Annotated in this window: 66 protein-coding genes and 2 tRNA genes (2 of these 68 only partly in view); 28 read left to right on the top strand and 40 right to left on the bottom strand. The window is 67.1% G+C overall.

What is annotated here, in order from left to right:
* The 3 genes from AAHG09_RS07565 to AAHG09_RS07555 all read left to right on the top strand — a co-directional run.
* Nucleotides 1-2060 carry the 3' portion of a Tex family protein gene (locus tag AAHG09_RS07565; protein WP_342106391.1) on the top strand. It extends 259 nt beyond the left edge of the window, so the window shows 2060 of its 2319 coding nt (coding positions 260-2319); its start codon lies off the left edge, out of view; the stop codon is at nt 2058-2060.
* 62 nt (nt 2061-2122) lie between these two features.
* Nucleotides 2123-3340 carry an ATP-grasp domain-containing protein gene (locus tag AAHG09_RS07560; RefSeq protein WP_342106389.1) on the top strand — a complete coding sequence of 406 codons (1218 nt, stop codon included), beginning with the start codon at nt 2123-2125 and terminating at the stop codon, nt 3338-3340.
* 293 nt (nt 3341-3633) lie between these two features.
* Nucleotides 3634-4818 carry a flagellin N-terminal helical domain-containing protein gene (locus AAHG09_RS07555; RefSeq protein WP_342106387.1) on the top strand — a complete coding sequence of 395 codons (1185 nt, stop codon included), beginning with the start codon at nt 3634-3636 and terminating at the stop codon, nt 4816-4818.
* A 117-nt stretch (nt 4819-4935) separates the two neighbouring features.
* On the opposite strand, the gene AAHG09_RS07550 is transcribed toward AAHG09_RS07555, so the two are convergent.
* Complete coding sequence (locus AAHG09_RS07550; RefSeq protein WP_342106384.1) at nt 4936-5166, bottom strand: hypothetical protein; 231 nt, start codon at nt 5164-5166, stop codon at nt 4936-4938.
* 527 nt (nt 5167-5693) lie between these two features.
* Here AAHG09_RS07550 and AAHG09_RS07545 point away from each other — a divergent pair.
* Entirely contained in the window at nt 5694-5978 is a 285-nt protein-coding gene (locus tag AAHG09_RS07545; RefSeq protein WP_342106382.1) for a hypothetical protein, read from the top strand.
* Between the two features lie 73 nt (nt 5979-6051).
* Nucleotides 6052-6315, top strand: coding sequence for a hypothetical protein (locus tag AAHG09_RS07540; RefSeq protein WP_342106381.1), 264 nt, complete (start codon nt 6052-6054; stop codon nt 6313-6315).
* Between the two features lie 334 nt (nt 6316-6649).
* Here the strand turns inward: AAHG09_RS07540 and AAHG09_RS07535 are convergent, their stop codons facing one another.
* A complete protein-coding gene (locus AAHG09_RS07535; protein WP_342106380.1) occupies nt 6650-6787 on the bottom strand; it encodes a hypothetical protein in 138 nt (45 codons plus the stop codon).
* Between the two features lie 305 nt (nt 6788-7092).
* Between AAHG09_RS07535 and AAHG09_RS07530 the strand changes: the two genes are divergently transcribed.
* Complete coding sequence (locus AAHG09_RS07530) at nt 7093-8073, top strand: amidohydrolase family protein (RefSeq protein WP_342106379.1); 981 nt, start codon at nt 7093-7095, stop codon at nt 8071-8073.
* A gap of 368 nt (nt 8074-8441) precedes the next feature.
* On the opposite strand, the gene AAHG09_RS07525 is transcribed toward AAHG09_RS07530, so the two are convergent.
* From AAHG09_RS07525 to AAHG09_RS07510, 4 genes are all read right to left on the bottom strand, one after another.
* A complete protein-coding gene (locus AAHG09_RS07525) occupies nt 8442-8888 on the bottom strand; it encodes a hypothetical protein (protein WP_342106378.1) in 447 nt (148 codons plus the stop codon).
* 272 nt (nt 8889-9160) lie between these two features.
* Entirely contained in the window at nt 9161-10621 is a 1461-nt protein-coding gene (locus tag AAHG09_RS07520; RefSeq protein WP_342106377.1) for a methyl-accepting chemotaxis protein, read from the bottom strand.
* A 722-nt stretch (nt 10622-11343) separates the two neighbouring features.
* Nucleotides 11344-13728, bottom strand: coding sequence for a putative bifunctional diguanylate cyclase/phosphodiesterase (locus tag AAHG09_RS07515; RefSeq protein WP_342106376.1), 2385 nt, complete (start codon nt 13726-13728; stop codon nt 11344-11346).
* 142 nt (nt 13729-13870) lie between these two features.
* Nucleotides 13871-15349, bottom strand: coding sequence for a methyl-accepting chemotaxis protein (locus AAHG09_RS07510; RefSeq protein WP_342106375.1), 1479 nt, complete (start codon nt 15347-15349; stop codon nt 13871-13873).
* A gap of 47 nt (nt 15350-15396) precedes the next feature.
* Here AAHG09_RS07510 and AAHG09_RS07505 point away from each other — a divergent pair, with 47 nt between their 5' ends.
* Together AAHG09_RS07505 and AAHG09_RS07500 are read left to right on the top strand one after the other, a co-directional pair.
* Entirely contained in the window at nt 15397-15552 is a 156-nt protein-coding gene (locus AAHG09_RS07505) for a hypothetical protein (protein ID WP_342106374.1), read from the top strand.
* A gap of 243 nt (nt 15553-15795) precedes the next feature.
* A complete protein-coding gene (locus tag AAHG09_RS07500; protein WP_342106373.1) occupies nt 15796-16902 on the top strand; it encodes a PAS domain-containing protein in 1107 nt (368 codons plus the stop codon).
* Nucleotides 16903-16932: 30 nt separating this feature from the next.
* Here AAHG09_RS07500 and AAHG09_RS07495 read toward each other — a convergent pair whose 3' ends face one another.
* On the bottom strand, nt 16933-17244 hold the full coding sequence (locus AAHG09_RS07495) for a hypothetical protein (RefSeq protein WP_342106372.1): 312 nt from the start codon (nt 17242-17244) through the stop codon (nt 16933-16935).
* 7 nt (nt 17245-17251) lie between these two features.
* Nucleotides 17252-19267, bottom strand: coding sequence for a methyl-accepting chemotaxis protein (locus AAHG09_RS07490; protein ID WP_342106371.1), 2016 nt, complete (start codon nt 19265-19267; stop codon nt 17252-17254).
* Between the two features lie 271 nt (nt 19268-19538).
* Between AAHG09_RS07490 and AAHG09_RS07485 the strand changes: the two genes are divergently transcribed.
* A complete protein-coding gene (locus tag AAHG09_RS07485; protein ID WP_342106369.1) occupies nt 19539-19727 on the top strand; it encodes a hypothetical protein in 189 nt (62 codons plus the stop codon).
* Between the two features lie 285 nt (nt 19728-20012).
* Here the strand turns inward: AAHG09_RS07485 and AAHG09_RS07480 are convergent.
* A tRNA-Ser gene (locus AAHG09_RS07480) sits at nt 20013-20102 on the bottom strand.
* A gap of 174 nt (nt 20103-20276) precedes the next feature.
* Here AAHG09_RS07480 and AAHG09_RS07475 point away from each other — a divergent pair.
* A tRNA-Gln gene (locus tag AAHG09_RS07475) sits at nt 20277-20350 on the top strand.
* Between the two features lie 59 nt (nt 20351-20409).
* Here AAHG09_RS07475 and AAHG09_RS07470 read toward each other — a convergent pair.
* From AAHG09_RS07470 to AAHG09_RS31905, 7 genes are all read right to left on the bottom strand, one after another.
* The gene (locus tag AAHG09_RS07470) at nt 20410-21468 is read right to left on the bottom strand and encodes a tyrosine-type recombinase/integrase (protein WP_342106368.1); all 1059 of its coding nucleotides are present in this window, start codon (nt 21466-21468) and stop codon (nt 20410-20412) included.
* A 189-nt stretch (nt 21469-21657) separates the two neighbouring features.
* Nucleotides 21658-24678 (bottom strand): phage tail tape measure protein, encoded by a 3021-nt coding sequence (locus tag AAHG09_RS07465; protein ID WP_342106367.1) that lies wholly within the window; start codon nt 24676-24678, stop codon nt 21658-21660.
* Nucleotides 24679-24690: 12 nt separating this feature from the next.
* Complete coding sequence (locus tag AAHG09_RS07460) at nt 24691-24948, bottom strand: hypothetical protein (RefSeq protein WP_342106366.1); 258 nt, start codon at nt 24946-24948, stop codon at nt 24691-24693.
* Between the two features lie 151 nt (nt 24949-25099).
* Nucleotides 25100-26983 carry a prohead protease/major capsid protein fusion protein gene (locus tag AAHG09_RS07455; protein ID WP_342106365.1) on the bottom strand — a complete coding sequence of 628 codons (1884 nt, stop codon included), beginning with the start codon at nt 26981-26983 and terminating at the stop codon, nt 25100-25102.
* Nucleotides 26980-27453: a MerR family transcriptional regulator gene (locus tag AAHG09_RS07450; RefSeq protein WP_342106364.1), complete on the bottom strand. Its 474-nt coding sequence runs from the start codon at nt 27451-27453 to the stop codon at nt 26980-26982. Before AAHG09_RS07450 ends, AAHG09_RS07455 begins: the two co-directional genes overlap by 4 nt.
* A gap of 135 nt (nt 27454-27588) precedes the next feature.
* Nucleotides 27589-28236 (bottom strand): hypothetical protein, encoded by a 648-nt coding sequence (locus AAHG09_RS07445; RefSeq protein ID WP_342106363.1) that lies wholly within the window; start codon nt 28234-28236, stop codon nt 27589-27591.
* A gap of 114 nt (nt 28237-28350) precedes the next feature.
* Entirely contained in the window at nt 28351-28509 is a 159-nt protein-coding gene (locus AAHG09_RS31905; protein WP_412760010.1) for an Arc domain-containing protein, read from the bottom strand.
* Between the two features lie 161 nt (nt 28510-28670).
* Here AAHG09_RS31905 and AAHG09_RS07440 point away from each other — a divergent pair, with 161 nt between their 5' ends.
* Nucleotides 28671-29009, top strand: coding sequence for an Arc family DNA-binding protein (locus AAHG09_RS07440; protein ID WP_412760003.1), 339 nt, complete (start codon nt 28671-28673; stop codon nt 29007-29009).
* Nucleotides 29002-29520 (top strand): hypothetical protein, encoded by a 519-nt coding sequence (locus AAHG09_RS07435; RefSeq protein ID WP_342106362.1) that lies wholly within the window; start codon nt 29002-29004, stop codon nt 29518-29520. The genes AAHG09_RS07440 and AAHG09_RS07435 overlap by 8 nt, the downstream gene beginning before the upstream one ends.
* 99 nt (nt 29521-29619) lie before the next feature.
* Here the strand turns inward: AAHG09_RS07435 and AAHG09_RS07430 are convergent, their stop codons facing one another.
* The 8 genes from AAHG09_RS07430 to AAHG09_RS07395 all read right to left on the bottom strand — a co-directional run bounded on the left by AAHG09_RS07430 (nt 29620) and on the right by AAHG09_RS07395 (nt 35086).
* Nucleotides 29620-30237 carry a helix-turn-helix domain-containing protein gene (locus AAHG09_RS07430; protein WP_342106360.1) on the bottom strand — a complete coding sequence of 206 codons (618 nt, stop codon included), beginning with the start codon at nt 30235-30237 and terminating at the stop codon, nt 29620-29622.
* A 434-nt stretch (nt 30238-30671) separates the two neighbouring features.
* Nucleotides 30672-31841: an AAA family ATPase gene (locus tag AAHG09_RS07425; protein ID WP_342106358.1), complete on the bottom strand. Its 1170-nt coding sequence runs from the start codon at nt 31839-31841 to the stop codon at nt 30672-30674.
* 344 nt (nt 31842-32185) lie between these two features.
* The gene (locus AAHG09_RS07420) at nt 32186-33256 is read right to left on the bottom strand and encodes a tyrosine-type recombinase/integrase (protein ID WP_342106357.1); all 1071 of its coding nucleotides are present in this window, start codon (nt 33254-33256) and stop codon (nt 32186-32188) included.
* The gene (locus tag AAHG09_RS07415; RefSeq protein ID WP_342106356.1) at nt 33253-33495 is read right to left on the bottom strand and encodes a helix-turn-helix transcriptional regulator; all 243 of its coding nucleotides are present in this window, start codon (nt 33493-33495) and stop codon (nt 33253-33255) included. The genes AAHG09_RS07420 and AAHG09_RS07415 overlap by 4 nt, the downstream gene beginning before the upstream one ends.
* Nucleotides 33496-33529: 34 nt before the next feature.
* Nucleotides 33530-34153, bottom strand: a complete 624-nt coding sequence (locus tag AAHG09_RS07410; protein WP_342106354.1) for a DUF1643 domain-containing protein — start codon at nt 34151-34153, stop codon at nt 33530-33532.
* Nucleotides 34150-34455 (bottom strand): hypothetical protein, encoded by a 306-nt coding sequence (locus AAHG09_RS07405; protein ID WP_342106353.1) that lies wholly within the window; start codon nt 34453-34455, stop codon nt 34150-34152. Before AAHG09_RS07405 ends, AAHG09_RS07410 begins: the two co-directional genes overlap by 4 nt.
* Nucleotides 34452-34868: an ASCH domain-containing protein gene (locus tag AAHG09_RS07400; RefSeq protein ID WP_342106352.1), complete on the bottom strand. Its 417-nt coding sequence runs from the start codon at nt 34866-34868 to the stop codon at nt 34452-34454. The genes AAHG09_RS07405 and AAHG09_RS07400 overlap by 4 nt, the downstream gene beginning before the upstream one ends.
* A complete protein-coding gene (locus AAHG09_RS07395) occupies nt 34868-35086 on the bottom strand; it encodes a hypothetical protein (protein WP_342106351.1) in 219 nt (72 codons plus the stop codon). The genes AAHG09_RS07400 and AAHG09_RS07395 overlap by 1 nt, the downstream gene beginning before the upstream one ends.
* Before the next feature lie 74 nt (nt 35087-35160).
* On the opposite strand from AAHG09_RS07395, the gene AAHG09_RS07390 reads away from it, so the two are divergent.
* Entirely contained in the window at nt 35161-35445 is a 285-nt protein-coding gene (locus AAHG09_RS07390; protein ID WP_342106350.1) for a hypothetical protein, read from the top strand.
* Between the two features lie 3 nt (nt 35446-35448).
* On the opposite strand, the gene AAHG09_RS07385 is transcribed toward AAHG09_RS07390, so the two are convergent.
* A complete protein-coding gene (locus AAHG09_RS07385) occupies nt 35449-35646 on the bottom strand; it encodes a hypothetical protein (RefSeq protein ID WP_342106349.1) in 198 nt (65 codons plus the stop codon).
* Nucleotides 35647-35719: 73 nt separating this feature from the next.
* On the opposite strand from AAHG09_RS07385, the gene AAHG09_RS07380 reads away from it, so the two are divergent.
* Nucleotides 35720-35965 carry a hypothetical protein gene (locus AAHG09_RS07380; protein ID WP_342106348.1) on the top strand — a complete coding sequence of 82 codons (246 nt, stop codon included), beginning with the start codon at nt 35720-35722 and terminating at the stop codon, nt 35963-35965.
* 14 nt (nt 35966-35979) lie between these two features.
* Here the strand turns inward: AAHG09_RS07380 and AAHG09_RS07375 are convergent, their stop codons facing one another.
* The gene (locus AAHG09_RS07375) at nt 35980-37245 is read right to left on the bottom strand and encodes a phosphoadenosine phosphosulfate reductase domain-containing protein (RefSeq protein ID WP_342106347.1); all 1266 of its coding nucleotides are present in this window, start codon (nt 37243-37245) and stop codon (nt 35980-35982) included.
* A 137-nt stretch (nt 37246-37382) separates the two neighbouring features.
* Between AAHG09_RS07375 and AAHG09_RS07370 the strand changes: the two genes are divergently transcribed.
* Nucleotides 37383-37643, top strand: a complete 261-nt coding sequence (locus AAHG09_RS07370; RefSeq protein WP_342106346.1) for a hypothetical protein — start codon at nt 37383-37385, stop codon at nt 37641-37643.
* A 5-nt stretch (nt 37644-37648) separates the two neighbouring features.
* On the opposite strand, the gene AAHG09_RS07365 is transcribed toward AAHG09_RS07370, so the two are convergent.
* From AAHG09_RS07365 to AAHG09_RS07310, 12 genes are all read right to left on the bottom strand, one after another.
* Nucleotides 37649-37858, bottom strand: a complete 210-nt coding sequence (locus AAHG09_RS07365; protein WP_342106345.1) for a hypothetical protein — start codon at nt 37856-37858, stop codon at nt 37649-37651.
* Between the two features lie 280 nt (nt 37859-38138).
* Nucleotides 38139-38477: a hypothetical protein gene (locus AAHG09_RS07360; protein WP_342106344.1), complete on the bottom strand. Its 339-nt coding sequence runs from the start codon at nt 38475-38477 to the stop codon at nt 38139-38141.
* Nucleotides 38477-39412 (bottom strand): AAA family ATPase, encoded by a 936-nt coding sequence (locus AAHG09_RS07355; protein ID WP_342106343.1) that lies wholly within the window; start codon nt 39410-39412, stop codon nt 38477-38479. The genes AAHG09_RS07360 and AAHG09_RS07355 overlap by 1 nt, the downstream gene beginning before the upstream one ends.
* Nucleotides 39409-39927, bottom strand: coding sequence for an HNH endonuclease signature motif containing protein (locus tag AAHG09_RS07350; RefSeq protein WP_342106342.1), 519 nt, complete (start codon nt 39925-39927; stop codon nt 39409-39411). The genes AAHG09_RS07355 and AAHG09_RS07350 overlap by 4 nt, the downstream gene beginning before the upstream one ends.
* On the bottom strand, nt 39924-40925 hold the full coding sequence (locus AAHG09_RS07345) for a PD-(D/E)XK nuclease family protein (RefSeq protein ID WP_342106341.1): 1002 nt from the start codon (nt 40923-40925) through the stop codon (nt 39924-39926). Before AAHG09_RS07345 ends, AAHG09_RS07350 begins: the two co-directional genes overlap by 4 nt.
* Entirely contained in the window at nt 40925-41272 is a 348-nt protein-coding gene (locus AAHG09_RS07340) for a hypothetical protein (protein WP_342106340.1), read from the bottom strand. Before AAHG09_RS07340 ends, AAHG09_RS07345 begins: the two co-directional genes overlap by 1 nt.
* A gap of 32 nt (nt 41273-41304) precedes the next feature.
* Nucleotides 41305-41667: a helix-turn-helix domain-containing protein gene (locus AAHG09_RS07335; RefSeq protein ID WP_342106338.1), complete on the bottom strand. Its 363-nt coding sequence runs from the start codon at nt 41665-41667 to the stop codon at nt 41305-41307.
* Nucleotides 41664-41921, bottom strand: a complete 258-nt coding sequence (locus AAHG09_RS07330; RefSeq protein ID WP_342106337.1) for a hypothetical protein — start codon at nt 41919-41921, stop codon at nt 41664-41666. Before AAHG09_RS07330 ends, AAHG09_RS07335 begins: the two co-directional genes overlap by 4 nt.
* Nucleotides 41918-42241, bottom strand: a complete 324-nt coding sequence (locus AAHG09_RS07325) for a hypothetical protein (RefSeq protein ID WP_342106336.1) — start codon at nt 42239-42241, stop codon at nt 41918-41920. The genes AAHG09_RS07330 and AAHG09_RS07325 overlap by 4 nt, the downstream gene beginning before the upstream one ends.
* Complete coding sequence (locus AAHG09_RS07320) at nt 42241-42477, bottom strand: hypothetical protein (RefSeq protein WP_342106335.1); 237 nt, start codon at nt 42475-42477, stop codon at nt 42241-42243. The genes AAHG09_RS07325 and AAHG09_RS07320 overlap by 1 nt, the downstream gene beginning before the upstream one ends.
* Nucleotides 42477-42812 (bottom strand): YdaS family helix-turn-helix protein, encoded by a 336-nt coding sequence (locus AAHG09_RS07315; RefSeq protein ID WP_342106334.1) that lies wholly within the window; start codon nt 42810-42812, stop codon nt 42477-42479. Before AAHG09_RS07315 ends, AAHG09_RS07320 begins: the two co-directional genes overlap by 1 nt.
* The gene (locus AAHG09_RS07310) at nt 42812-42961 is read right to left on the bottom strand and encodes a hypothetical protein (RefSeq protein WP_342106333.1); all 150 of its coding nucleotides are present in this window, start codon (nt 42959-42961) and stop codon (nt 42812-42814) included. The genes AAHG09_RS07315 and AAHG09_RS07310 overlap by 1 nt, the downstream gene beginning before the upstream one ends.
* Before the next feature lie 237 nt (nt 42962-43198).
* Here AAHG09_RS07310 and AAHG09_RS07305 point away from each other — a divergent pair, with 237 nt between their 5' ends.
* Nucleotides 43199-43468 (top strand): hypothetical protein, encoded by a 270-nt coding sequence (locus AAHG09_RS07305; RefSeq protein ID WP_342106331.1) that lies wholly within the window; start codon nt 43199-43201, stop codon nt 43466-43468.
* On the opposite strand, the gene AAHG09_RS31900 is transcribed toward AAHG09_RS07305, so the two are convergent.
* Nucleotides 43401-43799 carry a helix-turn-helix domain-containing protein gene (locus AAHG09_RS31900; protein WP_412760002.1) on the bottom strand — a complete coding sequence of 133 codons (399 nt, stop codon included), beginning with the start codon at nt 43797-43799 and terminating at the stop codon, nt 43401-43403. The two genes, AAHG09_RS07305 and AAHG09_RS31900, sit on opposite strands and share 68 nt — an antisense overlap.
* A 94-nt stretch (nt 43800-43893) precedes the next feature.
* Here AAHG09_RS31900 and AAHG09_RS07300 point away from each other — a divergent pair, with 94 nt between their 5' ends.
* Nucleotides 43894-44130, top strand: coding sequence for a helix-turn-helix transcriptional regulator (locus tag AAHG09_RS07300; RefSeq protein WP_342106329.1), 237 nt, complete (start codon nt 43894-43896; stop codon nt 44128-44130).
* A gap of 102 nt (nt 44131-44232) precedes the next feature.
* Here AAHG09_RS07300 and AAHG09_RS07295 read toward each other — a convergent pair whose 3' ends face one another.
* Nucleotides 44233-44679, bottom strand: coding sequence for a hypothetical protein (locus AAHG09_RS07295; RefSeq protein ID WP_342106328.1), 447 nt, complete (start codon nt 44677-44679; stop codon nt 44233-44235).
* Between the two features lie 15 nt (nt 44680-44694).
* Here AAHG09_RS07295 and AAHG09_RS07290 point away from each other — a divergent pair, with 15 nt between their 5' ends.
* The 11 genes from AAHG09_RS07290 to AAHG09_RS31895 form a co-directional block, all read left to right on the top strand.
* Nucleotides 44695-44823, top strand: a complete 129-nt coding sequence (locus AAHG09_RS07290) for a hypothetical protein (RefSeq protein WP_342106327.1) — start codon at nt 44695-44697, stop codon at nt 44821-44823.
* A gap of 208 nt (nt 44824-45031) precedes the next feature.
* Nucleotides 45032-45493, top strand: coding sequence for a hypothetical protein (locus AAHG09_RS07285; RefSeq protein WP_342106325.1), 462 nt, complete (start codon nt 45032-45034; stop codon nt 45491-45493).
* Nucleotides 45490-45702 carry a hypothetical protein gene (locus tag AAHG09_RS07280; RefSeq protein WP_342106324.1) on the top strand — a complete coding sequence of 71 codons (213 nt, stop codon included), beginning with the start codon at nt 45490-45492 and terminating at the stop codon, nt 45700-45702. The genes AAHG09_RS07285 and AAHG09_RS07280 overlap by 4 nt, the downstream gene beginning before the upstream one ends.
* Nucleotides 45703-45748: 46 nt before the next feature.
* Nucleotides 45749-46189: a Ros/MucR family transcriptional regulator gene (locus AAHG09_RS07275; RefSeq protein ID WP_342106323.1), complete on the top strand. Its 441-nt coding sequence runs from the start codon at nt 45749-45751 to the stop codon at nt 46187-46189.
* Between the two features lie 79 nt (nt 46190-46268).
* Entirely contained in the window at nt 46269-46679 is a 411-nt protein-coding gene (locus AAHG09_RS07270) for a hypothetical protein (protein WP_342106322.1), read from the top strand.
* A 3-nt stretch (nt 46680-46682) separates the two neighbouring features.
* On the top strand, nt 46683-47198 hold the full coding sequence (locus AAHG09_RS07265; protein ID WP_342106321.1) for a hypothetical protein: 516 nt from the start codon (nt 46683-46685) through the stop codon (nt 47196-47198).
* A complete protein-coding gene (locus AAHG09_RS07260) occupies nt 47195-48460 on the top strand; it encodes a DNA-methyltransferase (RefSeq protein WP_342106320.1) in 1266 nt (421 codons plus the stop codon). The genes AAHG09_RS07265 and AAHG09_RS07260 overlap by 4 nt, the downstream gene beginning before the upstream one ends.
* A gap of 4 nt (nt 48461-48464) precedes the next feature.
* Nucleotides 48465-48701, top strand: coding sequence for a hypothetical protein (locus tag AAHG09_RS07255; protein ID WP_342106319.1), 237 nt, complete (start codon nt 48465-48467; stop codon nt 48699-48701).
* Nucleotides 48698-50149, top strand: a complete 1452-nt coding sequence (locus AAHG09_RS07250) for a replicative DNA helicase (RefSeq protein WP_342106317.1) — start codon at nt 48698-48700, stop codon at nt 50147-50149. The genes AAHG09_RS07255 and AAHG09_RS07250 overlap by 4 nt, the downstream gene beginning before the upstream one ends.
* Nucleotides 50149-51111, top strand: coding sequence for a hypothetical protein (locus AAHG09_RS07245; protein WP_342106316.1), 963 nt, complete (start codon nt 50149-50151; stop codon nt 51109-51111). Before AAHG09_RS07250 ends, AAHG09_RS07245 begins: the two co-directional genes overlap by 1 nt.
* A 190-nt stretch (nt 51112-51301) precedes the next feature.
* On the top strand, nt 51302-52153 hold the 5' portion of the coding sequence (locus AAHG09_RS31895; RefSeq protein ID WP_412760001.1) for a transcription termination/antitermination protein NusG. Its footprint extends 24 nt past the window's final position; 852 of the gene's 876 nt are visible here — the first part of the coding sequence; it begins with the start codon at nt 51302-51304; the stop codon falls past the right edge of the window.

Here is a 52153-nt window from a genome sequence, read left to right as displayed (position 1 = left end):
CGGCGCTCGCGGCGGCCGACACGAAGGCGCGCCTCGAGGATCTCTACCTGCCGTTTCGCCCGAAGCGCCGGACCAAGGCCCAGACCGCCCGCGAGGCCGGTCTCGAAGCGCTGGCCGACGCGGTCTCGAAGCGGCCCGAGCAGGCACCCGAGGCAGCGGCACGGGCGTTCGTCTCGGCGGAACGCGGCGTCCCTGATGCGGCCGCCGCGCTGGAGGGCGCCCGGGCGATCCTGATCGAGCGCTTGTCGGAGGATGCCGACCTCACCGGACGGCTGCGGACGGATTACTGGCGCGGCGGCCAGCTCGTCTCCAAGGTCCGCCGGGGCAAGGCAACCGAAGGGGCGAAGTTCCAGGATTATTTCGACTGGGGCGAGCGCCTGGAGCGGATGCCCTCGCACCGAATACTGGCGATCTTCCGCGGCGAGCGCGAGGAGGTGCTCGACATCGCCTTCGCGGCGGAGGGTGAGGACTCCGAGCCCGGGCGCCCGGGCCCGTTCGAGACGGCCATCTGCCGGCGCTTCGGCGTGGCGGCTCTTGGACGCCCCGGCGACCCGTGGCTGCTCGATACCGTTCGGATCGCGTGGCGCACCAAGATCCGCACGGGTATCAAGCAGGACATGCGCACCCGCCTGTTCGAGCGCGCGGAGGACGAGGCGGTCAAGGTATTCGCCGGAAATCTGAAGGACTTGATCCTGGCCGCCCCGGCCGGCGGCCGGCCCACGATGGGGCTCGATCCAGGCTATCGGAACGGCGTGAAGGTCGCAGTCGCGGACCGGACCGGCCGAATCGTCGCCGTGGAGACCACCTACCCGCACGAACCCCAGCGCCGCTGGCGGGAGGCGGTGGTGACGCTCGGGAAGCTCTGCCGCCTGCATGGCGTCGAACTGCTCGCGATCGGCAACGGCACGGCATCCCGCGAGACCGAGCGGCTCGCCGCCGAGATCATGGCGGAGAATCCCGACCTGAAGCTCGTCAAGGTCACGGTTTCCGAGGCCGGTGCCTCGGTCTATTCGGCCTCCGAGATCGCCTCCCGGGAACTGCCCGATCTGGACGTATCCCATCGCGGCGCGGCATCGATCGCGCGACGCCTGCAGGATCCCCTCGCCGAGTTGGTGAAGATCGATCCGAAGTCGATCGGCGTCGGGCAGTACCAGCATGATGTGAGCGAGACGAAGCTGTCACGCTCGTTATCGGCGGTGGTGGAGGATGCCGTGAACGCCGTCGGCGTCGACGTGAACACGGCCTCCCCTGCCCTTCTGGCGCAGGTCTCCGGGCTTGGATCGTCCCTGGCCGACAAGATCGTCACCTATCGGGACACCCACGGTCCATTCCGCGCGCGGGCCGCGCTCAAGGCCGTGCCGGGGCTCGGCCCGAAGACCTTCGAGTTGGCCGCGGGTTTCCTGCGAATCCGCGAGGGTGACGATCCGCTCGACGCCTCCGGCGTCCACCCGGAGGCGTATCCGGTGGTGCGCCGGATCCTGCAGGCGACGAAGAGCGACATCCACATCCTCCTCGGCAACACGGCGGCCCTCGCCAAGCTGAACCCCGAGACATTTGTCGACAGGCGTTTCGGTCTGCCGACCGTGCGCGACATCATCGCTGAACTGGAGAAGCCCGGCCGCGATCCGCGACCGGCGTTTAAAACGGCGCGTTTCGAGGAGGGCGTCGAGAAGATCGGCGACCTGCGACCAGGCATGCAACTGGAGGGCGTCGTCACCAACGTGGCGGCCTTCGGCGCCTTCGTGGACCTCGGCGTGCATCAGGACGGCCTCGTCCACATCTCGGCGATGGCACGCCGCCGGATCACAGCGCCCACCGAAGTGGTGCGGATCGGCGAAGTGGTCCGCGTCCTGGTGCTCGGCGTCGATGTCGCGCGCAAGCGGATCGCGCTGTCGATGCGCCTGGACGATCCGGTCGAGACGGCGGGCTCGGGGCGCCCATCGAGAGACGCGCGGCCCGAATCGCGCCCCGCGCCCCCACGGCCAGCGCCTGATGCCGCTCCGAACGGCGCGCTTGCGGACGCGCTCCGCCGGGCGGCTTCATCCACGCGGCGGCGCTGACTGTCACCGACGGGAATCATCGCATGTCTCTGCCAAAGACGCACGAAACCGGTCCCAGCCCGATGATCGGGCCGGCGGGTCTCATCCGGGCGGCTTTCGAGGGGGCGGATATGGCCGCCCGGGCTGACGAAATCCTGACCCAGGCAGAGACCGGCACCCTCGAGGCCGGCACGGCCCTCGATCTGGCTACGATCCTGCTGCTGATGCATCGCTTCGAGCCAGCCCTGCAGCTCCAGGGCGAGGTTCTGCAGGGCTGCCGGCATTTCCAGCTGCTGGCCAACGGACCCGACGCGGTGACGCGAGTCCTGGTCATCGTCACGGCTGGCGACCTCATGGCGAATACGCCGGTCGACTTCCTGCTGGCCCACCCAGCGTTCCGGGTCGAATACCTGTACGTGCTGCCCGGCGAGGTTGGTCCCGCCACGCTACCGGATCATGACGTGTGCATCGTCGCCGTGGCTTACGCGACCGCGAACGAACCGGTGCTGGAAGCCTTGGCCTCGGCGGCGGCGCGCTGGGACCGCCCGGTGATCAATCATCCGCGCCACGTCCTCAAGACCTCCCGGCACGGGCTCGCCGAGGCCCTCGCTGGATCCGACGGGCTCCTGATCCCGTCCGTCGCGCGGGCGGCGAAAGCCGACTTCGTCTCCGGGGGATACCGGCTACCGACCGGCCTGCAGTACCCGGTTCTCATGCGACCGATCGATACCCATGCCGGCAATGCACTGCAGAAGATCGACCGCTCCGAGGACCTCGCGGCCTATATCCGCGACGTCAATGCAACGACATATTACATCACGCAGTTCTACGATTACAGCCATCCGGATGGATTGTTCATAAAGCTCAGGGTCGTACTTGTCGACGGTATCCCGTTTCTCTGCCACATGGCCATCCGCGATCATTGGATGATTCATTATCTCAATGCCGGGATGAGCGAGGATCCCGCCAAGCGCAGCGCCGAGGCTGCGGCAATGGCCGAATTCGACGCTGTGTTCGTGCCGCGGCACCGCACGGCTTTCGCCGAGATCCATCGTCGAACCGGGCTCGACTATTTGATCGTCGATTGCGCCGAGAGCCGGGACGGTCGACTGCTCATCTTCGAAGCCGATACCGGTATGATCATCCACGACATGGATCCCGAGGAACTCTATCCCTACAAGCGCCCGCAGATGCACAAGGTCTTCGCCGCCTTCCAGCACGCCGTTCAGTCCAGAGCGGCCCGATCAACGGAACGACCCGATGGTACAGCGGCTCGTCACGTCCTACGCGATCGGATCTAGATATCGCAAAGCGACTGCAAATCTTCGTCAATATCACAATCGTTGTATGCTTCTATATGGGTCATATTCCGTGTATTTCATCAGCAAATCGCCAACTGATCCGCTGCTTTCCTTCATTAGATTGCGGTAACATTTTGCATTTCGAACAATTATTAGCGTTTGATAATCAAAAAATTAAGGATCATCTCGCATACTGGAATAGACCGCTTCGTTTTAACGCGAAAGAAACGTCTGCGGCGCCATGACTGCGGCACCCGAGAAACGGGTGGCACTACATCAGAAAGATCGATCCTATGTCCTCCATCACCCTGTCGGCCGCCACGCGTCAGAACCTGCTCTCGCTGCAGGATACGGCGGCTCTGACCGCGACCACCCAGAATCGTCTTGCCACCGGCAAGAAGGTCAACTCGGCCCTCGACGATCCGCTGAGCTTCTTCACCGCTCAGGGCCTCGACAACCGGTCGAACGACCTGAACAGCCTGCTCAACGGCGTCAGCAACGGCGTGCAGGTCATCCAGGCCGCCAACCAGGGCATCACCAGCATCCAGAAGCTGATCGACAGCGCCAAGTCGCTCGCCAATCAGGCCCTGGCCAGCAAGAATTACACCACTCCGGCCGTGTCCGGTTTCACCACCTCGACGACGGGCGCAGCCTACGCGGCCGCGACGAGCGGCACGACGACCGTGAACTTCACCGTTGATGGCGTTGCCAAGACCGCGACGCTGGCTGCCGGTAGCGGCACCAGCGGTGCGACCACCGCCAGCGACGTGACGGCGGCCGTGGCTGCCCTCAACACCGCCGCCGGCACGACTGCGTTCGCCGTGGATTCGGGAGGCACGAAGATCGTCGCCGCCTCGACCACCAGCGACATCACCTTCGACTCCACCGAAGGTGCCAAGATCGGCTTCTCCTCCGGCATCACCGGCACGGCGGCCGTTCCGGCGTCCGGCGACGCGACCCGCACCAGCCTCACATCGCAGTTCAACAACCTGCTGACCCAGATCGATCAGCTGGCCTCCGATGCGAGCTACAACGGCGTCAACCTTCTCGGCGGCGGCGGGGCGAACCAGCTCAAGATCCAGTTCAACGAGAACGGGAAGTCGAGCCTCGTGGTTCAAGGCGTCGACTTCTCCTCGACGGGCCTGGGCCTGAGCCCGGTCGCCACGTCGGGTGCCAACTCCAACTTTCAGGCCGATTCCGACATCAACGCCGTCCTGACCAAGCTCAACTCGGCGTCGTCGACGTTGCGCGCGCAGTCGGGAGCGTTCGGCTCGAACCTGACGGTCGTGCAGAACCGCCAGGACTTCACCAAGCAGCTGATCAACATCCTCGGCACCGGCTCGGCGAACCTGACGAACGCCGATCTGAACGAGGAGGCCGCCAACTCGCAGGCGCTCTCGACCCGTCAGTCGATGGGTATCTCGGCCCTGTCGCTGGCCAACAGCGCCCAGCAGGGCGTCCTGCAGCTCCTGCGCTGAGGTACGCCTCGCTTGAGACAGGGCCGGCCGGGCACACGCCCGGCCGGCCCTTTTCTTATGCGCGTCGTCGACGGGTTCCGTGTGGCTCGAGAGTGCCCCGACCATGGGTGGACCGGGCTAGGCAGCAGTTCCCGGTGGAGCGCCGTTTCGCCCCGTCTCCGAACGCACGGCTTCGAGGATGCGCTGACGAACCTGCGGCTGCCGGATGGTGCTCCACAGGCTCAACAGTTCGTAGGTCATGCCGATATCGAACGCGTCATCGTCGTGCGCGAAGAATTTTTCGACCGGGCAACCCAGCAGCGCTGCGATCTCGGCCAAACGCGCGCTGGCGCGGTCGTCGACGGCCATCTAAGCCTCTGCTCCCGCATGTTATTATATTGTGACGCTATCCCGTTGAGTATTGCGGAACAAGTGGTGCATCTGCACTAGATCTGGTGGCTGCGTATCAGGGCGTGATCGAGGCGAGGAACTGCTTCGTCCGTCACAGGCCGATGTGGCACGCCCGTTCGCTTCACCGATACGCTCTTAGCATCCGAGGCCGCACGACATGACGGCGACAATCGAGCGCCCCCGCTCCAGCGACGCCATTGTTTGAGACGCCGGTCGATGAATAAGCGACGGACTTGAGGATCTGCCTCGTTCCGGAACGGATGGATCGATCGCGCGTGCATACAGTGTTAAGGATCACCGAACCAAGCAACATGCCATACGGCAAGCTGGGAAAGCCAAATTCGAGACCCTGCGCGGTAGATCAGGATCCGCTCTTGTCGGGCCCACGAAATCAAATGCCGTCGATTGACCCTCGATTAACCGAGCCAGCATAGGCACAACAGGGCTGCCGTTGACGCGGCTTGATTGGGTCGGGCGAGGCTTCGATGGTGGTCCTGTTAGCCGTCACGCTCTGCACCGGGCTTCTGGCCGCATGCGCCTTGTTTCCCTTCGGGGCATGGGCCGTTGTGATCGGTGCCCCCCTGGTCGCGAGTTCGGCGACGATGCTCGCCGGCGGTCTCCTGGCGTGGCGAACCATCAAGCGCGATCGGCGCAGACGCGCCCTCGAAGCGCAGACCGGCGTCATGGTCGCGGCGCTTCGCGACGTAACGCATCAGGCTGAGGCGATGTCACCGGCGCCGAAGGTCGTCCAGCGGCGTCTGGGCGCCTGAGCGGTCGCCCGCTCGAGAAACCCCATCAGGGCACGCATCGAACCCTGATGCGCCTCCGGCCGTTGTCGCGGTCATGCCCGACCTGACAATCCCGCTCGTTGCGACCAGCCTGTTCGTGGGTGTCGGTTGGCTGATCATCAATGCCGGACAGGGGTACGACGACGCGATCAGGCATACGCTGACGGTCTTCGCTCTGGTGCTCGGCTTGTTGGTGATGGCCGGCGTAACCGCGAAGCTGCGCGCAGGGCTCGGCGTCGGCCGAATGTCCCACCGTATCGAGGCTCGCTCGGCCGATGGACCCATCGGAACGACGCGAACCGCCCCCCGTCGAGACTAGCTGCGCCAGCGACTCGGCCCGCGGGGAGACATACCGCTCTAAGGACTCGTTTCCGGCGGGTGGCTTGTCACTCATGCCATCCGTGATGCCAGATCTACGGGCGGACAAACCTCGGCCGGCGCGCGTCATTCACCAACGATGTCGGTGGAGTTACAGCCCCATCATTCGGACTAATCCGCAACGACGGATGCAAAATCCCGTCCGTATGACGGCTGAAATGGCGGCGCGTCCGTGCGGAGCAAAAGAAGCGCACTTGGTTACGGCGCAAAACGTGTCCCCGAAAGTGCGGAGGTTTGCGCCGTAGCAGTCCTGCCTGTCGAGCAGGCCGGTCTCCCTACTTGCTCTTGCCACCCTTCTTGCCGAGCTCGACCTGAGCCGAGGACGACTTGCGTGGGTTTGATTGACCTTCCTTGCTCGCCTTCGCATTCGCCTTCTTGGCAGTGCTGCTGCCGTGGCCCTTCTTCTCGGTCATCGTTGCCTCCATGAGCGAGCGGAAATGTCGTCGCGCGACCGGACGTTCCGCCACGCGCCTTTTGAGCGGTGGATACTGAAGCGCGACGCTACTGCTCCGATGGCGATTGATGTTCGATCGTCAGCCAGGGGCGGATAGTTCACGCGGGTACGCGGCCGATAGCGCCGGAGCGCGAGATCGGTGGCAGGACGGATACCGGTCGATGAACCAGTGGTTGTTTAGACGCTGACGGCTTGCGATTTACGCGAGCGAATGATCCGATGACCAGGCCCAGAGAAGGCCGCCCAGGATCCGGAGGAAACCCCATGCTGTCGCGCAGACAGACGCTGGCGCTCGCCGTCGCCAACAGCCTCACCCTAACCGGGGGTGCGGTCCGCTCGGCCGAAAACGAGGCCGCGCCCACCGTCAAGACGTCGGTCACGTTCGCCGTTCCGCCGGGAGCGTGCGACTGCCACGTCCACGTCATCCCGGATCCAGCGAAGTTCCCGTTCTGGAGCGGGCGCGCTTATACCCCGCCGGTCGACCCGCCGGATCGTCTGCTCGCACTTCAGCACGCGCTCAAGCTCGATCGCGTGGTGATCGTCACGCCCAGCGTCTATGGGACCGACAATGCCGCCACCCTCGATGGCCTGCGCGTCCTTGGCCCTCAACGCGCGCGGGGTGTCGCCGTCATCGGGCCGGATACGAGTGCGGCGGACCGCGATGCGCTGGTCAAAGCCGGGATCCGCGGGATCCGTGTGAACCTCGAGCAGGCCGGCGTCTTCGATCCCGCGGTCTCCGCCAAGGCGCTCGACAGCGCCGTCCAGCAGATCGGTTCGCGCCCCTGGCACCTCCAGATCTACTCGCGTCTCTCCGTCATCGCCCCGCTGAAGCAGCAGCTGGCCGCGCTGCCGGTCCCGGTTGTGTTCGACCATTTCGCGGGCGCACAGGCCGCGCTCGGCGCCGATCAGCCGGGTTTTGGTGACGTGCTCGATCTCGTGCGCAGCGGAAAGGCCTGGGTGAAGCTGTCGGGCGCTTACCGCGCCTCCACCCGCGCGCCCGACTACCCGGATGTCCTGCCGCTGGCCCGCGCCCTCGTGGCGGCCAATCCGGAACGGCTGGTCTGGGGCAGCGACTGGCCGCATCCCGACAGCAACCCGCGACCGGACCGCAAGCCGACGGATCTCGCGCCGGCCCAGGACATCGATGACGGTCGTCTGCTGAGCCTGCTGGCGGAGTGGGTGCCCAACCGCGCCACGCGGGATCGGATCCTCGTGGACAATCCGAAGCGGCTCTACGACTTCTGAGTGAGGGCACGGCGCACCGCGAAGCCGATGCGTCGCGGTGCGCAGGAGATGGCGGGAGGCGCGGACCACACGTCGATCCGGCGAACGCTTGACCTTGATAGCTCAAACAGGCCTTTGGCTCCCACGGCAAAGCAGTCAACAATCCTGCCCGGTGGATCAGATCGAGCATCGCTCCAGTAAAACCAGTTGCATTGGCCTCACAGCCGGGCCTCGAAGCCGAGATCCGATCTGGTGTTCACGTCGCTTGTCAGCGGCGACGACGATGACGGCTGACCCACCCGACGCCATTCGCGAGGGAGGGCGCACGGGATGAACGATGTGCCGGCGCTGGCCGCTTCCAAGCTGGGTGAGCGCGCCTTCGTCCTCGCTCAGGATCGAACCTGATCGAAAGCGGAATGATCGCCTTTCCGGGCAAATCGGACGGACAAATAGTCGGTGGACCTGATGGCCTGAAGAGCGGCGATCCCCGCAGCGGTGATGGTCCACTCGATCACGTCCACGCCTCGCAGACGATGCGGGCGGACCGGCCCGATCCGCGCGATGAGGCTCAGGCGTTCCAAGAGCAGATTCCGCCCGTCGTCGGCCGCCATGATCCGATTGCGCACCCCGATCAGATCGAGCCGTTCGGCCTGCGATTTCTTCAGGAGGGCACTGACCGGCTGGCCCGTGCGTCGACGGCCGCACCCGGGGCTCGGCGCGACGGCGCCGATGCGGGACGATCGCTGCTCCGGGGATGCCGATGGGCCCGGCCGCCCCGGTGCGGAATGCGCATCAGGGGGCTCGATCGCTTCAAAGTCGTCGAGCGGTGCGTTCATGGGGCGTGGACCTGGATGTCACGGAACGAGGGACCGTTTCCGCGCGGCGAAGCCGCGGGCGGTCAGGTCTCCGGCATGTCTCGGGCGTTCCCCGCCGCGGACGGAGGGGCGAGGCTGTCGCCGTAGCGGGCGACATTATTCGGATGCACAGGCGTTCACCGCGCCAGCGACGGCGGGCCGGAGGCTCCGCGCGGGAGCGGTTGGATACCGCGCCCGCTTCGGTCGGACGCCCGTCGGCGGATCATCGCGCGGCGGTCCGTCCCGGACGGTCCTCAGCCCGCCTTGAGGTACTTCTGCATGCTGGCGCTGAGCCCGGCGGAATGCGCCGCCAGCGTGTCGGAAATCTGCCGAACCATCTCGGCGAGCTGTCCGGTCTCGCCGGCCGCCGCGGAGACGCCGGTGATGTTGGACGACATCTCCTGGGTCGAGGCGGCTTGTTCCTCCACGGCACTCGCCATGGCCAGCGTCAGGCTCGAGAGTTCGGCCACTTCGTCGGTGATCAGGCGGATCGCCGTCACGGCCTCGCCGGTCGCCTTCTGGATCGCATGGACCTTATCGGTGATCTCACCCGTCGCCTTCGCGGTCTGACCGGCGAGTTCCTTCACCTCCGAGGCCACGACCGCGAAGCCGCGGCCGGCCGGCCCGGCCCGGGCCGCCTCGATGGTGGCATTCAACGCGAGAAGGTTGGTCTGGTCGGCGATCGATTTGATCATGCCCACCACCGCGTCGACCTCGCCGGCATTGGCGGCGAGGTTTCGGACGGTCGCGTCGGTCGCCGTGGCCTGATTGGCGATCTGCTGTGTGCGCTCGGAGACGCGTCCCACCTGGCCCGAGATTTCGTGGATCGAACTCGTCATCTCCTCAGAGCCGGCTGCCACCGAGTTCGCCCGCTCGCTCGCCGCGTCCGCCGACCGGTTCAGGCCCTGTGCGGAGTCCTTCATCTCACCGATCGCGGTCCCGAGGGCATCGACCACCCCGGCGACCTCGTCGGCCATCGCGAGCTGCGCCGTGATGACCGACCACGTCAGCGTCGGTCCGACATAGGTGCCGTCCGCGTCCGTAATGGCGGACACCTGCAGATCCAGCGTTTCGGGACCGACCTTGATCTTGGTTCGATGCGGCAGCCGGGACGCGTCGGCCAGCATGTTGCGCTGATGATGCGGGTTCTTGTGGAAGACATCAAACGACCGCCCCATCATTTCGGACGCCTTGATGGGGAGATAGCGCTCGATCGCTTCCAGCGTCTTGCGCGAGGTGCTGTTGATGTAGTTGATCTTGAAATCGTTGTTCGGATCGGCGGTCATCACGGCGACCGGCATTTCGTCGATCATGCGCAGCAGCCGGCCGGTCTCGTTCTTCTTGGCCGTGATGTCGCTGGCGAACTTGACGACCTTGAACGGCTTGCCGTCCGGGCCGAGGATCGGATTGTAGGTCGCTTCGAGCCAGACCTTGGTGCCCGACCGCGCGATGCGCAGGAACTCGCCGGACACGAACGCGCCGGCCCGCAGGTTCGTCCAGAATTGAGCATACTCCGGACTGGCCGCTACGTCGTCGCCGACAAAAATTCGATGATGTTTGTTCTGTATGGACGCGAGATCGTAGCCGACGACGGCCAGGAAGTTCGCATTGGCGTACAGGATCTCGCCATCCATGCCGAATTCGATGATGGCAAGCGAACGCGTGAGGGCGTCGAGGGTGGCACGGGATTCGTTGTAGGCTGGCTTGCGGAACATGGGAGCGACTCTGCGAAGACGTCGCATCATCCCACCGAGCTCCTAAACGGCGCTTTCAGCTGGTCTAAAAACATACCATTCGGATGCCATGATACGTCTCAGCGTGTGACAATTCCCGCGAATTCTTCGAGATCAAATTTCGAAAAGCATCAAAACAGGTCAAATCGCACATTGATCGAACGGTCGAGCATGATCACTGTCGGATCGCGGACCGAATATCAGAAGCACCGCCAAGATGATCGAACGGTGGCTCGTGGGTGCGCGCGAAGAGGCGTGTTGCCCAGTCTGATCCGCCCCATGATCACGCGGACACGGGCATTTGCCGCCACGTTTCCGAGCGTCGTCAGACGCAGGAGGGTCAACAGCCTGGCATGTCTTCGGCATAGGCAGCCCGCTACCGACCACTCGCCGCACCCATCGGCGGCGTAACCGAGCCGCGCAGGGTGCGATTTCGCGGAGCGACGGTGGTCACGTTCGGAAGGGGAACGCTGCCCTTCGACGGGGAAGGCCTGCCTGGCCGGCCCAGGAGTCGATCCTGCGGGCCGATACGGTTCTTTCTCAAAGGCCAGGCATGACCGCGCTCACGGGCCTGAGGCCGGCCTATCCGACAGCCGTCGCCCCGCGTGAGATGCGGGGCGACGGGCGGGAGTGAGCCGGCATGTCGCGGCCCGTCACCCGACCGGGCTCCGCCGCGGGGCGAGCCGTCGCGTGCGAGCCGGTGGTCAGGATACGCAAACCAGCGCAGGCACCGGACGACCGGTTGCAGATATCCCGTCCTCGTTCGCCGGGATCGGCGCAGCGACGACGGTGTCGCTCGCCGGATGGTCCTCGCCCGCGCGTGCGGGCTCAGCGGCCTCGATCCGCGCGATCAGGGCCTCGATCTCGCGGGCCGGGCGCGCAGGACTGTACAGGAAGCCCTGGGCGATATCGCAATGCCTGTCCCTTAGGACCTCCAGTTGCTGATGCGTCTCGACGCCCTCGACGGTGACGTTCATGGACAGAGCCCGCGCCATCCGGGCGATCGCCTCGACGACCGCGATCTTCTCGGGTCGGCCCTGGAGATCCCGCACGAAGGAGCGATCGACCTTCACCTTGTCGAACGGAAATTCCGTCAGGTAGCTCAGGCTGGAATAGCCCGTGCCGAAATCGTCCAAGGCGATCCGGACCCCCATCGCGCGCAGCCGCTTGAGGTTCTCCAGCACCTCGCCGCCGTGATCGAGCAGGACCGACTCGGTGATCTCGATCTCCAGCCGCTCCGGCACGAAATGCGTTTCGCGCAGGATGGCGGCGACCTCATCGTGGAAGCCGGGCATGCGCATGTGGATCGACGAGATGTTCACCGCCACCCGCTGGTCCGGCCAGTTCCGGGCATCGGTGCAGGCGCGGCGCAGGGCCCAGCGCCCGATCTCGACGATGAAGCCGGTCGCCTCGGCGATCGGGATGATCTCGGCGGGTGACACCCAGCCCAGCCCGGGCTTGTTCCAGCGCAGCAGCGCCTCCAAGCCGGTCACGCGGCCGTTCCGCATGTCGACCAGCGGCTGGTAATGCAACTCCATCTCGCCGGCCGCGAGGGCGACGCGCATGTCGCCGTCGAGTTGACGCTGGCGGACGACCCGCTCCTCCAGGGAGAGGTCAAAGCAGCGCCAGCAGCCCTTGCCGTCCGCCTTGGCGGCGTAGAGGGCAAGATCGGCGCGCAGGAGCAGGCCCGACGGCTCGATGGCGTCGTCGGGCACATAGGCGATGCCGATGCTGACGCCGATCTCAAGCCGCGCCTCCGCGATCCGGAACGGCCGGCTGAGTTCGGCCACGATCCGCGAGGCCAAAGCTTCGGCCGCCGCCCGCCCGACGTCGCGCACCACCACTGCGAACTCGTCGCCCCCCAGGCGAAACACGCCGTGCGGGCCGCCGATGGCCAAGAGACGCGCGGCCACCGCCTGGAGGAGGCTGTCGCCGACGCCGTGCCCGTGGCGGTCATTGACCGCCTTGAAGCCGTCGAGGTCGAGGTAGAACACCGCGCTGCGGCGCTCGATCGAATCGACCTCGCGGCAGAGCGCGGCCAGCGCGTCATGAAAGCCGGTGCGGTTGGGCAGGCTCGTCAGGACATCGTGGCCGGCGAGAAACGAGATGCGGGCCTGCGCCGCCCGGCTGGCGGTCACGTCGGACCCGACGCCCCTGTAGCCCACGAAGGCGCCCTGCCGGTCGAAGGTGGGCTTCCCGTTGAGCATCCACCAGCGAACGCCCTGCGTCGTGCGCAGGCTGACGGTGAGGTCCCGGAACGGGAGCCGGTCCCGGACGGCGCTGGCGACCGCCTCGATATCCCCGCGCGCGGCGCCGTCGGCGGCGAAGTCGTGCAGGAGCGCGAGCACGTTGAGGTCGCGCAGGTCGTCCGGATCCCGGCCGATCAGGGCGGCGAGGCGGCGTCGGGCATGGCACAGCCGGCCCGCGCTGTCCGTCTCCCAGAGCCAGTCGCTCGTCCCCTCCTCGAAATCCTTGAGCAGCAGGCCGATGGTCTCGCTCTGCTCCTGCACCATGACCCGGTCCCACAGACGGCCGTAGGACAGGCGGCACATCCGCCGCGCGCTCAGGAAGACGAAGGCCGCGTAGACGGCGAGCAGCACCGCGATGGAATTGCCGATCGGTGCCTCGCAGCCCAGGAGGCCGACGAACAGGCCGGTGACGACCGGTGCGGCGAGCAGGACGGCGACGCCGTAGATCGGGCCGACCACATAGGCGTCCGAGATGAGCCCGACGCAGACGGCCACCAGGATGACCCGGTACGCGTTGTCCATCGTCGGCAGCAGCACCGCCGGCAAGCTCGCCCAGGACAGGCCGAGCGTGAAGGCGAGGAGCTTCGCGGCCGTGAAGCCGCGGCGGACCGCGCGATCGGTCGCCGCTCCACGAAAGGTGCTCCGGAAGCGTTGCGCCAGGATCAGGGTCGCGGTGCAGAGCAGGGTCACCGCCCCGGCCACCCCGAGCAGATAGGCCGGCGGGGCGATGTCCCAGAAGATGCGGGTCAGGGCCAGCGCGACCGCCGCCTGGGTGACGGCCGAATAGGCGGCGAGCTGCAGGGTCTCGCCGAGCATCGCGACGCGGGTCTGATGATGCAAACGCGCCTCCCCAGTCACGTGCGCCGCTCGCCCGCGCGGCGGGACGGCGGCGCGGGCCGGCGCAAGCCGGAGGCGGTCGTAGGCGCTCAGGAGGCTCAGAGGGTTCATCGCGTCAACTCGGTGCGTCCTCGATGTCGGCCCGTCAGGCCGCCATGCTCCGGGAGGCCTCGCGGACGAGGCGGGCCGAGGCGTCGACCGACTGCGAGGCGGTGGCGATCAGATCGATGCTGCAGCTGATCTCGCCCATTGCGCACGTCATCGCCTGCATGTTCACCGACATCTCCTGGGCGACCGCGGACTGCTGCTCGACGGCGGTGGAGATGGCCGACGCGATCTCGTTGACCTCCCCGATGGTCGCGCCGATGCCCGCGATGGCGCAGGCCGCCTGGTGCGCGGCGGCCTGCGTTTCGGCGATCTGCCGACCGATGCTCTGGGTCGCGTTGGCGGTCTGCGTAGCGAGATCCTTCACCTCGACGGCGACCACGGCGAAGCCCTTGCCGGCCTCCCCCGCCCGCGCCGCCTCGATCGTGGCGTTGAGCGCCAGTAGATTGGTCTGGCTTGCGATGCCGGAGATCAGACCGACGACGTCGCCGATCCGCTGGGCCGCCGCGGCGAGCCCGGCCACCACGCTGGAGGTGGCGTTCGCCTGATCCACGGCGCGTCCGGTGACCTGCAGGGCGCGCCCGACCTGCCGCCCGATCTCGCCGACCGAGGAAGCCAGCTCCTCGGCTCCCGCCGCAACGCTCTGCGTGTTGCCGGAGGCCTGCTCGGCGGCGCTGGCGGCGCCGACCGCCTGCTGCGCAGTCTGCGCGATGGCGGTCGCCATCCCGTCCAGATCGCGGTCGATCCTGCGGTGCAGTTCCGCCCGGCGCAGCCGTTCCGCATAGGCCGGCGTGATGTCGACGGCGAATTTGACGACCTTCACGAGGCGGCCGGAGGCGTCGCGCACCGGGTTGTAGGTGGCCTGGATCCAGACCACGCGGCCACCCTTGCCGATCCTTTTGTACTCGGCCTGCTGGAATTCGCCGCGGCGCAGCGCCTCCCAGAAGGCGCGATAGGCCGTGCCGTTGTGTTCGGCCGGGTCGACGAACATCGCGTGATGTTGGCCCTTCACCTCCTCAAGACCGTAGCCGACGACCTTGAGGAAGCCGGCGTTGGCGGTGAGAATGATGCCGTCGAGGGTGAATTCGATGATGCCCTGTGCCCGGTCGAGGGCCGCGAGCTTGCCCGCGCTGTCGGCATGACGCAGCTTCTGCACCGTGATGTCCGATGCGCATTTGAATACGCCGTAGGGCTTGCCGTTACGCCCGATGAGCGGGTTGTAGCTGGCCTGAATCCAGACCTCCCGGCCGCCCTTGCCGATGCGCTTGTATTCGGCGCTCTGATGCTCTCCCCGGCGGAGCGCCGCCCAGAACAGCTGATAGGCCTCGCTCGCGCGTTCGGCGGCATCCACGAACAGGGAATGGTGCTGCCCCCGGATCTCGTCCAGCTGATAGCCGAGGGCTGCCAGGAAGTTGGCGTTGGCCGTGATGACCTTGCCGTCGAGGTCGAACTCGATCAGCGCTTGCGATGCGTCAAGGGCATTCAACTTTGCTTTGAGGGCGTCTTGAGGCAACCACATCTGACCTACCCAGTCTCTGGTGGCTCGTTATCTTGATTTCGGCCAGGATGAACGCTCCCGGCTTCCGCAACCTCAACCGGATCGACGAAATTCCGGCCTATTCAAAGTTTTCGGATCAAATTTTCTGCCATTTGTCCGCGATCGACGGGCGCTGGTCGATGCATGAGATCAATCGTGCCATTCCGTCGGGCGGGTACGGCTGAATAGGCCGCCGGTGAGCCGCCCCATCTTCGGACCGGGCGGCCCCGAGCCGCTGACTGCCGCTCTGGCGGATGCCGGGGTCGATGGATAATCCTACGTGGGCGACGCAAACGGACGAAGCATTCACGACCCAGACCGGCTTTGAATGGAAGTCTTCGTTCCTTTTAACCCTTTCAATACCAATAGCGTGACAGCGTAGATGTCAGAGCGACGTCCGCATACGGACGCGGCACGAGGGATGCCATATGCCCACCCGTACGCTGATGCGCCCGCCGGAGATGGTCGAGGCGAATCTCGTGGCCCGCGCCTTCTCCTCGCGTCACTTCCTCAAGCTGGTGGAGGACACCGGCAAGGTCGGCTTCTGGTCGGCCGACCTGCGGTCCGAGCGGCTGGACGCCACCCCGGGCCTCTACCGCATCCTGGGTCTGGACCCGGCCCTGCCCGTGACGTTCGCGTTCGGCCTCGACATGATCCATCCGGAGGACCGGGCCGAGCATGGCGATCAGATCGCGGTGCTGCGCAGCGGCCAGCCGATCCAACGCGAGTTCCGCATCGTCCGGCCGGACCGGACCCAGCGCTGGGTGCTGCACCACGCGGAGGTGATCCTCGGGCCCGACGGGCGTCCGGTGCAGGGCATGGGCGTCATCTTCGACGTGACCTCGCAGCACGAGACCATGAATGCGCTGATGCAGCGCCACGACCGCCTCAATGCCCTCCTCACCGCCACCGGCGCCATCCTCTGGGGCACGCAGGCGAACGGCGAGCCCACCGAGATGACCCAGTGGATGGCCCTGACCGGCCAGAGCTTCGCGGACATCCAGGGGCTGGGTTGGACGGACGCCATCCATCCGGAGGACCGCCCGCGCACGCACGCGGCCTGGATGACGGCGGTCGAGCACATGGCGGCCTACAACACGGAGTACCGCGTCCTCTGCAAGGACGGGATCTACCGCTGGTTCAACGCCCGCGGGGTCCCGGTCTTGAACAAGGATGGTTCGGTCCGGGAGTGGATCGGGGTCTGTCTCAGCGTCCCGGGCCGCAGCCGGTACGGCGCGGTCCTGGCTGATCCGCCGCGACCGACGGCCCCCCCGGCTGCCGCTCCATCGGACGCCGCCGAGGAGGTGCTGATCGCGAGCCAGATCCGTGCGGCGCGGGCGATTTCCGGCTTGTCGAAGGACGACCTCGCCCAACGCGCGAAGGTCTCGGTGTCCACGCTCAACCGGCTTGAGGATCCTGGCTCCGCGGTGCGGGCCCGCCACGACACGCTCCTGACTGTCCGGCGCGCACTCGAGGAGGCGGGGGTCGAGTTCACCTTCGAGCCGGGGCGCAAGCCCGGCGTTCGGGAGGCGTAGGAGCGCCACGGGCCGCCCCGCGGAGCACCATCAGTCCGGGGCCGCGTGGGCGCGAAGCTCGGCTGCGCTGGCCATCATCACCAGGGCGAGCCAACTCACCGCGAAAGCGTTGGCGCGCAACCTGGTAAGGGCGGGATCGTCCGCGGGCAAGTCCGCCGCGGCCCACCCGATCGCATCCATGAGGTCCTGCAGCGCGTGGGACAGGGAGGCGGTGAGGCACGCGATCTGAATGTGGCGCGGGCCGAGATCGACGCCCGCCCGGGCGTCGATCTCCAATTGTGCGCCCAGGCGGCGGCTCGCATCCGCCGAGAGGGTGACGGGCAGCGGCAGAAAATCGGCCATCGCCGCCTCACGCCGCGCGGATCTTGGAGAGGAACCGGGCCACCTCGCCGCCGAGGTGCTCGGATTGCCGCGACAGGTCCGAGGCCGCCGTCAGGACCTGCGTGGCCGCCGCGCCGGTCTCCTCGGCCGCCTGGGCGACGCCGGTGACGTTGCTCGTCACCTCGCCGGTGCCGACGGCCGCCTCGGAGACGTTGCGCACGATCTCCTGCGTCGCCGCCCCCTGCTGCTGCACCGCGATGGCGATGGAGGAGGCAACGCCGCTGATCTCCTGGATGCGCCGGCGGATCCCGTCGATGGCGCCGACCGCGCTGCCGGTGGCACCCTGGATGCGGCCGATCTGCGCGGTGATGTCCTCGGTGGCACGGGCGGTCTGACTGGCGAGTTCCTTGACCTCCGAGGCCACGACCGCGAAGCCGCGGCCGGCCTCGCCGGCCCGCGCCGCCTCGATGGTGGCATTGAGCGCCAGGAGATTCGTCTGGCTGGCGATGGCCGAGATCATGGCAACCACGTCGCCAATCTTGCGCACCGCTTCGCTGAGTTCCTGGACCAGCGAGGCCGTCTGCTCCGCCTCGTGGACCGCCTGACCGGCCAGATCCTCCGAACCGGCGACCTGCCGCCCGATCTCGTCGACGGATGCCCCCAGCTCCTCGGCCGCCGCCGCGACGGTGTTGACGTTGGCCGAGGCCTGGTTCGCCGCAGCCGCCACGGCGGTCGATTGCTGCGCGGTCTCGCTCGCGATGCCCGACATGCTGGAAGCGGTCGCCTGCAGCTCGGCGGCGGCGGACGCGACCGAGGTCAGGACCGAGCCCACCGTCTGCTCGAAGCCGTCGGCCATCGCGGCGAGGTCGGCCTTGTGCTGCGCTTCGGCGTGCGCGCGCTCCCGGGCCGACTCTTCCTCCAGGCGCCGGACCCGCTCGCGCTGCTCGACCTGCGCGGTCACGTCGATGGCGAACTTGGTCACCTGCACCGGACGGCCATCGGCATCGAAGACCGGGTTGTAGCTCGCCTCGATCCAGACCTCGCGGTTGCCCTTGCCGAGGCGGCGGAACTGCCCGGCCTGATACTCACCCCGCCGCAGCGCCTCCCAGAACCGGGCGTACTCGGCGCCGGCCCGGTAGTCCGGATCGACGAACATGCCGTGGTGCTGGCCCACGACCTCGGCCGCCGTGTAGCCCACGGCGTTCAGGAAATTCGCGTTCGCTTCCAGGACGCGCCCGTCGAGGTCAAAGCTGATCACCGCCTGCGACTTCCGGATGGCGTCGACCTGACCTTTCAGGGCCGCGGTCTCGACGGTCCGCGCCGTGACGTCGGTGGCGTACTTCACCACCCGCACCACCTGTCCCGACCCGTCGCGGATCGGGTTGTACGACCCGTTGATCCAGACGGCCTTGCCGCCCTTGGCGATCCGCTTGAACTCGGCTGCCGCGGCGCGTCCCGCACGCAGCCCGTCCCAGAAGGCCGCGTAGTCGCGGCTGTCCCGGTAGGCGGCGTCGACGAAGAGGCCGTGATGCTGCCCGCGGATCTCATCGAGCCCGTAACCCATCAGCGTGAGGAAGGCGGCGTTGGCCGAGAGGATGGTGCCGTCGGGCCGGAACTCGATGACGGCCTGCATCGCCTCGATCGCGGCCAGGCGGCTCGCTTGGTCCTCACGCATCAGGCGCGGTGCGGCGTCGATCCATTCCAGGGCGTAACCTTCGGACCCACCTTTGGCGGGCACGGGCACGATGACGACGTCGTAGCGGTCCGCGCCGAGGGCGACCATGGTTTGGCCGGCCGGCCGGTGCCCGCCTGCGAGCGAGCGACCGATCCCGTCGCGGCAAAAGCTGTCGATGTGATGACCTAGGATGTCCTCGGCCCGGAAGTCCGACCGGGTGTCGGCCGCACGTCGAAGCAACTCGATCATGGCCGGGTTGACCGCGGTGACGATCCCGCGCGCATCGAGGTTCATCACCGGTGTGTGGATGGCCGCGAGCGTCGCAATACCAGTCCTAACTCTGCGCCGTTCGCCCAGGAAATCGAGCATGACGATGATTCCAGCTCCGGATGAAAGCTCGATAATGCCGGGCATGATCAGCCCGTCCCGAGCGATGACCCATTATCGGCAGCACTGGATTGCTGATATCTGAATTCAATGCTCCATATGCCCTGCCGAAAATACCATTTCGGCAGGGCAGGACCTCAATCCGCGCGAATAGAGTTGTTTTGACCGCTGCAATGGCAGAAAAAATATCACCCGATTGACGGCGTCGGTCCGGCCGGGTTCGAGGATAGGGATGAACCGGATGTCACACGCGATGCTGGCTTTCGAAGACGAGATGGCTTGTATCGCGGCGCGCAACGGCGGCCCCGAGGTGATCCCTTCGGGCGTCAGCGCGTGGGCCAATCTGCTGAAGCGGCGGCACAGCTTCTGCGCCATGATCCGAAGATGCGTGCTCTGCGTTGTCGTCTGGCTGAACGACGACGGTCGTGTACGTTTGGCCTGAAAGGCAGAATGGGTCCGAGCAATACCGCGCATCGCCGAAGCGGTGCCCCGGACAGGCCGGGGTTCACAGGCGGCAAGCGTACCTGATCTCGGGCCTGCCTATGATCCGGCGCGGCGCGGTGGCGTCGACCGCTCTCGTGAGTCGATCACGCCGGGTCAGTCGAAGGGTGCCCCAGCACGACAAAGCCAGCACGCCAAGCTTTGCGGCGCGCCGTATTGGGCCGACCCACGTGCTTCATCCGCCCTGCAGACGCCGCTGTGGAGCATCAGCCCCTTACGGATGCGCTGGCGGAAGGGGTGGGATTCGAACCCACGGTGGAGTTGCCTCCACGGCGGTTTTCAAGACCGCTGCCTTAAACCACTCGGCCACCCTTCCCGACGGCATCCGCAACCCGACGGTTACGGCCACGGCCGATCCCCCGTCAACTGAAGAACGACGGTTGACCTGCGAGACCAATCCGCCTATCTCACCGCCCACGCCTGACGCCGCTGAACAGAGCGCGTTCGATCCGGGCCGTCGTCACGACGGTTCAATCGATCACAGGCCGATTGGGGGATAGTTTAACGGTAGAACGGTGGACTCTGACTCCTCTAGTCCTGGTTCGAATCCAGGTCCCCCAGCCACCTGATCTACTTACGCTTTTCGTCTCCGTTCACTAGAACAAACTGAGCCAGTTGGGCGCTCAGTTGGACGAATTCGTTCTGTCTCCGTCCACCGAACGCCCATCGTGACGGGCCTCCAGCTTCCGGATCGCGCTCTCGGCCAAGGCCGGGTCTCGGTTGAGGTAATGGGCGTCGAGGATCGACCGCACGTCCCGCAGCGCGTGACCCGTGATGGTCGCGATCTCGGCCTCGGTGCTGCCGGCGAGTGCCAGACGCGTGACCGCCGTCCCCCGAAGGTCGTTGAACGTGACGCCCGTGATCCCCGCCTTCGCGCAGGCCTTCCGCCATGAGGCGTGGAAGCCGTCAGAGGTCCAGGCCGTGCCTGCGATCGTCGCCAGGATGGTCGGATGCCGCGCCGCCGCGTCGAGTGCCGCCTTGAGGGGTCCGCCGACCGGGATGACGACGCGCGCGCCCGTCTTCGACTGCTGGAGGCGAATCACTCGGCCGTCGTAGGCGTGCCACGTCAGCCGCAGCAGGTCGCCCTGCCGCTGCCCCGTCCACAACGCCAGGGTGAGGGCGAGGTGGAGGTGGGCCGGTGCGAGGCGCAGGAACGTCGCCTCGTCGTCGTCGGTCCAGACTTTCTCTGCACGCGTGCCCCGGTAGAGCCTCCCGCCTTTCTCGCACGGGTTGGCCTCGATGATTCCGCGCTTGAGCGCCCACGACAGCACACGCGCCAGCACGGTCCAAGCGTAGTCAGCCTGCCGACGCGATCGCAGCGCCAGGCGGTCGCGCCATTCCAGAAACTCGGCGCGGGTGCGGCGGTCGGCGAGGGCGGCGATCGGGAAGTCAGCGTACGTCGCCTCGATGATTTTGATCTGGCGGATGTAGTCGAGCTTCGTCTGCGTGGCCCGATCCGTGAAGTCCGCGCTCATCTGAAAGGCCATGAGCAGATGCAGGAGCGTGCCCTTCGAGGGCTCCCGCCGACGCGCTACGGCGGCGTGATACGAGGCGATAAATTTCGGCGTCCCAGGCTTCCCCTCCAGGCGCGGACCACCCTTCCAAGCGTAGTGGTAGGTCACGGGCGAGCCGTCCGCGAGCGCCTTGCGAACGGTGTTGATGCCCTTAAGCCTCACGCGCATCGCGTCCTCGCTTCCACGCGTCGAAGGCGGTCGACGGCTCGACCGGCTCTTGATCAAAGCTCAGGACGATCCGACCTTCGGCCGTGATCTCAGCGCGCGTCGGTCTCATGCCGGCGGCGCGGGCGCCTTTCAGGGCTCGGGTCACGTCGGCCTGTCGGAAGCGCCCCGATGGGTGAGCGGTGGGGCGGGTCATCGAGCCCCCGGCGTCGAAGCGGCGCCCGGCATTGATACGGCGCCGGGCCGTGCTCCTGACGAAGCGAGCGGGATCTTGGCCGCCGCTCGACCGGCGGCGCTCTCGACCTTGGCGGTGATCCATGACTCATCGACCGACACACGAACCTGGATCTGGTTCTGAATGTCGACCTTGGCCTCGCCGGTAACCGGTGGCATGTCGGTAACCTTGGCGCTGATCTGGTCCGGCTTGACCGTCGCCTCGATCGGCTTCCCGCCGTTGGCGGCGGTGGCCGAGGCCGTGGCGGCCTTGTCCAGGCTGTTGCGGATGGCGTCCGCCTGCCCGGAGGCGTCGGAGCCCGCGGGCATCGACACCACCTGAACCGGGATCGTGCCGCCCGCGAAGATGGGCGGACGCGACGGCGGCAGCGGGACGGTCGCCGGGCCGTAGGGGCCCTGCGCCTGCGGCACCGGCGGCGGGGGCGGCGCCGGCATCGCCTTCGGCCCGTCCCCGAACCCGAAGGTCGGCAGCTCCATCCGCGTCGGGTCTCTGGCGCCGGCGCGCGTCGATCCAAAGATCATCTCGCTCCAGGTCTTGGCCCGGTTCGTGGCGTAGGGTCCCCCTTGCGCGCCAATCCCGCCGGCCACGTCGAGCCCGCCCTCGCCCCAGCCCGCCGGATAGCTCTCGATGCCGGGATCGGGCTTGCGCCCCAGCCGGCCGTAGCCGTTCATGCGGTTGTGGTTGGGCAGGGTGGCGTCAACGAAGCCCACGCCCGCCGCGATCGCGCCGATGCCGAGGCCCGCGGTGCCGATGAAGCCGAGCGCGCCCAGCGCCCCGAACCGACCGACCGCCTTGGCCGCTCCGCCACCGCCGAGCGCGCCGGCCGCGTTGCCGAGCGCGCCGCCGGCACCGAGCTTGGCCGCCGCCGCCGTGAGGGCTGCGGCCGACCCGTCGAGTGCGGCCGCCGAAGTGGTCAGCCCGAAGCCGCTGGTGAGCAGCCCGAGGCTCTTGATCCCGACGAAGGCGGTGCCGAACGCCGCGACCACGCTGGCCGCCTGCACCACCCGATTGTCCAGCTCGGCGAAGTGCTGGATCAGGTGGCCGGCTTTGTCGGTGATCCCGGTGAGGAACCCGCCGTTGCCGTCGTTGTCCCAGGCGCGGCCGAGCTTGGTCTCCACGTTCGTGATCGCACCGTCGAGCCGCCGCTTGGCACCATCGAAACCAGCATTGCGCTGATCGGAGACGTTCTGAGCATACCCCTCGGCGTGGTGGAGCAACTCCTCAATCATATGCTTCAACGTCTCGGGGTCACCGAGCGCGTTGGCGATGCGTGCGCCCTGCTTCGCTCCAAAAATGGCATTTGCCAGCGGCAGATTACCCGGGATCGCCTTCATGAGATCGGCAACGAAAGCGTTCATGTCGATGCCACCCATCGACTTGTCACGAAAACGGTTCGCGAGACCTGCAATACTTTTCTTCGATTTTGCGTCGTCGCCGCCAAGCACGTCCCCAAGCACGTCCATAATCGCGGGTGTAAATTTCGCCGGATCCGCGATTAGGGCCTTGCTCGCAAACACCTTACCGAGTTTCGCGTCTGCGTCTTTATCGAGTGTCACGCCATACTGTGCGGCAACCTGATCTTTGAAGGCGCTATAATTGAGTTTGTCGGGCGCCCGCTGATAATTCTTATAATCAAAACCGTTCGCCTTTAGCGCTTCCTTGGCGCCGCGCGTCGGAGCCGTGCCAGCCGCAACGAGCGCGCGGAAGGCGACGCCGGCCTCGTCGCCGCCCATGTTGGCCTTCTTGGAGATGCCAGCAAAGGCGAGCAGCGTCTCTTCGGACAGGCCCGCCATCCGGGCCGGGGTCGCGCCGTATTTGTAGGCCTGAGAGATGTCCTCGGGCGTCATGCCGGAGATCTTGGCGGCCTTAACCTGCACGTCCGCCGTCTGCTTGGCCGACGCCTTGGCGGCATCGAGCGTTGAGATGTCTTTTTTGAAGCCGAAGATCGCGCCTTCCATCTGCTTGACGGCTTCGGGCAGGCGCAGGTCGAGAGCTTGGCCCAGATTGGCCGCAGGCTCCATCAGGCCCATGACCTGATCTTTCTTCAAGCCGCGGGCGGCCAGCTCGCGCTGCGCCTCAAGCACCTGCACGTCGTTGTAGCGGGTGGTCCCGCCCATGTGGATCGCCTGCTCGACGAGCGGCCTCTGCTGCTCGTCGGTCAGGCCCATCACGGCCCTGCCGAAGCGGCGCTCGTTGTCGAACTCCTGATAGGTGTGCAGCGAGTGCGCGCCGAAGTGCTCGGCCTTGTGGACGGCGGTCAAACCGGCGATGCCGGCCGCGCCCTTCCATGCGTCGCGCCTCGCCTGACGCCGCTCGGCGATCGCCAGGGAGGCCTGCTCGACCTGCGCCTGACGCTCGGCGCGGCGGGTGCGGGCGAGATCGCGGACCTGGGCGTTGCGCGCCTGCTCGCGCTCCTGCTTGAGGATCGCGGCCGTGGTGCCCTCGACCGCGGCCTTGAGGCGGTTCTGCTCGGAGACCAATTTGCCGACGGAGACGCCCGAGGAGGACAACTCGCCCTTGACCGCCTTGAGTGCGCCGGCCTGCGCCTCGTAGGCGGTGGACGCGCCCTTGACCGCGCGCTGCGCGCTTGTGAGCTGGCGCTCCAGCTCGGTCACCTGCTTGCGAGCGGAGGCGATCTCCGTGGCGATCGCGCCCGACTTTGAGAACGACTTGACCCCGTCGAAGGCCGCGGCAGCCTTGCGCGCGCCGTCGAGGGCCGAGGCGATGCGGCCGACATCCATCTGCGCCGTGCGCATCGCCGTGCGCGCCTGGGTGAACTGCCCCTGCGTCGCGCGGAAGCGATCGACGTTGCGCAGCGAGGCCGAGGCGGCGTCGAGTTGCTTTCCGAGCTGCCCGATGTCTTTCGCGACCTTCGAGGCCTTCCCCATCTTCTCGAAGTTTTTCTGGATGGAGTCGAACATCTTCCCGGTGCGATCTTCGCCCGAGATGATAGCCTTGGCTTCGATGACGCGTGACATGGCCGTATCCGCTCAGTGCTTCGTTGCAGCGAGGGCTTCGCCCATTTGCTCGGCGACCTCGGCCCAGGTGGTGGCGACCTGCGCCACCGCATCGGCCACCCGGATCTGTGCGTCCCGGTCGTCGGCGAAGCGCTCGATCAGGCCCGTTAAGGTCTCAGCCGTGTAGTTGCCCAAGGTCTGGATCGTGCGGAGCACGTTATCCAGGCCGGCGAGGCTGCGCCGCAATTCGATGACTTCAGCTTCGAGTTGCTTTCGCGAGATCTGAGCCATCGTGTGCTTTCGCGAATGGAAGTGCAGCCTTGTTCGATTGACGCCGTTCCTACCCTCTGCGGGCAGCGATCGAACTTCCCGTTATTGGACTGGCCGCGTCGCCCTCAATGTGCGCCCGCAGAGACGTGTCAGGCCGTCGCGCGCCGCGCGACTACCTGCCCGGGTTCATGTAGGTGCCGCGCCACTCGCGCACGCCGCACCCGAAATCTAGCACCGCACGGAACTCGACGCCGAGCACGTCCCAGCCCTCACGGAAGGTGAGCTGCGGACCCTCGCGTCCGGCGAGGTAGGCAATCTCGATGCAAGGCATGACGCCTGGATCGGCGAACAGCCGCCACGCGCTGTCGGTGAAGCGCGGCTCGACGTGGAGCTGGAGCTTGCCCGGGAACGGGTTGGCGTCCTGGACCTGCGTCGCGTTGAGCTGCGTCAGGACCTGCTCGGCCTGCGTCTCCAGAGCCGGGCCAACCACGAGGTTTTTAGCGGTGGCGTTGATGGGCGTGATGCCGTCGAGCCCCTTCATCTGACGGAGGGCTTGGCGGCCGAGGCCGAGGCTCGCAACCGACAGCGGGCCAACGTCGGTCCCGGTGGCGACGTTGCCGTGACCGACGTTGTAGACGGGGGAGCCGTCGTACATGGTAACGCCGGAGCCGGTGTTGGCGGTGAACAGCTTTACCAGCTCGTCGTTCTCGGTCTGCGCTGCGCCCTGGCCGAAGGCGCCGAGCGAGTCCGCAAAGGCGTTGAGATCGTCGTTGATGAGCGCCGTGCGGGAGAGCCCAAATAGGCGGGCATAGGTCGCCATTGCGTAGAGCGGGCGGCCCTCCTCGGCGCGGGAGCCGTGCTTGATCTCGCCCTTCTCGCCGACCTTCAGAAGGCGCGGCGCCTCCGACAGGTGGACGTCGGTCACGGCCTTGAAGTCGGTCCGGGTACGGCGCCGGGCTAGCAGCTTCAGGGGCGTGCCGGCCGCCTCGTAGGCCTCGGTGAGGACGCGATTGGCCGACGACGACAGGAGAGTCGGGAAATCGGACGTGGTGTGCATCCCGCCACTGCGGCCGATGATTTGACCGGCGAGGTCGTCGCGATCGGTCCACCGGACACGCTCGCCGCGGGCTTCCAGAAGCGCCGTGCCCATCTCCAAAAGCGAACGGCCCATGTATTCGCGGGCGCGCCCTTCCGGGGGCTTACCGGTCATGCGGGCGTAGATTGCGCCCTGGATCGCCCCGGCGACGCCGTAGGTCGGATCGGTATCGGGGAGATGGGCCGAGCCGGCGTTGCTGGTGCGGTGTGCCTCGGAGCGGGTCGCCAGGGCGTCAAACGCGCGGGTGCGGAAGGCAGCGACGCTGGTGCCGTCCTCGATCGCGGCGTCCAGCTCGACGGCCGGGATGTTCGCCCGGCGGGCGATATCGGTGAGGCTTGACACCCGCTGGCGCTCGTTGCGGGTGTCGGAGCTGGCCGAGCGGGTCTGAGCCGGCGGCGGGGTGACGACGGCCGAGCCGCCTTCGTTCTCTTCGGGGTCCACGATTGATACTCCACTGCGGACGTAGGCGCCGGGGTCGGCGGGGATGGGGACGATGCTCACTTCCGCCGGGGTCCAGCGGGTGATGCGCATGGTGTCGGGCTGGCCGCGTTGGCCGGGGATGCGCTCGCGGGCCTCCGGGGCGTAGCCGACCGACACGTTGGCGATGATGCCGGCGGCGATGTCGTCGGCGATGGCGGCCACGTCCGCCCGGGTGGACAGCTCGCCGTCGATGACGAGCTGGCCGGCCTCGATCCGGGCGGCGCGGATGACGCCGATCTGGTCGGCCGCCGCGTTCTGGCGGTGGCCGTTCAGGATCGGTGCCCGACCGGAGTTGAGGCGGGTGAGGTCGACCGCCGAGGCGTCGATCACCAGCACCTCGTTGACCGTATCGCCGCTGCCCCAGTCGAAGCGCGGGATCGGCGCCGAGGTGGCGGCGATCGCCGTGAAGGTGCGGGCCTCGCGGTTGAACGAGGCGGCCGGAAGCGGCGCCCGGCGGGTGACGAGGTGCCGGGCGCTCACGACGCGAAATCTTCCAGGAGCGCCGCCGCGTGGATCCGATCCACGTAGCCGGTGGCGTCGATCAGGAGCGCCGTGGTCCCGCGCGGACCGTAGGTGCCGCGCAAGTCTTCCGCCTTGACGACTTGCCGATACCAGCAGCCCTCCGACTGGCGCAGAACGATGAACTGGCGAACGCCTGAACCGTAGGCCTGCCCCGGAAACATATCGGCCGGGCGGTTCAGATCGGTATCCCAGCGGTACATGCCGAGGCCGCCGACGACGATGTCTCGGATCGCCGGCATCGACAGACCCAGTTGACGAAGGGTGCCGACTAGCATCAGATTGAATAGGTCGGTCGCACAGAACATCCGACAGCGAAACGGGCCGGGTGAGCCGTAGATTCCGTAGCCCCAGCGTCCGATGAACTGGTCGATCTGACCGCGCGTTAGACCGCTGTGTGCGATCACTTCCTCGATGCTGAACTGCCGCACATTCGCCTCCGTAATTCGAGACGATCTCAACATCCCAACTACGGTCTGCAAATACTGACAATTTTACCGACTTTCCGTATGGTTTATGGACGGTAAAAATGCCGGGCTTGTCAGGCCCGGCACGCCGAACACTCGCTAGTGTAAGTCGAAGCCAAATAAGCCCATTTGGCTGTTGTGTTGCTCCCAAGCACCGCCCCCGTCTGCGATGCCGTTGTCGTCCTCTTCGAGGTCGCAATCGTCATCGCTTTCCCGGTCATCGTTTCGACCGTCCGCCCAACTGAGCTGATTTCCGCGGGTTGATGACCAGAACCGGTCTGGCCACCAGTTGCCGGGGCGATAGGCCGGGTTGCCGACGGTCTCGACACTGCCGAGGCTCGGCTCAAGATCCGGGTCAGGGGATGATGCGTCTGTGAGGCCAATGCAGGCCTCCACGATCACGCCCACCGCCGCCAGCTCGTTCGCCGACATCGGCGGCCGACCGGCGAGCACCCACGCGTCGAGCATCTGCAGGGTGCGGGCGAAGGCGTGCCCGAGCTGCACGGTCAGCGCGCGCCGGGGCGCGACGGCGGTGCGGCGCTCACGCCGGGCATGGGTCGCCGTGTGGATCGAGCGTGGGCGGCGTGGCGGCGGCAGGGGCGCTGCCGGCGGGGGCGTGACGGCCTCCCGCAGGGCGACCTGTCGGGGCTGCGCCCCCTCGGCGGCCAGCCCCTTCTCGATCGCCCAGGCCTGCCGGAGCGCTTCGCGGAAGACGATCCGGCCGGTGCGGGCGCGGTGCCACGCCATACGCATTACGCGCTGTGCGGGGGACGTAACAGGTGCGATTGGGGCGTGCGTCATCGCGCGCCCTGCGGTATACAGGGTCGAAGCCATCTCGATTCCTTCTCAATCGGGCTTGGTTCAGGCCCTCGCGAGCGCTCGAACGCTCTCGGGGGCCGCTTTGTTTTCGGACACTTCCCGCATCATCCGCTCCCGAACTGCGCGGATGAACTCGGCATTTTGCGATGTGCAGTTCTGCCGAGCAGCGGCAGTGAGGAAGTGCCGGACATCGTCCGGCATCCGGAAGGTGGCCCGGAACTCTCTCTCCATGATATGTCCCATTCCTGTCACCGTGACAGCCCGATAGGTGTGTCACGGTGACTTATGGCGGTCAAGCGGAAAAAGTCACGGTGACAGCATCAATGTCCGAGCGAGATACGGGGCGGGACTCGGACAAGTTCATGCTTCGGCTGCCCGATGGCATGCGAGATCGCATTGCCGACGCGGCGAAAGGTGCCGGTCGTTCGATGAACGCCGAGATCATCGACCGACTTCAATCATCATTTGATAAATCGGAACTTGAGCCGTCCTCCGATATGGTCTCCCGGATCGCAATAGCAGTGACCTTGCAGCTAATGCAGGGCATTCAGACGGCACTCAAAGATGCAAGTCCGGACGAGCAAGGCAATATATCGCAGATATTGGATATTGCAGGTAAAGACTTGATTGCGTCATTCAGAAAGACGCCAATGACAGTAAATAGTCCCATAGGGAACAAGCGGAGCCCGCGTAATGGATAGCACATTTTGGGCGGGGATTGTCATCGGTACTATCTTTAGCTTCGTGACAAACATAATCGCCCAGCGAACCGACTTTTTCTTCGTAAAAATCCTCGAACGTCTCAAGTTGCGTAGCACTGAGCGGCGAGCTGCCCGCCAAAGATTACAAGACAAATTAGCGCGCAATTTACTGGATAATCCGGGTCTGAGCAGTGCATATTTTGCTCTCAGAATGGCTACGGCAACGCTATTCACTTTAGGCGGCATGCTTGGCGCCGTGATGATGTCAATGACATGGGCGGCAACAGAAACTATGCGTCAAGTTGACGAGCTTGGCATAAAGCCTTCGGAAGCTCGAATTAACATGATATCTAGTGATAGTTTATTGCTCAAGATCAGTATATTACTTTGCTATGGGATTATACTCATCGGAGGGTGGACATACCTGCGGTCGGTAGGCAGGTTCATCAGAATGATAAGGCTGAGCAACGCCGGATCCACCGCCGTCGCGACTGGCGCAAATTCGCATTAGGAAGCCCAAGGGCGGCCGCTAGTCGGTCACGCGAGGTCCTGTTGCGTTTTTCGATCCGTCGCCACTGACGGCCTGTTTCTGGCGATCCTGGCGGCCAAGTCAGTCCTCTGGGTTATCCGCGCTCGAACTTGCAACCGGATTCACCGGCGTGCCCTTGAGCGCTTCCGCCATCGCGTCGGCCAGTGCGTCGGCGATGTCCCTGCGCATCGTCAGGACCGTTTGCTTCAGGACTAGGCGTACGCCGTGAGAGCCCTCCCGGGTAAGCGCGACGGCCAAGTCGTCGGCGGCCTGGGGCAAGCGCTCCAGCACCCGAACAATCTCCTCGCCGGCCCGAAGGGCGCAAGCCCGCACGGCATCGACGTGGACGATCTTACCCTGGCGTTCCTCCAGGTCGAGGCGCGCCAACTCGGCCTTGTAGGCCATGTTGCGGGCCTGCTCGACGGTGTAGACCGGCGCGCTCGGGTCGATCGGCATCGCCGGGCCTGCCGGCATCGCGAGCGCAGCTTCGAGCGCGGCCGGCCGCGGGGCCTGCGCCTTCGACAGGTCTGCGTGCTGGCCGCGAAGACGATCGTACTGCACGACGTTCACCAGGGCGACGCGACCCTGTCTATCACGCTGCACGGATAGGTTGTGTTGCTCTACCAGCCGCTTCACGGCAATGGAAACGGTTGGCTTCGACACGCCGTCGCGGGCTGCGATCTCGGCAATGCTCATCATCACCGCTTGAGACGGTCCACCGTTAGCCTCGGACCCGGGATTTTTGCCATCCGTTAGCATCGTTAGTCTCTCCGTTAGTGTCGTTAGCCTTGAAATCGAACAGCCTCACTGGCGAAAAGCCGGGGTCTCGTGCCCGTCTGACCGAAACCAGGGGAGAGGGACCCGCTCGACGGCTGGCCGATGGGGTCACCCCGCGGCCGATCCGCTCGACATTCCTTCCGCCGGTCTCCGACCCGAAGGGTTCAGGGTGTGGCCCCCTGTCGGGGTCCACCCCTATATCTTTAGATATAGGCAACCTCGCCACCCCCCTCGAAGTCCTTTAAAATCAACGACTTCCGCACAACCTCGACACCCCGACACAACCTCGACCCCCCTAATAATAACAAGCACTTACAAGCAACCCCGACACAACCCCGACACCCCGACGGCATATACTAGGTTGCCTCCGTCGTTGGTCGTTCTCCGTCGATCGGAGCTGCGTCGCCGGGCACGACGTAGGCCTTTGCGTGGCTCGGCCGGCCGACGTAGGCCTCGCGCAAATCGCCGCGCTGAAGCATCGAGGCGATCGCTGTTTCGATGTGTGCGAGCTTAAGGCCCTCCACCTCCCGGTAGGGCTTGAGGATGCGCGGGGCGTAGATCCCCGAGTGCTTGGAGAACGTCATCCGGCGGCCCTGGCCGTGAGCCCTCCGGATCGCCGCCAAGACCTTGACCTCGGTAGCGATCACGTCGATCGCGGCATCCATGCCCTCGACGCTGTCGGCGGAGCCGAAGCAGCCCTGCCACCAAGCGACGCGCAACTCGGCGCCGGCAGCGGCGAAGTTCCCTTTCAGGCGCTCCACGATCCGTAGATCCCGAGCCTCCGGACCGCTGGCCTCTTCCTGCGTCGGCCGGCGCATGTAGATCACGCTGCGCACGGCGTTACGCCACGCGGTCGAGCCGGAAATCCCCGACCCGTTCGCCATGCCGGCCACGCCAGGATGGGCCAAGGCGATCACAGCACCGTCGGTCGCGCGCGCCACAGCCTCGAGCATACGGACGTATTTCGTGACCTGCTGCCGGTCGATCTCCAGACCGCCGAATGTGTCGGCCACGGTGTCCACGATCACGAGCTGGACGCCGTTGGCGACGCAGAACGTCTTCAAGTTCTCATAAGTCGCCGTGGCTTTCAGCGTCCGACCTTGCTTGCCGTCGCTGCGGGCGAGCAACGCGTCTTCTCCAGCCAGCACGCGCCAGCATAGCTGTTGCTCCAACTCGGCGAACTCGATGCCGTAGCTCTTGTTGATGTCAGCCTGCCGGCGCTTCAGCTCGTCCAGGTCGTCTTCGGCCGCGAGGTAGAGCACCTTCCGGCGGGCCAGCTCGATCCCCATGAACGGCAGACCCATCGCGCAGCAGGTCGCGAGCTGCATCGCCAAAAGACTCTTGCCGGTGCCACCGTCGCCGGAGAGGAGTGTCACCACCTTATCCGGCACCCAATCAGGCACGCACCACTGCCGAGGTGGGATCGGTTGATCCTGAAAAGCGCTCGGCCACTCCACCGGCCAGCCGGTTGCGGCAGCCGCCACGGTGCGGGCGATGCGATCAACGCCAGAGTCTCGGCCATTCATCGCCCTGCCCCCAACGCGTCGGCAAGGGCGTGAAGCCGGGTCACTACTTCTTCGCGGTGCAGGTAGAAGCGCTCCGGATCACCGTGTGATGGCGACAGCCGGGCCGCGAGGCGGGCGATTTCCCGGACATCCGCGCGGGCCTCGATCTGGCCGCAACGGGACGGACCGGCAGTTGGGTTTTCGCGTCTAAGTCGTTGATGGATCACGGTCGCTTTTCCCCGCGATTGGGAGAAAAGCGTAAGCATCTCAGGAGGGTGGGACGGCCTCTGACTCCTCTAGTCCTGGTTCGAATCCAGGTCCCCCAGCCACTGTTGCTACAAGCATTTAGCTCAGACGACCTCGGCTCAGCCGGTTGGTTTGACACCGAAGTTAGACATTTCTTCGGAACGGTCGTCACCATGCAGCTCGCCCATAACGCGCGCATTCGAGCGCTTCATGTCCGCGGTCCGGTGATAGACCGGCGTGGCGTAGGTCGTGCGCTGGCCGAGAATGTCGGCGATCTCCCGATCGGTTTTCCCGAGCTCGCGCAGGTCGGTCGCGACGCTGTGGCGTAGCCCGTGCGCCGTGAGGCCGGGCCGCACCTTGCCGGCCTCCTCCAGCCTCGTGCGCAGCTTGCGCCAGGACGCGTTCCAGCCGCCATCGGTCCAGGGCGTCCCCTCGGACGTCACGAACAGATGCGTCCGACTCGGCAGCCGCTGTTCGAGGATCGCGGCGAGCGGCGCCGGGCACGGGACGCAGACCTCGACGTCGCCCTTCCCGGTCCGGAAGGTGATCATCCCGCCTTGGTAAGCCGCGGCCGGCATCGTGCGCACATCGCCCAGCCGGGCGCCGAGGTAGCGCATGAACGCGAGCGGCGCCTTGAGCTGGATCGGCGCCGCGGCGAGCACCGCCTCGCGCTCGTCGCTCGTCCATGGCCTGTTCCGGTGCGTCTCGCCCGTAGCCTTGCGGATCTTGTCCACGCGCAGCGCCGGGTTCGTCTCCAGCAGCCCGAGGTTCACCCCGACGCCGAGCATGCGCGACAGCACCTGCACCACGTAGTTCGCGAAGCGGCGCTTGTGCTTGGCGAAGGCCTGATTCCGCCACGTGAAGATCTGAGCCCGGGTGATCGACGAGAGCGGCATGCCACCGGCCTTCTCGAACATGATCAGCACGCGCTCGTAATCGGCCTTCGTGATCGGCTTCAGCCGCAGGTACTCGGGCGTCTTCCGGTATTCGGCGATGAGGTGGCCGAGCGTGTTCTTGGCGACAGCTTTCGCCTTCCAGGCCTGGTTGAGCCGGTCGACCTCGCTGACGAACGCGGCGGTGCCTGGCTCGGAGTGAATGCGGGCGCCGCTCGCCCGGTGGTAGTAGTAGGTCTTCCCGGCCTTCGCGGACCAGAACCGCTTCACGCCCGCGATCTTGTGTCGTGTGGTCACCCAAACACCTTCGCGGCCCAGTCGGTCGAATCCGCCGCATCGTCCGTAAGACCGGACAGCCCGTCGAGCCACCGATCGAGCGCCTTGCGGTCGTAACGTAGCAGCCGCTTGTCGAGCCGCGTGTCCGGCGACAGCGATAGCGGCGTGACGGGGCAGGCCCGCTCGAACGCGGGCGCCGACAGCCGGCAATAGGCCGCCGCCTCGGGCAGCGTCAGCAGTCGGCTCGCGGGCAGCGGCACGGCTCTCCCCTTCCCTTCCTCGGGTGTGCGGACGCTACGCGGCACTGCCCCCTCCCCGCTCCTTCGGCAGCCACAACACGGGCCGCGCGTAATCCGGGATCCGCGAGCGGCCCCGCGCCATCGGATGCATCGGCGCGCCATCGGCCGTCAGCCCGAAGCAGTGCACGTCGGGCCATGGGGCCTCGCCGGTGGTGATTTCCTCGAGCACGTGATCTACGAACTCGGAATCCCAGGCGCCGGCGCCCCAGCAGGCCACTACCAGCGCGGCCGCCTTCGCCTCGCGCACGACGACCGGCAGATTGTCGAAGTGGATGCGGTCTCGGGCGTACCAGTCCGGGCCGTTGTCCATGTACTGCGCCCAGGCCCGGCACTCGGCCGGCGACGAGGTGCGCAGCGGGTAGAGGTTGACCGCGGTGAACCCGCCGTAGCCCCAGGACCGGGCGAAATGGATCCAGCGCCGGACGGTCGGGTCGTCCTGCCGGTGATCAGCCGTGCTCGGGTTCAGCCCGATGAAGCAGACATGGCCGCCTTCGCTCGACCAGGTGCGGGTCAGCGTGAAGCGGTAGGCGCCGCACCGGGACAGGTTAGCCGAGCGGGTGATCGTGTCGACGAACGGCACGCCGAACAGGTCGCGGGCGGCGAGGGCGATCGCGCTCATAGGCCAAGCGCCTTCCGAATATCGAGCTGCGCGTGCAGGTAGCCGTGCGCAAGCCCGTCGCGGACAAGGTCGGCCATCCGGCGCCCGATCATATCGAGGATGGCGTAATGCACCGGCACCGCCGGCTCGTAGAGGTGACCGCGCCAGTGCAGCCGCGTGATCTCGGTGCCCTGGATGAGTTCACCCGATCCGTCGCGTGCGCCGTGCGGCCTCGCTCGGACGATGATCACCCCATCCTCGACAGCGCTATAGATTTCCCAATCGCGGCGCACGCTGAACAGGTTCTGGACATTGAAGCTCATGCCGCCCCCGCGATGTCGAGCGCGTCGGCCGGGGCGAGCGGCTGCCAGCGGATCAGGACGCCCTTGAACAAGTCGACGCCTGGGTGCTCGGCGGTCCAGAAGGCGACGAGCTCCCACCAGTCCGGAAATCCATCGCGCTGGGCGAAGGCGTGGAGGTCACCCGGTTCGCGGATCCAGCCGTCGCCGGCCACGACCAAGCCGACAATCAGGTCCATCTTGATCGGTAGGACCTCGACGCACTGCGCCTCGCCCAGTCGCCGGCACTGGCGTGTCCGCATGCCGGTGTAGAGCTGCACAAGCTCGCCCGGGCGGGCGTGGCGCGAGCGGCCGGCGCGCTCGGCCCGGATCGTCTGCGCCTTCGTGCCGGCCAGGATCGGCGGGCCGAACTGCTTCTTGAAGCTGTAGGCGACCATCAGCGCCCCTCCCCGCCGAACAGATCCCCCTTGGCGCCCTCGGCATCGGCCTCCGCGCGGAGCTTCTGTGCGATCGCCCGCATGAGCGCGGTCTGACGGTCGGCGAGAGTCTGCGTCATGCGCTTCGCCTCGACCCATCGCGGGTAGGCTCGAAGGCGCTGGGCCAGCTCGCGCTCGGCACAGGCGGCAAGGTCGGCGGCGGTGAAGAGTTCAGCCACGGATATTTCCCGCAAGCTCGACAATTTCATCCCCTCGGCCCATTGGTCGCTTGCTGATGCCGGAGGGATAGAACGTGTCTGACGAAGTGCGATCTGGTCTGCCGATGGTGGTGCCGGAGACCGCGAGCGAGGTTGAGACGCTCAAGGCTCGATTGGCAGTTGCCGAGCAACGCGAGGAAGCCGTTCGGATGGTCCTGCGAGCACTGATCGCCAGCCTGCGCCCGTTCGGCTTCGACAAGAAGCGGTTCAAGCGCTGCATCTCCGAAGAAGGCCAAGACACCCCTGACGAGGGGCCGGCATCCAGTCGACATGTGGTCTTGCACCAGGAAGCAAGGCGGGTTCTGCGCGAGGCTCGCTGAGGATCAGCCACGGGCGCCTCCCGTCGCGAGGGCGGCCTTCAGCGCAGCCTCGGCATCCTCCACGATCTCGGCCCTGATGCTGTCAGGCAGCATGTCGAGGATGTTGACGATCTCCGGGACGCCGCGTCGGCCGCCCCGGGCATTGGCGATCGCTGCAGCGGCTGCCTCGATCATCTCGCGCGTGATGGTGCTGTCGGCCATGGGGCTACTCCGCGGCTTCGGTGGCGAGGACAAGGGAGTGCGCTAGATCTGAGGCTCTGGTTCTGGAGCTCACATGCCGCGCGAAACCATGACGAAGGCCGAGGCCGAAGCCTTCATTCTTGAGCGCCTCAAGGCCATGCCGGGCGGGGACGCTGTCGAGGTCGTCACGATCTGGATCGACAAGGATGACGACGCGGAGGATCCCGTTAGTCTTCCCGGCGTCGGCTGGATCGGCAGCGGAGATATGCGTGCGATCATGAACGAGATGGGCCGACTGCACGGGCAGCTGCGCCGCGAATACCGCCTTGTGGCAAGCTGAGAGCCCGGTGATAGTCATGCCGTTACTCCAATGAGCAGCGGCTGTACCGACCCGTCCGAGAAGACGGCATCGAGCGGCACATCCGCGGTCGGCTCGTCGCCGGTCCACCGCTGTGGCCACGCGCCGGCGGCGATCAACTCGCGGATGCGCGCCTCCTCCTCGGCATTCAGCAGGTCGACGTGCGGCCGGCCGAGCCGGTCGGCCTCGGCGTTGCAGGCGGCCTGGATGGCGAGGATCCGGTCGAGCGCTTCGAGGCGCGCCGGCAGGGTGATCGGCCCCATGCGCTGCTGGTTCGGCACTAGCGTTCCGTCCTTGCGAGTCTCGCCGCCGGGCTGCCGCAGGCGGTTCCGGGCGAGCCGCAGGTCGCGGTAGACCGCGCGCAGGCCGAGCAGCGGCGCGAGGTATGACCACGCCGGGAGCGCGACGACGGCCTCCAGCGCCTTGTCCCGGGCAGCCAGCGGGCAGCCGACGCAGCCGGTGCGGGCGTTCGCCTCCTCAGCCTCGTCGCCACCGTAGGCGTCGGCCAGCATCGCGGTCGCCCAGCCGCCATAGGCGCGCATCGGCGCGTAGACCCGCAGCCAGTCCCAGACGTTGCAGACCCGCCAGTGCAGGATCGGCGCGAGGGTCGCGAGGCGCCCGCGGACGCCCTTCATGTCGGGCAGGACCTGCTGATACCAGCCCTGGCCGCACTCGGCGCCGTCCTTCGAGCAGCTCATCTCGATCCGCCGATCACGGATCACGCTCTCGCCCTGGCGGACGCCGGTAATCGTCAGCACCGTGTCGGTCTCGGGCAGGCCGGCGAGGTCCGCCTCGATCGCGGCCGCCATCGGGTCGATCTTGATCTGCCGGGTGCACCAGCGGAGCGTGTTGTTGTTCGGCGGCGGGACGCCCCGGCCCAGGATGTAGACGAGGAAGCGCCGGTCGAGCGGCGCCGTGACGACTCGTAGGCGGATCCAGGGAAAGCGTGCCAGCCGCTTCATCACGTCAAGCGCGGCGATCGCGAGCGGCGTCAGCTCCTGCCGGGTGTCGGCATAGTAGACCGTGAGCGTTTTCGGGGGCGCGAGCCGGCCCGCCTCAATCAGGTGGACGATCAGCGTCAGCGTCGCGGTCGAATCCTTCCCCCCGGACCATGCCATGGCCCAGTGCTCGTGCTTCGGCCCATGCTCGGCGAGCGACATGAGCGTCATCTCGACGGCGTCATCGTAGACCAAGCGCTCGGCCGTCAGCGCGAAAAGGTCGTGCTGCTTCGAGCCGCGAAGGATCGGTGAGGGCCCGCTCATGCCGCCGCCCCTGGCATGAGGACTGCGTAGCTCAGCGGCGGTGTGTGACGCCCGGAGGACCGTCGCTGCCCTGTTATATGCCCGTAGGCATACGGGCTGATTGTCGAAGATCCCAAGACGCCAGGCCGGTGAACAGCATGACTGCCAACAACTGTTTCGACGCGCTTTTCGCGGCTGTATTCTTTGCGCTGGTTGGCTACGGCATCCTCATCGCAGATCAGGAAAGCACAGCGGAAATCGAGCAGGGACTTTGGGGTATGCTCGGTATCTGCGTGTTGATCGTCACCGTCGTTGGAACCGCCGCGACGGCGAAGGACAGCGCGCATGGCGGTGGCGTCGCTATCCGCAACACGGTCTCCGTGAGTCAGGCCGTCGCTGTTAAAGCTCGATTGCACTGAGGATCTCATACCCCCTCCCCCGCGCTCACCCGCTCCCCGAACGCCCGCCCGGTCGCCGGATCGCAGGAGGCCTCGCGGCGCTCGCCCGTGGCGGCGGGGATCTGTCCCGTGCCGCCGCAGTCCCGGCAGCGGTCCATGTTCGTCTCGGTGTGCCGGTCGTCGTGGCTGTTCCAGCCAGTGCCGGCGCAGCGGGCGCATGGGAGAAGCGCGCTCATGCAGGCCTCCTGCGCAGCACCGGCCGCACGCGCTCAAGGCGCCGCGCCGGACCGGACTTGCGGGGGATGATCGGCGGGTCCGGCTGGGCACCGCCCGCGCGCGTCATCCGGACGATGGTCTCGGCGGAGAAGGCGACACGGCCGTTCCCGCCGCACTCGTTGCAGCCGTGACGGAATCGGGCCCGGTCCAGATCAGCCGGCGGCCCATCGGGGCAGCACGACGAGCACCATGCGCCATTACCGACAAGGTAGGGGTCGTGGAGGGTGGCCGAGCGGAGCGTCATCGCGCCACCAGCGACAGCGCGGGCCGCTCGTCCCCTCTGGAGCGCGCCGGGGCCGCTTCCTCGACGGCGACGAGGTCGCCCCGCAGGCAGGCCTCCAGCACCGGCTCGAACACGTCCCAGTTCTCGTCGAGCACGCCCATGAGCAGCGCGAGGATCGCCAGGGCTTGGCCGAGTTCGAGCGCGCGGGCGGTGGCATCGCCGGTCGGCCGCTCGCTGCACGCGCCAAGTGTCGCGGCGTCGCCCAGGCTGGCTCGGGCCGCGGTCTCAGCCGCCAAGGCGAGCTGCAGCGGGTCAAGCGTGGAGAGGTCGAGGGTCGCCCTCGTACCGGTGGCCATCAGGCAGCCTGCTCGGTGGCTAGCGCACTCGCATCGGAGTCATCGCCAGCGCCGGTCTGGGCGTCAGCTGCCTCCGCAGCCGCAGCGAGCTCGTCGCTGATCTCCTTCAGCGCGGCCCGTGCACGCTCCGGCAGCGCGGCTCGCCACTCCTCCAGGGCGAAGGATCCCTGGTCGGCGCGCGCGCGGGCGTCGGCGAACAGATCAGCCTTCGTGCGCCGCGGCGCCGCCTGTCCGCCGCGGGCCCAGGCAGCGAGCTGCTGGCCGCACGCCTCGTCGATGGCTTGCCGCTCCGGGAAGAACGGCCGGTGCTGCTCCTGCAGCTTGTGCGGAAGGTCGAAGCGCGGGATCCCGGGCGAGTCCGGCGACAGCGTGAAGCTCGCCGTCATCTCGTACATGAACCGCTTCTCGCAAATCGGCATCCAGCCGAGCGGGCGGACCTGCGTGCGGCCGCCCTCGCGGACGATCTCGATCTTCTCGTCGGCGCGCAGGCAGAAGATCAGCGTCGCCCGGCACTGGAGCAGCGCGTTCATCATCCGCTTGTGGGCGAGCTTCGGCTCCTTCCAGTTGCCCGGAGCCTTCGTGCCGGCGTCTGCCAGCGCATCGGCCCAGTCGAGGATACCGCCCTCGCCGTCATATTCGTGGGAGAAGCTGTCGAGGATCACGACATCGGCGCCGGCAGCCTCCGCGGCGGCGATCGCCTCGACGAACCGGGCCGGCTTGAACGGCGGCCGCATGTCCGCGTGCAGGAACCGGTGCTGCTCAGCGTAGTGCAGGCCGCGCCGGGCCTCCGTGTCGACGAAGGCGATTTTGCCCGCTGGCGAAATCCCCTCGGCGAGGCGCAAGGCCGACTTCGTCTTGCCGGAACCAGAGGCGCCAGCGAGCGCGATGAGGAGCGAGACCTGCTCGCGAACGGCAGGTGCGAAGGTGAAGCTCATGCTCGTTCTCTCAGGCTGCGGTTGAATGACCCGTGGAGCTCACGCGCGGCGGCCAGATAGGCCGCATGCGCAGCCTCGATCGTTCGGAAGGCGCCGAGGTGAATCTGACGGCCATGCCGTTTGATCTGCGCGTGATAGGAAGAGCCGTGCGGGTGGACGCCTGTCAGACCGGTCGTGTTGTTCCGGTAGAGGCTTTTGTTGCACGCGTTGTCCGAATGCGAAGCAGCCCGCAGGTTGAGCCACCGGTTGTTCGAGCGAACGAGATCGCGATGATCAATCTCGCCGATAGGCTCTTCTCCCGTGACCATCTTCCAGATGATACGGTGAGCACGGTAAGACCGGCCTTTGATGGTGACGTTCCGATAGTCGCCCTCATGACCATTGTCCGCGGCGTCGCCAATCTGAACACGGTTGGCGACCTTCACGCGCCAGGTCAGACGACCCGTTCGCGGATGATAGGACAAGATCCGGCGCAGCTCGTCAGCAGGCGGAAGAGGAATCGGCTCGCGGGTCATGCGGCACGCCCGCGCTTCGGCGACAGCGGCCGGAAGGGGCTTGCGGCCACGTCCCAGTTGATGGGCGCACCAGCCTCGCGTGCGGCTTGATCTTCAGCCTCTTCGCGTGCGCTCCATTGCGTGTCGGCCCAACCGGGCAGCTCAGGCACGATGATCGCAGCCGGGTAGCCATGCCACGTGTCCAAGCGACGACAGTGGTTCCACCGATGAACGGCCAACGCCACCTTGCGCCGCGCGTTGTGCAGCATCCCTTCTGGTGCTTCGGCCACCGTGACCGAGTTCGGCTCCGCATTCTCGACGAAGATCCAACGGAAGAGGATGCGACCGGCGAGGTGCGGAAACAGCGTCGAGAGCACGCGCACGTAGAGCGCGGCCTGAATGTCCATTCCCATGTCGAGGATGCGCCGGCCCAGCATGTGCGGTGCGGCCGATCGATCACCCGACTTCACATCCCAGATGATGGCGTGCGTCGCATGGATCTCGACGCGGTCCATCATGATGCGCAGCCATGCGCCGGACCGGTCCTGCACGACCGCCACGACCTCGGCCGGCGCGGTGGCGAACCCTTCGCAGCCGGGGATCAGCGGCAAGCGGCCCAGCACGCGATCGGCGATGCGCTCGGCCACCACCAAGTCGGGCATGAGGATCGGGCACCGCCCGGCCTTGTAGGCGTCGGCGCGCGCGGTCTTCGCGTCTGCCTTCTTGTAGTCGTCGAAGTCGATCGGCACGACCTCGGCGCCTTGGCCCAGGATCAGCTTGTGCGCGACGGTGCCGATCTCCTGCGGCCGTGTCGCGTCGCGATCCTCCGGTTTCTCGGCCCGCAGCCGGGGATGGGCGAGCGCCGCATGCTCCGGGCTCTGCTCGAGGAGCACCTTCGCGATCGACGAGGACAGCGACGGCTCGGGCGCGCAGTCTGCGTGGTAGACGTCGGCGCTCATCCGGTAGAGGCCGGGCCCGCGCACGAAGCCGACGAGATGGGGCGTGATCTCCATCGCCATCACTCCGCAGCCTCGGCCGCGGGCGCGCTGCGCATCTGCCGTTCGCAGTGCAGGGTCTCCTGCTTCACGGCGGCTACGTGCTCGGGATCGAACGGCGCGGCGATCGCGGCATCGCAGATGCGCTGCAGGTGGTAACGAACCGCCTGCAACGCGGCGGCGCTGTTCAGCGCATCGCCGAACCGGACGTCCGGCCCGAACGCGCGGACGATCGCGATGGCGAGCTGACCATCGGTGCGGCTGGCCGCGATCGCCCGGTGCCCTGCATCGTAGAGTGCCCGGGCCGCGCGCTCGGGCGTCATCGGCTCCGGACGCGGCAGGTGATCCGCCGGCATGACGGCGCGGGCCATGATGACCTCCATGGGTGAGAAGGGCGGGAAGATCACGGGCGGCCCCCGATGCTGACGAGCTGGAGAAGGGCGAGCTGTTCGCTCTCTGGCAGGTGCCGGAAGCCGACCAGCATGGCGGCCTCCTTCGCGTCCTGGGCGGCCAGGGACGGCCGCTCGAAGGCCTCCGGCGCGAGGCCGAGCACCTCTGCGGCCGCCGCGATCCGGGCGCGCGGCATGCGGCTGCGCCCGGACTCGACGTGATGGATCATCACCGGCGAGGTGCCGACGCGATCGCCGACCGCTCCCAGGGAGAGCCCGCGATCGAGGCGGGCCGCGCGGACCATGGCGCCGACGGCACGGCGATGCTCCGGCGGATCCGCGGGCCTGCGGCGGGAGGTGGCGGAGGTCGCGCTCATTGGACCGTCCTCGCTTCATCCTGCATGTAGAGACGCACGGCCTGCGCGCGCTTGGCGACCATCTCGGGAAGACCATCGGCGATCACGCGGGCCAGGCGGTCACTCGCGTCCGGCCGGCCAGCCAGCGACACCGCGATGACGGCCGCCAGCGCAGATGCGACGCCCATGGTGAGCTCAGAGCTGGCGTCGGTATCGCCGCAGGCTTGAGCTGCCTCGCTGATGCAGAGGCGTTCGATGCGATCGGCGGCGCTCATGACACACCCATGAGCTTGCTGGAGACCCGCGCGCGGGCGGCCTCGGTGCGCCGCGCGGCCTCCGCCAGCTTCGCGACGACATCCTCCAAGCGCCTGTAGTCGTAGCGCTGACCGGCGCCGCCGGCGGTGGCGCGTTCGACGTGATGCACCGCCATCAGCGCGGACTCGGCGATCCCGTCGAGGATCGCGAGGGAGGATTCGAGCCGCCCGATCGCCTCAGACATGCTGGGCAGCGGCTCGGCTGGCGCGACCGCGTCCAGGCTGGGCGCGATGGTCGCGAGATGACCGTAGAGGGTGCGGATCGGATGAGGGGCGTTCATCAGGCGACTCCCCGACGTTCACGCTGCACCTCGCGGTGCGCGGACAGGATGCGATCGACGGCCGCCTCGGTGATCGTGTGATCGTCGAGCGCTTGGCGGACCTGGTCGCGGATCGTCAGCGTGTCGGCGGTGCCGGCCCGGCGGATGACGGACTGCTGCACCATCGCCGGTTCGCGACAGGCGCGCAGGATGAGGTCGTGGGCTGCCAGATCCGGGCAGTGCCATTCGGGGCTCATCACGCGATTTCCGCTGAGAGGCAGCGCCCGGTCCGGGCGAAGTGCGCGCCGGCGGCGAGATGCGCGGCGACCGCCTGCTCGGCACTCAGGGATTGATCGGCGTCAGCGCGCGGGAAGAGATCGGGCCGCAGATCGCTCCGCGACACGCCGGTGATGCTCGCCACCCTGTCGACGTGGCCGGCCGGGCAGAAGGTCCAGGCGGTCACCGAGGCGACGTGCAGGCCGAGCTGATGCGCCAGACGGGCGGCGCCACCAGTGGCGGCCACGGCCCGGCGCAGGGAGGCCGAGGCGCGCATGGCCTTTGCCGGCGATGAGAAGCGCGGGCGGGCGCTCATCAGCGGGCGGCCCGGTACGCGGCGACGTGATCGATGAGCGCGCCGGCGCCGAAAACGGCGATGAACACCCCGACGATGCTGAGGATCCCGTGAACGATCAGTGAGGTCGTGGAAGCGTTCGCGAGGTAGAGGTCGAGGGCGGTGAGCATCAGTGGCTCCATCGGCTCGGTGAGCGGCGATGGACATAGTGCATCACATACACATTCCATGGTCAATCGGGAAAATGCGTGTCATGCATATTTCGGCGCGCAGGCAATTCCTCCACAATCGTCCACAGGCCAACCACCTGTCGTTGCAGTAGGAATCTTTTATCCGCCACGACCCCGAGATTTGTTCCTGATGCGTTCTATCTTGGCGAGCAGCCAACCGCAGCCTGGGAGGTATGCGTGCCGGTTGTTGAACGATTTATGTTTCAGGTGTTCAGGCGTAATAATGAAGGTGATCTGATCGGGGACGACCCCGTGCAAATGCCGTCGCCGGAAGAGGCGGTGATCCAGGCAGAGGCGCTAGAGCAGCGTGTAGCCGGAGGCTTGGTCTATAAATGGAAAGGAGACATGAGGACGGGTGAGCAGGGGCGGCTCGTCGTCCTCAAGCGCTTCGGCGTGTTACCTTTGCCCGTTTTGGAGCAACTGTATTCTGCGGCGACGCCTTACTAGACGTATCGGAAGTGTCGCCAATCAGCGCCTTCGCGACAGCCGTGATCTGGTTGCGTTGCGCGGGCTGGGCGCGATCCCAAATCGACCACATGCCTTCCGGGTCCGTGGGATCTCGGATGAGCAGATCCGCAATCTCACAGCCGTACATATCAGCGAGCTGTTCGAGCAAATCTTGTGAGTAAGGCACTTCGCCCTTCTCTACGCGACCGAGGTTTGGCCCGGTCATGCCGACCTCAGCGCCTACAACTTCCAGGGTAAAGCCGCGGTGCTTGCGCCATTGCCGTAGGAAGCTCGGACGTCGCTCGCGCTTCGGTTTTGCGATCGGAGGCATGGCCTCAGTCTCGCAAATGGCGGCACAAGCGCCACGCTTGCCCATGCACAAACGTGCTTGACATGCATTGTGTATGAGATGCATGTTTTGCGTCATGACGCTCGCAGATTGGCTCAAGCGCGAAGGCATGACGGTAGTCGCCCTGGCGAGAGCGCTGGGGCGCGACCCATCTTTTATCACGCGCGTGAAGAACGGCGACGCCATGCCCTCGATCGAGGTCGCGGCGGAGATCCAGCGCATCTCCGGTGGTGAGGTCACTGCCATTGATCACGTGATCACCGCTCAAGAGCGCGCCGCGCGTCGCGCGCCAGCTGAGATCGAGGCCGCCTGATGCGCGCCCTCCTCGCCATCCTCCGCGCGCCATCTCGATGGCTGGACCAGCGGATTGATGCGCGGATGTTGCGGGGTCGCGATCGACGCGAAGGGCATCCGATCAGTCGTACCTCCTTGAAGGCCGAATGGGACCGATCGGTTGATCGAGCGGTGGAGGCATCTCGTAGCCCGGCGGTGGCGGCCCTGGTTCGCGGGGCTCGAAGATGAGCGCCATACGATCCCACTCTTTCGCTACTGCGTCGGCATCTTGCTTGAGTACAGGGTTGTCTCGGACTGTATCTGCGACGAATCGGCAGATCGATGCCGCGTCGTCCGGCAGAAACGTCTCGCGATCCACCAGGCCTTTCAATAGTGCGAAAGCGAACGCGCGCTCCGTTACCGACCGGGCTATTTCCGCTTTTGCCAGTTGGATCAATGCTTCGCGCTCAGGATCACGAAATAACCTCTTCATCCACTGCAGCAATTTCAGCTCCATCGGTTCGGTTCGCACCTCCGATGTAGCGCGCTCGACCACGGCGGCCGCGCGCCGTGTGTCGTGCGTCGCCATTTCGAGGATCGCCGCATGAGCATCCTCGCCGCTCCGTTCGTCAGTTCCGCGGCTGTGCTGATCGCCATCGCGCTTGGCGGCCGTGGCTTCTTCCTGCTCATCGGCACGGCGCTCGTCACCGGCCTCGCATGGGTGCTCGTATGAGCGCCCCTTCTTGTTCAGCTCGCCCCGGTGACCGGCGTTTCGCCGGGGCTGGAGCGCCCCGCGGTAGCATCGCTGTGACCCGCCGCGGGGTCGCCTTTCGCACGCACACGTCGCTCTTCCGCCAAGTCGAAGACGTGCGCGCGCCTGTAAATGCGGATTGTTGTTCTGCGTACCGCATCCCCCTGCATCTGCTGATCCTCTCGGTTGGATGCTGCTCGCCCCTTCATGGGGCCTGCTGATGTCGGCTGCTACCTCCATGTCGCTTGGCCTGACCGGCTCACCCCCGATGCACACAGCATCGGGGAAGAGCATGCGAACGTCTGAGTCCGTCGTGCGAAAGATTGGGGTTCTCGAACCCCAGATCTTCGGCGCGAGGATCGCGGGATTTCTGCGATCGATCCATCCGCAGAAGACTGCGGCCTGCGTCGAGGCCGAAACTCGGATCTCGTCGCGCACGGTGTCGAAGTGGCTGGAGGGCGCTTCGTCGCCGGCCGGCAACGCCTACCACCGCCTGATCGAGGTCTACGGGCCCGAGCTGTTCGTGTTCGTGAATCCGGACGCCTCGCCGGCGTCCCTCCGCGAAGCGGCGCTGATGTGCCGGCAGGCGCGTCTGGAGCGCCAAGTCGAAGAGAAGCAGCGCGAGATCGCTGAGCTGCGGGCCGGCCGATGATCGCCGCCGCTGCCGTCCTTCGCGCCGTCGCGCACGCGCTTCAGAGCACCGCCGATGGGCTGCTCTGGGGCGCCGATCTGCTGACGACCGGCGCCCGGCCAGTGCTGCGCCTCTCGCGTCTCTGCATGGAGCGGGCCCGCGAATGGGACCCGCGCCTCTGGGACCGCGACCACGATCCGCGCAGTGACACGCGGGACCGCCGGCCCTGACGCCGCCACCACTCCTTCCCCACCGCTCTATTCCCAGGAGAGCACCATGCCCGACGAGACCTACGACCTGACGCCCGGCATCGACACGGCGATCGACTACACCGTGAACGTCGTCGCGAATTACGTCCGGACGCACCACGTGCCGCCGGCCGATCTGCCTGGGCTGATCGCCTCGGTGCACGCCGCGATCGCCGGCTTGGGCCGGACCGCCGAGCCGGAACAGGCCAGCGCCGATGAGCAGCCGACCGCCGCCCAGATACGCAAGTCGATCACGCCCGACGCGCTGATCAGCTTCATCGACGGCAAGCCCTACAAGACCCTGAAGCGCCACCTGACCAGCCATGGGCTGGACCCGCGCAGCTACCGCGAGCGCTTCGGCCTGCCGGCGGACTACCCAATGGTGGCCGCGAGCTACGCCGAGCAGCGCTCCGCCCTGGCGAAGGCTTCCGGTCTCGGCGGCCGCGCGCCGCTCGCCGCCGTCGCCTGAACCGACCCCGACCTGACCCTGGCCCGGATCCTCGGGCTGGGCGCCGGCCCGGGGCGCGTCCGGGTGAGTGGAGCGTACGATGGCCAAGAAGCTGAAGGACACGAAGGCGAAGAAGCAGACCGGTGTGGCCGCGAGCGTGCTGAAAAGCCTCATCGCGCTGTGCAACGGGCACAAGACGACCATGGACGAGGCCCGGGGCGAGCTCGGCGCCGCCGTGAAGAAGGCCGAGGACGTCCACGGCGTGCACCGCCGGGCCTTCAACGACTGCCGCAAGCTCTCGCGCATGGAGGACGCCGCCCGGGCCGACTACCTCCGCGCGTTCGACGACTACCGCGTGAAGCTTGATCTCAACTCGGCGCCGGACCTGTTCGAGGAAGGCGGCGACGAGGCGACGCGCCGCGCCGCCCAGGCTGGCAAGGCCGCTGCTGACGATCAGGCCGCCGAGAATACGACGCGCCTGAAGGGCGGCATCACGCAGCTGGCGCACTGAGCCATGGCGCTGCCGAAGATCCTCGCCCTCGACCTCGCCACCAAGACCGGCTGGGCCGTCGGCTCGCCCGACGGGGAGCCCCGGTACGGCACGAAGGTCTTGCCGTCGACGGGCGAGGATATCGGCCGGTTCGCCGCCGCCTACAACGAATGGCTCCTCGACATGATCACGCTGGAGAACCCGGCGCTGATCGTGTTCGAGGCGCCAATCCTGGCCGGACAGACCACCCTCACGACAGCTCGCAAGCTCGGGGGGCTCGCATGGCACACCGAGTTCGTCTGCAATCTGCGCCAGGTGCGCTGCGCCGAGCACCATTTGCAGAGCGTCAAGAAGTTCTTCGCCGGCAGCGGCCGCGCCGACAAGGCCGCCATGATGGCGGCGGCCCGGGGTCACGGCTGGAATCCGAAGGACGACAACGCGGCCGACGCCCTTGGCCTGTGGGCCTGCACTGTCCACGAGAAGGCGCCGCAGCACGGAAAGCGGTTCGCCCTCGGCACGCTCGGAGGCCGAGCGGCATGAGCGTGCGTATCCACATCGGCGATGTCCGCGAGCAGCTCCGTGCCATGCCGGACGCCTTCTTCGACTGCGTCGTGACCAGCCCGCCCTACTGGGGCCTCCGCGACTATGGCGTGGACGGCCAGATCGGGCTCGAGCGGACGCTAGGCGAGCACATCGCGGTGATGGTCGACGTGTTCCGCGAGGTCCGGCGCGTGCTGAAGCCGCGCGGCACTCTCTGGCTGAACTATGGCGATTGCTACGCCGCGGCCCCGAATGGGCGCGCGGCCGCCGACGTCGTTGGTGACGATCGCACCTTTCGGGACAAGCCGTTCTCGACGGTCGGGCCGATCCTTGAGCAGGGCCATTCGGCCGGGCGTGGCCAGCGCGGAGATGTCTTCCGGACGCGGTCTGCGCTTCCGCCATCTGGGCGTGTGGTGGCTGGCGGCTTCCTGAAGCCGAAGGACCTTTGCATGATCCCGAACCGGCTGGCGATCGCCATGCAGGACGATGGCTGGTGGGTCCGCTCAGAGATCATCTGGCACAAGCCGAACCCCATGCCGGAATCGGTCTACGATCGGCCGACGTCCGCACACGAGAAGATGTGGCTCCTCACCAAGAGCGAGGACTACTTCTACAACCACGAGGCTATCCGTGAGCCGGTGACCGGCGGCGCCCATGTCCGCGCGGCGGCCCGCGGTACCGACACGGGCGTGGGGTGGGGTCGCCTCGACCGCCTCGACCCGGATCAGCCGGACCGCGGTCGGGACCGCGTGAAGCGGCCCGGGCCGAACAGCCGGCAGAACGTCGACCGCGTTCCGGTCTCGCGCAAGCTCGCCCAGTCGGGCAGCGGCACGAAGAACAACGCGAGCATGGATGCGGCGCTCGCCGAGTTGAGTTTGTCGCCGCTCTCGACCCGCAACGCCCGGAACGTCTGGACGATCGCTCCTCGAGCTTACCGGGAGGCGCACTTCGCGACGTTTCCGCCGGCGCTGGCCGAGCGCTGCATCAGGGCCGGCGTTCCGGCGCAGACCTGCGGCCTCTGCGGCGCCGCGCTTCCTCACCCGCGGTGCGAGGGACTGTGCCGGTTTTCCGAGCCGGTGGCTGGTCGCGTGCTGGATCCGTTCGGCGGCGCTGGCACGGTCGGCTTGGTGGCGGCCGGCCTCGGCCTCGACGCCACGCTGATCGAGCTCAATCCCGAATACGCGGCGATGTCTGCGCGGCGGATCGGTGCGGCAGCCGAGATCGTCGGCGCCCCAGCCTCCATCCCGATGGCAGCGGAGTAGCGCCATGCGATGGGCCATCGTCCACCACCAGCAAGTGCTCTACCGCGGGACCCGGGAGCAGGTCCTGGCCGCGGCCGAGCGCTACGACCTGATCTGCCACACCGTGCCGGGCGTCCAGCAGCCGATTGAGGGTCGCGGCTTCTACGAGGACGGCGCCGAGATCCCGCCCCGCCTACGCCAAGGCGCGGTGATGTTGCCGGAGGACATGCTTCCGGTCCGGATGCGGAGGCGCGCAGCATGAGCTGGGACAACGAGAACGTCGTGGCCTTCCGGCCGGTCGCCGATCAGGCCGCCCTGCCGCACAGCGTGGACGTCGAGCGATCGCTGCTCGGGATAGCGATGATGCGGCCGGAGGTCGTGCCGGTGGTCGGGCAGATCGTCCGGCCCGAGCATTTCCACTTCGCGGATCACCAGGAGGTGTTCTCCTGCATCGAGGCGCTGGTGGCCGCCGGATGCCCACCGACGCCCATCGCGGTGAAGGGCTATCTGCAGCGACCGCAGATCGGTGACCAGCCGGCGCTGACCTACCTCGCGGACTGCGCCGCCGACACGGTCGGCCTGGACGCCGCCGGCTACGCCGCGATCGTGCGCGATCTGGCCTCGAAGCGGGCGCTGCTCACCGTAGCCGAGCGGCTCACCGAGGCGGTCCGCACGGCCGGTCCGGGCGGGGCCCAGTCCATCATCGAAGAGACCGAGCAGGCGCTTCTCGATGTCCGCGCCGTCGTCCCGCAGGCGCACCTGGCCGGCCAGACCGCGCCGGAGGCCGGCCGCTGGATGCTCGACCGCATTCACCAGCTGAGGGCAGGCAAGATGGAATCGACCGCAATCTCGACCGGGCTGCACGAGCTCGACCGCGTCACGAACGGCGGCTTTCAGCGGGGCCAGCTGTGGCTCCTGGCGGGCCGGCCCGGCATGGGCAAGACGGTGGCGATGACGACGCTGTCCCGCCTCGCGGCGAGATCGGCCGGCGTCCTGGTCTACCAGTGCGAGGTGACCCGGGATCAGCAGATCGCCCGCTACCTCTCGGATCTCTCCTACGTCCACAACCGCCCGCTGACGTTCGGCAAGATCATGGCCGGCGTCGAGATCGACGACGAGGAGGCCTGGCGTCTGGAGCAGGCCGCGTCGAGCTTCGAGAAGCTGCATCTGCGGCTCGAATGCGAGCCGGGCGTCACGGTCGCTCAGATCGCCTTCGGCGTGAAGGCCGAGAAGCGGCGACTCGAACGGCTGGGGGTCCGCCTCGGCGTCGTGTTCGTCGACTACCTGAAATTCATCAAGGTCTCGGACCGGTATCAGGGCCAGCGCGTGCTGGAGATCGGCGAGATCTCCGGATCGCTGAAGCAGCTCGCCAAGGCCGAGGACATCTGCATCGTCCTGCTCGCCCAGCTGAACCGGGGCGTCGAGAAGCAGGAGCGCGAGGACCGGCGCCCGACCCCGGCCGACCTGCGCGATTCCGGCGAGCTGGAGCAGGACGCCGATGCGGTCCTGCTGCTCTTCCGCGAGGCCGTCTACGTCGAGCGCAAGATGAAGGCGGCGGCTACCCCGGAGCTCGCCGACCGCCTGATGCAGGTCCAGCACCGTCTCGAACTGATCCTCGGCAAGAACCGATCGGGCCCGCCCTGCAGCCTGAACCTGTGGTGCGACGTGGCCCATTCCGCAATCGCACAGACCGCACGAGGGGGCTTCTGATGGCCCGGATCCGCTCAATAAAACCCGAGTTCTGGACATCCGAGCAGGTGATGGAGTGTTCGACGAACGCTCGCCTCCTGTTCATCGGGCTCTGGAATTTCTGCGACGACGCCGGCCGGATGCCGCTGTCGCCGAAGCGCATCAAGGCTCAGCTGTTTCCGTCGGACGACATTTTGGCCGAAGACATTCGTCGAATGATCGACGAACTGTCGTCGAATGGCCTGCTTCGTCTCTATGATGTTGATGGCAAAGAGTTTTTGGCCGTCACCGGTTGGCACCACCAGAAGATCGACAGGCCGCAGAAGTCGCAAATCCCCGATCCGCCAGATCCCAATTCGCCGAACGGTCGTCGAACGATCGGCGTAGGAAGGGAGGGGAATGGAGTGGATAGGAAGGGAGATAAAACCCCCGCCGCCGCATCTCACCCCGCGCGTCCGACGCTGAACCAGGCCAAGCCGGCAGCCGGTGCGACCACCGAGGCGGCGGGGCCGAGCCGCGCCGAAGGCTGGAACACCCGGGCCAACTTCGACCGGGTCGAGGCCCGGGTGCGTTCAGCCCTCGATGGCGGCCCGCAGGACCTCCGCATCGGACCGATCGCCAAGCTGGAGGCCGACGGGCTGGACCTGGAGGCCGAGATCATCCCGGCCCTGCTCGACATCGCCCGGTCGTCTCGGGTGCCGATCCGGACATGGGCGGTCTACGCCGACCGGGTGGCGGAGCGGGTGACGGCGCAGCGCCAGGGTCGCGTCGCTCGTGGTCTCGCCGCGGTGCCCGACGCCCCGACGCCGCCGGAGGAGATGATCGACCTCGGCGTCTCCGGTCGCTGGCCTGAGCCAACGCTGCGAAAGTGGATCGAGCGATTCCGTGCGGACGCCGGCGCATGGTCGGAGGCCGTGCTGGGCCCGCCGCCCGGCCAGCCTGGATGCCGCATCCCGCCCCGGCTGCTGCTCGAGGCCGCGTGATGGCCCGCCCCGCACCCCGCCGCACCCCGCCGTCCGGCTCGGTCCTGCTGTGGGACCGCCGGCACCGCGAGGCAGCCAGGGCCCTGGCCGCGCAGCTGGCGGCGAAGCGGCCGCACGAGGCACCCTCCCCCGCAGAGGGGGGAGGTGGGGAGCCGGACCGGGCCGGCCGGGGATCGTCTGGAGGCAGGGCGTGACGCGTACCGTCGGACGGCGGATGACCAGGAAGCAGCGGCTGCGGCGCAAGCTGCAACGCGATCGGGCGCACAAGGCATTCATGCGGCGGGGCGAGGTGCTGGAGGCCGCAGAATGCGCCGAGGAGCCGACGGTCGAGCCGGCAGCCGAGGAGCAGGCCAAACCGAAGGAGAGCCCGCGCGAGCGCCACCTCCGAGAGCAGCTGGAGCGTGAGGCCGAGCGCATCGCAGCCCGCCGGGCCGAGCACGATCTGCCCGAGGGCAAGCAGTGGGCGATGGTCGAGGCCTGCGTCGGCCGGACCGGCGAGCTGTGCGAGAAGCTGACCAGGGCCGGGATCCCGCACTTCCGGCCACGCGACGAGATCGAGCAGCGGCTGGCATCGGGCCGCATCCGGCGGATTCGAGTGGCGCTGTTCGAGCACACCGTGTTCGTCGGCCTGAAGGATCGGGATCAGCTTGAGCAACTCGCCGCCGAGCATCCTTGGCTGATGGAGCGTCGCGTCTACGGCACCATGCCGAGCCTGCGGCACGACCGCGAGTTCGCCTGGGACGTCGAGCGTGTGGCGCGGTGCGAGTCCACCCTCGATGAGGCTGGCCAACCTCGCAAGGCGCCCGTCATCCTGCCTGCCGTCATACCCGATCGGGAGATGCGCGATTTCGCCGAGGTGCTGATCGGGGCGGCGCCGACCGTGGACGACGCGGACCAGATCGAGATCGGCGAGACCGTGCGCGTGGTCGACGGCCCGTTCGCCAGCTTCGGCGGTTCGGTCGAGGAGATCGATGCGGCCCGTGCCCGCTACAAGGTCGCGGTCAGCATCTTCGGCCGGGCCACGCCCGTCGAGCTGGAGCGG

The sequence above is a fragment of the Methylobacterium guangdongense genome, from assembly GCF_038442355.1.
GTDB lineage: Bacteria > Pseudomonadota > Alphaproteobacteria > Rhizobiales > Beijerinckiaceae > Methylobacterium > Methylobacterium guangdongense.
Note: the sequence above shows the minus strand (reverse complement) of the source record. Positions and strands in the feature narration are given on the sequence as shown.

Excerpts from the sequence above, each read along its gene's own strand:
- AAHG09_RS07365 (WP_342106345.1), bottom strand. The coding sequence starts at position 37,858 with ATGAGCGCGCTTCTCCCATGCGCCCGCTGCGCCGGCACTGGCTGGAAC.
- AAHG09_RS07330 (WP_342106337.1), bottom strand. The coding sequence starts at position 41,921 with ATGAGCGCCGCCGATCGCATCGAACGCCTCTGCATCAGCGAGGCAGCT.
- AAHG09_RS07340 (WP_342106340.1), bottom strand. The coding sequence starts at position 41,272 with ATGGCCCGCGCCGTCATGCCGGCGGATCACCTGCCGCGTCCGGAGCCG.
- AAHG09_RS07300 (WP_342106329.1), top strand. The coding sequence starts at position 43,894 with ATGACGCTCGCAGATTGGCTCAAGCGCGAAGGCATGACGGTAGTCGCC.
- AAHG09_RS07360 (WP_342106344.1), bottom strand. The coding sequence starts at position 38,477 with ATGGCCACCGGTACGAGGGCGACCCTCGACCTCTCCACGCTTGACCCG.
- AAHG09_RS07550 (WP_342106384.1), bottom strand. The coding sequence starts at position 5,166 with ATGGCCGTCGACGACCGCGCCAGCGCGCGTTTGGCCGAGATCGCAGCG.
- AAHG09_RS07495 (WP_342106372.1), bottom strand. The coding sequence starts at position 17,244 with ATGGCCGATTTTCTGCCGCTGCCCGTCACCCTCTCGGCGGATGCGAGC.
- AAHG09_RS07490 (WP_342106371.1), bottom strand. The coding sequence starts at position 19,267 with ATGCTCGATTTCCTGGGCGAACGGCGCAGAGTTAGGACTGGTATTGCG.
- AAHG09_RS07380 (WP_342106348.1), top strand. The coding sequence starts at position 35,720 with ATGCCGCGCGAAACCATGACGAAGGCCGAGGCCGAAGCCTTCATTCTT.
- AAHG09_RS07400 (WP_342106352.1), bottom strand. The coding sequence starts at position 34,868 with ATGGTCGCCTACAGCTTCAAGAAGCAGTTCGGCCCGCCGATCCTGGCC.
- AAHG09_RS07500 (WP_342106373.1), top strand. The coding sequence starts at position 15,796 with ATGCCCACCCGTACGCTGATGCGCCCGCCGGAGATGGTCGAGGCGAAT.
- AAHG09_RS07295 (WP_342106328.1), bottom strand. The coding sequence starts at position 44,679 with ATGGCGACGCACGACACACGGCGCGCGGCCGCCGTGGTCGAGCGCGCT.
- AAHG09_RS07505 (WP_342106374.1), top strand. The coding sequence starts at position 15,397 with ATGAACGCTCCCGGCTTCCGCAACCTCAACCGGATCGACGAAATTCCG.
- AAHG09_RS07445 (WP_342106363.1), bottom strand. The coding sequence starts at position 28,236 with ATGGCGTGGCACCGCGCCCGCACCGGCCGGATCGTCTTCCGCGAAGCG.
- AAHG09_RS07325 (WP_342106336.1), bottom strand. The coding sequence starts at position 42,241 with ATGAACGCCCCTCATCCGATCCGCACCCTCTACGGTCATCTCGCGACC.
- AAHG09_RS07245 (WP_342106316.1), top strand. The coding sequence starts at position 50,149 with ATGGCCCGGATCCGCTCAATAAAACCCGAGTTCTGGACATCCGAGCAG.
- AAHG09_RS07520 (WP_342106377.1), bottom strand. The coding sequence starts at position 10,621 with ATGTTCCGCAAGCCAGCCTACAACGAATCCCGTGCCACCCTCGACGCC.
- AAHG09_RS07315 (WP_342106334.1), bottom strand. The coding sequence starts at position 42,812 with ATGAGCGCCCGCCCGCGCTTCTCATCGCCGGCAAAGGCCATGCGCGCC.
- AAHG09_RS07460 (WP_342106366.1), bottom strand. The coding sequence starts at position 24,948 with ATGGCTCAGATCTCGCGAAAGCAACTCGAAGCTGAAGTCATCGAATTG.
- AAHG09_RS07540 (WP_342106381.1), top strand. The coding sequence starts at position 6,052 with ATGCCCGACCTGACAATCCCGCTCGTTGCGACCAGCCTGTTCGTGGGT.
- AAHG09_RS07525 (WP_342106378.1), bottom strand. The coding sequence starts at position 8,888 with ATGAACGCACCGCTCGACGACTTTGAAGCGATCGAGCCCCCTGATGCG.
- AAHG09_RS07440 (WP_412760003.1), top strand. The coding sequence starts at position 28,671 with ATGCTTCGGCTGCCCGATGGCATGCGAGATCGCATTGCCGACGCGGCG.
- AAHG09_RS07405 (WP_342106353.1), bottom strand. The coding sequence starts at position 34,455 with ATGAGCTTCAATGTCCAGAACCTGTTCAGCGTGCGCCGCGATTGGGAA.
- AAHG09_RS07545 (WP_342106382.1), top strand. The coding sequence starts at position 5,694 with ATGGTGGTCCTGTTAGCCGTCACGCTCTGCACCGGGCTTCTGGCCGCA.
- AAHG09_RS07280 (WP_342106324.1), top strand. The coding sequence starts at position 45,490 with ATGATCGCCGCCGCTGCCGTCCTTCGCGCCGTCGCGCACGCGCTTCAG.
- AAHG09_RS07510 (WP_342106375.1), bottom strand. The coding sequence starts at position 15,349 with ATGTGGTTGCCTCAAGACGCCCTCAAAGCAAAGTTGAATGCCCTTGAC.
- AAHG09_RS31900 (WP_412760002.1), bottom strand. The coding sequence starts at position 43,799 with ATGCCTCCGATCGCAAAACCGAAGCGCGAGCGACGTCCGAGCTTCCTA.
- AAHG09_RS07435 (WP_342106362.1), top strand. The coding sequence starts at position 29,002 with ATGGATAGCACATTTTGGGCGGGGATTGTCATCGGTACTATCTTTAGC.
- AAHG09_RS31905 (WP_412760010.1), bottom strand. The coding sequence starts at position 28,509 with ATGCCGGACGATGTCCGGCACTTCCTCACTGCCGCTGCTCGGCAGAAC.
- AAHG09_RS07265 (WP_342106321.1), top strand. The coding sequence starts at position 46,683 with ATGGCGCTGCCGAAGATCCTCGCCCTCGACCTCGCCACCAAGACCGGC.
- AAHG09_RS07350 (WP_342106342.1), bottom strand. The coding sequence starts at position 39,927 with ATGACCCGCGAGCCGATTCCTCTTCCGCCTGCTGACGAGCTGCGCCGG.
- AAHG09_RS07430 (WP_342106360.1), bottom strand. The coding sequence starts at position 30,237 with ATGATGAGCATTGCCGAGATCGCAGCCCGCGACGGCGTGTCGAAGCCA.
- AAHG09_RS07270 (WP_342106322.1), top strand. The coding sequence starts at position 46,269 with ATGGCCAAGAAGCTGAAGGACACGAAGGCGAAGAAGCAGACCGGTGTG.
- AAHG09_RS07275 (WP_342106323.1), top strand. The coding sequence starts at position 45,749 with ATGCCCGACGAGACCTACGACCTGACGCCCGGCATCGACACGGCGATC.
- AAHG09_RS07375 (WP_342106347.1), bottom strand. The coding sequence starts at position 37,245 with ATGAGCGGGCCCTCACCGATCCTTCGCGGCTCGAAGCAGCACGACCTT.
- AAHG09_RS07260 (WP_342106320.1), top strand. The coding sequence starts at position 47,195 with ATGAGCGTGCGTATCCACATCGGCGATGTCCGCGAGCAGCTCCGTGCC.
- AAHG09_RS07410 (WP_342106354.1), bottom strand. The coding sequence starts at position 34,153 with ATGAGCGCGATCGCCCTCGCCGCCCGCGACCTGTTCGGCGTGCCGTTC.
- AAHG09_RS07345 (WP_342106341.1), bottom strand. The coding sequence starts at position 40,925 with ATGGCGATGGAGATCACGCCCCATCTCGTCGGCTTCGTGCGCGGGCCC.
- AAHG09_RS07310 (WP_342106333.1), bottom strand. The coding sequence starts at position 42,961 with ATGCTCACCGCCCTCGACCTCTACCTCGCGAACGCTTCCACGACCTCA.
- AAHG09_RS07285 (WP_342106325.1), top strand. The coding sequence starts at position 45,032 with ATGCTGCTCGCCCCTTCATGGGGCCTGCTGATGTCGGCTGCTACCTCC.
- AAHG09_RS07560 (WP_342106389.1), top strand. The coding sequence starts at position 2,123 with ATGATCGGGCCGGCGGGTCTCATCCGGGCGGCTTTCGAGGGGGCGGAT.
- AAHG09_RS07385 (WP_342106349.1), bottom strand. The coding sequence starts at position 35,646 with ATGGCCGACAGCACCATCACGCGCGAGATGATCGAGGCAGCCGCTGCA.
- AAHG09_RS07555 (WP_342106387.1), top strand. The coding sequence starts at position 3,634 with ATGTCCTCCATCACCCTGTCGGCCGCCACGCGTCAGAACCTGCTCTCG.
- AAHG09_RS07255 (WP_342106319.1), top strand. The coding sequence starts at position 48,465 with ATGCGATGGGCCATCGTCCACCACCAGCAAGTGCTCTACCGCGGGACC.
- AAHG09_RS07290 (WP_342106327.1), top strand. The coding sequence starts at position 44,695 with ATGAGCATCCTCGCCGCTCCGTTCGTCAGTTCCGCGGCTGTGCTGATC.
- AAHG09_RS07320 (WP_342106335.1), bottom strand. The coding sequence starts at position 42,477 with ATGAGCCCCGAATGGCACTGCCCGGATCTGGCAGCCCACGACCTCATC.
- AAHG09_RS07465 (WP_342106367.1), bottom strand. The coding sequence starts at position 24,678 with ATGTCACGCGTCATCGAAGCCAAGGCTATCATCTCGGGCGAAGATCGC.
- AAHG09_RS07250 (WP_342106317.1), top strand. The coding sequence starts at position 48,698 with ATGAGCTGGGACAACGAGAACGTCGTGGCCTTCCGGCCGGTCGCCGAT.
- AAHG09_RS07425 (WP_342106358.1), bottom strand. The coding sequence starts at position 31,841 with ATGAATGGCCGAGACTCTGGCGTTGATCGCATCGCCCGCACCGTGGCG.
- AAHG09_RS07535 (WP_342106380.1), bottom strand. The coding sequence starts at position 6,787 with ATGACCGAGAAGAAGGGCCACGGCAGCAGCACTGCCAAGAAGGCGAAT.
- AAHG09_RS07355 (WP_342106343.1), bottom strand. The coding sequence starts at position 39,412 with ATGAGCTTCACCTTCGCACCTGCCGTTCGCGAGCAGGTCTCGCTCCTC.
- AAHG09_RS07470 (WP_342106368.1), bottom strand. The coding sequence starts at position 21,468 with ATGCGCGTGAGGCTTAAGGGCATCAACACCGTTCGCAAGGCGCTCGCG.
- AAHG09_RS07370 (WP_342106346.1), top strand. The coding sequence starts at position 37,383 with ATGACTGCCAACAACTGTTTCGACGCGCTTTTCGCGGCTGTATTCTTT.
- AAHG09_RS07485 (WP_342106369.1), top strand. The coding sequence starts at position 19,539 with ATGCTGGCTTTCGAAGACGAGATGGCTTGTATCGCGGCGCGCAACGGC.
- AAHG09_RS07530 (WP_342106379.1), top strand. The coding sequence starts at position 7,093 with ATGCTGTCGCGCAGACAGACGCTGGCGCTCGCCGTCGCCAACAGCCTC.
- AAHG09_RS07335 (WP_342106338.1), bottom strand. The coding sequence starts at position 41,667 with ATGAGCGCGACCTCCGCCACCTCCCGCCGCAGGCCCGCGGATCCGCCG.